A 57,671-nucleotide genomic window follows, 5' to 3' on the forward strand; every position below is an offset into this window, starting at 1 on the left:
GCATAGATGCCCAGGTTTAAAGGCTTTGTTTTAGCAATATTTTTGTAAATTTAGTTCGTTTTGAATTATTTTAGACTTTTCGCAGTGCAATCATATAAGATTTGCTTAGAATTAATTAAATAAATTTAGGAGGAATTTTAATGAGATATGCAGTGATTGGAACTGGCTCTCGTTCAGCGATGTATTATGAGGCATTAGTTGAAAACGAAAAGATAGCAGCAGAGAATGAACTGGCTGCTTTACTGGACTTAAATCAGACAAGAATGGATTATGTTAACGAAAGACTGGGGCTGGATCTGCCAACCTATCAGCCACATCAGTTTGGAGAAATGATTGAAAAAGAAAATATTGAAGGAATTGTAGTAACTACCAAAGACTCACACCATCATGAATATATTATCCAAGGCTTAAAAAATGATCTTAAAGTCATCACAGAAAAACCAATGACTACAAATGAGGAGAAAAATCAGGCTATACTTGACACAATGGAGGAAACAGGTAATGATTTGACTGTGACCTTTAATTACCGTTATTCTCCCTATCGTTCCAAAGTTAAGGAAATGCTGCAGGAGGGAGTAATTGGTGAAGTAACAATGGTTGAATTCCACTGGTATCTGGACACAACCCATGGTGCTGATTATTACCGGCGCTGGCATGGAGAAAAAAGAAACTCCGGTTCTCTCTGGGTACATAAGGCAACACACCACTTTGATTTAGTCAACTGGTGGCTAGATTCTACTCCCGAAGAAGTTTTCGCATTTGGTGACAAAAGATTTTATCAACCTGAAACTTTTCCTTATAGAATGAGATGTAAGGACTGTGATGCTAAAGATGAATGTAAATTTGAGCTTGATATGAGTTCATCCGATAAACTTACTGCTCTTTATTTAGATGCAGAGGATGAAGATGGTTATTTTAGAGATCGCTGTGTATTCTCACCAGAAATTAATATCTGGGATACAAGAGCTCTCACAGTTAGATATCAAAACCGGGCTTTATTGAGTTATTCACTCAATAATTATGCACCTTATGAAGGTTATAAGGTTGCTTTTATTGGAACTAAAGGTAGAATTGAACAGGATGTAGTCGAGGCTTCCTATATCAGCGGTCACGATGGAGAATTAGAAAGACAGACACCAGACAATAATATCCGTCTGGAAGTTTTCCCACTCTTCGAAGAATCCTATACCCTGGATGTGGAAGTAGAAGAAGGTGGTCATGGTGGAGGAGATAAGCGTTTATTAGAAGATATTTTTCTCGAAAATCCGGAAGCAGATCCCTTAGGACGTCAGGCCGGAGGTTATGATGGAGCAATGTCCATTTTAACCGGTATTGCAGCCAGACGCTCAATTGAAAAAGATCAGCCAATTAAAATTAAAAATCTGGTTGAATTTCCTTCAGCAGTAAATAAATAATTTCCAATTAATAACTTAAAGTTAACTCCTTATTAATATAATTAAGGCTTCTGATTAATTTCAGGAGCCTTAAAAATTATCTGGATAAAATTAGGAGTGGTGATAGATTTTAGTTTATTATATTTCTTTAACTTTTCGGTATTCAAGTGGTGATAAATCTGTAAATTCTTTAAAAATCCTACCAAAGTGAGTTATATTATTAAAACCAACCTCAGTTGCAATTTCTGTTACAGACAGCTCACTCTGCTGCAGTAGTTTACTGGCCTCCTTAATCCTGATATTATTTTTATACTCCACAAAATTAAAACCTGTAACTTCTTTAAAAGCCCTGCTTAAATAGGCAGAGCTGTAATTAAATTTGGAAGCAAGTTCACTTAAAGTTAATGATTTTTGATAATTTTGACTGATATAGGCTGCTATTTTAGATATATTTTTATGTTTTTGATCAGGATAATCAAGGTTTTGGGAAGCTGATTTTAAAGAAATTCTTTTAATAAAAATTAAAATTTCGATAATCATCATCTTGATATATAATTTGTTTTCAGGCTCGTTAGTTTTCTTGTTTTCTGCAGTCAGCTTAAAAAGCTCTTCTTCCAGCCAGAGCTGTTGTTCGGGATTGAGGCTTAGAACATTTTCTTTTTTCTTAAAAATTTCAAATAATTCAGCTGCTTCCATTTCTTCAGCCAGTGAAGCAAAAAAATTCTGATCAAACTGAATTAAAATCCTCTCATGCTCCGGATTTTGACGGTCAATAGTACTTGTTTTATGTAGAATATTTTTATTGATTAAAACTAGGTCACCTTTTTTAACATGATAGCTCCGCTGATTGATAAAATAATTACGCTCTCCTTTTAAAAGATAGTAAATTTCAAATTGGCTGTGATAATGTCGCTGTTCCATATTGAATGGTTCAGCATCTCTTTTTACATGGGTAATAATTGCTTTATTCATAATTTGCCTCCAGAGTTGAATTGAAAATTGACTAAAATACTTATAATTAAGTTGTTAAATTTGCTTATTTACTAAAATGATTATATAATATTTTATTGAAGAAAGAAAATTGGGGGCAAAAGATTTGAGAATTTTAGCTTTAGATTATGGTAACAAAAGAGTAGGAGTAGCTGTTAGTGATGCTCTGGGCTGGACAGCACAGCCGCTGACAACTCTTAAGATGCATGGACACCAGGAATTACTGGAGGAAATAAAAGAATACATAGACAAATATGAGGTAGAAGAGATTGTAGTTGGAATGCCCTACAATATGGATGGTACAATGGGAAAGAGGGCAGAAATAACTCAGGCTTTTATTAATTTTTTAAAAAACAATCTTGAGCTTCCGATTCAGATTCAGGACGAACGGCTGACAACAAGTCAGGCCAACAACATACTGCTGGAGGCTGATGTCAGCAGAAAAGGAAGAAAAAAGGTAATTGATAAGCTGGCTGCTTCTTTAATTCTGCAGTCTTATCTTAACTCAAAGTAAAACGATAGGTACCAGGTACAAATCAGCTGATTTGTACCTGGTACAGAGGAATTAAATCACAAACTAACAAAACGAAAGGGGTAATATGATGAGTAATGGCAAGTTTTGGATTGACGAAGAAGAAAAAGAACTGGTTTTATCAGATGGCACAGGGGAGAGCCGCTTTATTATAGAAGATGATCTGGTTATTGATGGGGTAAAATACTTAATTATTGTTGATGCCAGAGCTGGAGAAAATGCTGATGCAACAGTAGTTAAAATAATTAATGAAGGTGAAGAAGAAATTATTATTCCTGTCGAAGAAGAAGAGGAATTTGAAAAAGTTCAGGCTGCATATATTGAAGATATGGAATAAAACAACTCTGCTATTTGAAAACTGCCTGGATAATTTTTTATTAATAAATTAATGTATGTTATGAGAGGAAGATTTTGAAGTTGAAAAGAACAGCTTTTATATTTTTGATCTTTATTATAATACTCAGCTTTTCACTGAGGGCTTATTCTTTAATTGAGCCTATAAATCCTGTTGATCCAAGAGATATTATGGTAGAAATAGAACAGGGAATGAGCGGCAGAGCAATTGCAAATCTGCTGGAAGAAGAAGGAGTTATCAAATCCTCAACTATGTTTTATTTGCTGCTCCGATTTAAACAGGTGGATAATCTCCGGGCAGGATATTACCGCTTTTCAACTTCAAATACTCCTCTAGAAATCATTGATAAATTACAGCGGGGAGAAGAAGAACAATTTAAAGTTACTATCCCAGAGGGCTTTACATTTGAAGAAATATTAAATAGATTTTCTGCTTTAGAGATGCCTGAATATGAAAAGGAAGTTTTGAAAAATGAAATTAACAAAGAACTTTCAAAAATAGAAATAGAAAGAAATTTTGAAGTCGAAATTTCTGAGTCTGAAAAGCTTTATCATGCAGAAGGTTTTATTATTCCCAACACCTATAATTTTCCGATGAGCTATGATGAACAGGATATAGCAGAGTCTTTAATAAATTACTTTATAGCTCAGAGACAGCCAGTTTTAAAAGAAGCAGCAGAGGGGAATAGTTATTCTGCTTACGAGCTTTTAATAATATCTTCTTTGATTGAAAAAGAGGGCAGATTGGAAGCAGAGAATAAATTGATAGCTTCAGTAATCTATAATCGTTTAGATCGTGGAATGCCTCTGCAGTTGGATGCCACAGTTCAGTATGCTCTACCAGAAAGAACTGAACGAGTGCTTTATTCTGATCTGCAAATTAATTCTCCTTATAATACTTATTTAATAAGAGAACTGCCTCCTACGCCAATAGCAAGTCCGGGTGATCTTGCGGTAGAAGCAGCAATTAATCCTGATCAAAGTGATTATTTATTCTATTTCGCTCGTGAGGATGGCAGCCATGTCTTTACAGAAAGCTATGAGGAGCATCTCCAAAAACAGCGAGAGCTAAATTAATTAATAGCTAGAAATTTAACCAATTTGAAAATAATTGTCTATTAAGTACAAAGGAAGTAGATTATGAAAATTACTGATATTAATAGCAAATTTTCTAAAAGCAAATATATAGATCAGCAATTTGCTGAAATTGAAAATTATTGTAAAGAAATTCATATTCCAATTATTGATCGAGATGCGGCTGATTTATTAAAACTGCAGTTGAAGCTTAAAAAGCCACATAAAATTTTAGAGATTGGTACAGCACATGGTTTTTCTACACTTTTACTGGCAAAATACACCCCGGAAATGTCTGAGATTACAGCAGTAGAATTTGATCCTGACCGGGCCCAGCAGGCAAAGAAAAATTTTTTAAAATTTAATTATCAGGAAAAAATTGATTTAAAGGTTGGAGATGCCTTTGATGTTTTGCTCTATTTAAAAAAAGATTATGACTTTATTTTTCTTGATGCTGCCAAAGGGCAGTATTTTTATCTTTTTGAATATTTAATGGAGCTTTTAGTTCCAGGAGGACTTTTGATTTCTGATAATGTACTTTATAAAGCTAAGGTTCTTGCAGAAGGTGAAACAAAACATAAAATTAGAACAATGGTCACTAATTTAAAAAAATATTTAAAATTAATTATGAACCATCCAGAACTTGATTCGACAATAGTTACAGCAGGTGATGGGATGGCGATTAGCAGGAGGAAAGATATAAATGAATAAAGTAGAATTACTGGCACCAGCTGGAAGTTTAGAAAAACTAAAAACTGCCATCTTATTTGGTGCTGATGCTGTATATTGTGGAGGTTTAAACTTTGGTTTAAGAGCCGGAGCCGACAACTTTACGGTTGAGGAGCTTGAAGATGGAATTGAATTTGCCCATCAGCGGGACAAAAAAGTTTATATGACCCTTAATATGATTCCTCATAACAGGGAACTGGCTCAACTTCCAGAATATATAGAACAAATTAAAAAACTTAACTTAGATGCTCTTATAATTTCTGATCCGGGTGTTTTTGCTTTTGTAAAAAAAGAAATGCCGGAGATGGAGATTCATATTAGCACTCAGGCCAATAATGTTAACTGGGCTTCTGCTCTTTTCTGGGCGGAACAGGGAGCCGAACGGATAATTCTGGCTCGAGAATTGAGTAGAGATGAAATTGAAGAGATTGCAGACAAAACAGAGGGAAAAGTTGAATTAGAATACTTTGTCCATGGAGCAATGTGTATTTCTTATTCCGGCCGCTGTCTGCTCAGCAATTATTTTGTGGGCCGTGATGCAAATAAGGGAGACTGTGCTCAGTCCTGCCGCTGGAAATATCATCTGGTAGAAGAAAAAAGACCGGGAGAATATTATACAATTGAAGAAAATGACCAGGGCACCTTTATTATGAACTCCAGAGACTTAAATCTGGCTGAAGAAATTCCGGAACTAATAGAATTAGGCTTAAGCAGCTTAAAAATAGAAGGTAGAATGAAAAGTGTCCATTATGCAGCCACAGTTGTGAATACCTATCGGCAGCTGATAGATCAGTATTATGAAAATCCTGAAAACTTTGAGGCTGATCCGGAGCTTTTAGCAGAGCTCAGAAAAATAAGTCACCGTGATTATACCAAAGGTTTTTATTACGGTAAACCGGGAGCCGAAGGACAGAGATACGAAAGTTCTTCTTATTTAAGAACTTACGACTTTATGGGAGTGATTAAGGGTTATGTTCCCACTCAAGCAGAAGCGATTGTTGAAGTAAGGAATAAGATTTTTAAAGGTGATCAACTGGAATTAGTAGTTCCCGGGCAAAAATCATTTACAATTACTGCTGATTACCTTTTAAACGAAGAGGGAGAAGAAATTGAGGCTGCTCCCCATCCAAAACAGTTAATTAAAATACCCCTTGCTTCAGAAGTTCCTGACGGTTCTCTGCTGAGGCGCCAGAAGGAGAATTAGAATGAAGGATACTCAAAAATTAAGATATGAGGTTGACCCCAAAGAAATTAATTATATAGATATGATTATTAAAGCTTATGAAGGAATTGGCACCGTTAATGTGGATCATGATAATCCAGGAGAAATTTGGATTGATGTTACAGAAGGAACTAAAGCTGAGGTTAAGGAAGTGATGGCAGATCTGGGAGAAAAATTTAAAGTAAAGTTAATTTCAGAAGAGAGTAATTAACTGTTGAGCTTCAAAATTTTCCTCGTAAAACCTGAAACAACAGTGATCTTAATAAGTTACCTGATGTATTTTTAAAATTGTAAAATAGGAACATTTGACAATCAGTCAGTAATTGTTTATTATTAAGGTGATATCAAATATAATTTTTTTATAAGTTTATAAGCTGATTTTTGTTGGAGAAATTAAAGGAGGAAAATTAAATTATACATTTAACTAGAAGTGAACAACAGGGAGGTAATTTATGATGCTGAGCAAAAGTAGAGTTTTAATCTCGGTAATGTTACTCCTTATAATGGTGTCTTTTGTCAATCTCGAAGAAGCAGAAGCTCTGGATCTGGCTGAATTTGGAAGTAGAGTGATGCAAAGAGGAGACGAAGGAATAGATGTAGCAGTATTACAGCAGAAGTTAATGCAATTAAATTACTATAATGGAAGTTTAGATGGATTATATGGAAGTGGCACAGCAGAAGCAGTAAAAAGATTTCAGAGAGATAATGGACTTAAGGTAGATGGTGTTTTTGGTGAGAGTTCTTTTGCAGTCATTCCTAATTTGAAAGCAGAATTAAATTTTAACATATCAAGAGATGATATAGTATTACTTGCCAGAATTATTCATGGAGAGGCTCGAGGAGAAGATTTTAAAGGTAAAGTTGCTGTTGGTTCTGTAATTTTAAATAGAATTAATAGTAACCAGTTTCCTAATTCAATTAGAGATGTTATCTTACAGAAGGGACAGTTTAGCAGTTTGATGGATGGTCAGGCTAATTATTATCCTGGAGAAGAAGAACTGCAGGCAGCAAGAGCCGCTCTGCTTGGATATGATCCAACTTTAGGTTCAGTTTATTTCTATAATCCGGATACAGCAACTAATACTGCCTGGATATCCAGACGAAATTTTGTAACCAGAATTGGTGGCCATGTATTTTTAAGGTAAGTTTAAGGACTATCAGTATATAATTTAATAAAAACAAAATAAGATTGCAAAAAAAAAATAGCACCGGCTAAGGTGCTATTTTTTTAGAAATCGATATCCAATTTTTGTTATTTGGGTAAAAATTTATTTTTCTTCCTGCAATTCCTTCATGTTATCCATACATTCACCACAGATTGTTCTACCTTTATATTCGATAGTGTCATCTGCGCTGCCGCAGAAAATACATGCTGGCTCATATTTTTTGAGAATTATTTTTTCTTCATCAACGAAGATTTCCATTGGGTCTTTTTTATTGATATTCATTGTTTTTCTGAGTTCGATTGGAATTACCATTCTACCCAAATCATCAATTTTACGGACGATACCAGTAGATTTCATATTAATTCTCCTTTCATAACAAATTTCGACAAATTATTCTTGTTTATTACATTATATAATCAATTAGAGCTATAGTCAATACCCAAATGTTATTTTTTAAAGTAAAAAATGGATATTTAAGCGAAAAAATTCAAAAAACTTATTAATATTTGTTTAAATATGTGATAAAATATAAATAGTCATCTAAAATGAGGTGTTTTTAATGGAGAAATTAAAAGAAAAGTTTAAAAGAAAGTTAGCAGAAAACAATTATAAACTAACAAAACAGAGAGAAATTATCCTGGATACAATTCTCGAAAAAGAAAACTGGCATTTTACTGCTGAGGATCTTTTTGCAGCTGCACGAAAAAAAGACACGGATATAGGAATGGCGACAATTTATAGAACTCTGGAATTAATGCAGAATTTAGATATTGTGCATGTGCTTGATTTTAATGATGATTCCCGCAAATATGAAATATATTTAGAAGAAGCCCATCATCATCATTTGATTTGTAAGGGTTGTGGTAAGTTGATTGAGTTTAGTGATCAGGATATCGATTATTTTGAATCAGAACTGGAAGAAAAATATGATTTTGAAATTACAGAACACAAATTAAGATTTTACGGATATTGTAATGAGTGTAAAGAAAGTAATTAAGAAAAAAGGGATTTTTTGATCAATAGAGAATATTATATATATAGCAGCAAAGAGAGGTAGGTTGAGCTATGGAAGAAACAAAACAGTGTTTAAAAGATTTAATTGTTTTTCAAAATCTGGATCCAGAAGAATTAGAACTTTTATGTCAAAATTCTTATGCCAAATTTTACGAAAAAGATGAGGTCATCTTTTTTGAAAATGACAGTGTAAAAAAACTATATTTATTAGTAAACGGGAAGGTTAAACTTTCTATGCTATCTGCAGAAGGTAAAGAAAAAGTGCTGACAATTCTGCAGGAGGGAGATATTTTTGGTGAGCTTTCTCTATTTGATGAAGACCCTCATCCACTGACCGCTGAGGTGATGGATGATGCTCGTCTCTTAATCATCCCCTGGAACGAAATGGAAAAAATGATTATCGACCGTCCTTCACTGGCAATTAAAATTATTGAAGCACTATCTAAAAAGACAAGACTTTTAACCAGTCAGGTTAGAGAACTAGTGTTTCAGGATGCTGCCGGCAGATTGGCCAGCTTAATTTCGCGTCTGGCAGAGGACTTTGGCCGTGAAATCGAAGAGGGAACAGTTATTGATCTGGTCTTAACTCACCAGGAGATTGCCAATTTAATTGGATCCTCCAGAGTTACAGTTACTAAATTGATCAATAAGTTTATAGATGATGGTATGATTACAATTAAAAAAAGAAAAATTATTATTACAGACTTCGAATCACTGGGAGAAAAACTGCAAACAATTTTTTAACTTCCAGCTGGGGATGATTCCTGTGGTCTGAAATAATACATAACAGACACGCTGGCAGAATCATTCTGGCGTGTTTTGATTTTTTTAATATTTTTAATTTAAGATTTTAGGAGGTAGAAGATGAGTATTTTTATACCTAATAGTGAAACAAAATTATATGGTTTACTGGGTAAAACACTGAGCCATTCTATTTCTCCATCTCTACATAATAATGGTTTTAGAGATTTAGGGATTAATGCAATTTATTTGATGCTGGAGACTAAGGATCAGGGCCTGGAGGAATATATTGATTCTTTAAAAAATTTAGGTTTTGACGGCTGGAATGTCACTATCCCTCATAAAGAGAGTATTATACCATATTTAAATGGTTTTTCTTCTCTGGCTCGAGCAGCAGGAGCAGTTAATACCGTTTTAAATAGAAAAGGAAGATTAACCGGATATAATACTGATGTTATAGGATTTCAGCGCCAGATTGAGGAATCTGGTGTTAAAGCTAAAAATAAAAGAGCGGTTGTTATTGGCGCAGGTGGAGCTGCGAGAGCAGTTATTGCTGCTATGGTTCAGCTTGACCTGGCGGATATTACTATTATTAACCGGACAGTAGAAAATGCGGAAGAATTGGCAAAACTTTTTAGAGAAGAAAATTCTAAGCAAAACTTTGATTTCTGTAGTCTGGATGAGCAGGAATATGCAGAACCCTTAAAAGCAGCAGATCTGGTGGTTGATACAACTCCGGTTGGGATGTATAGTAATAATATTAAGAACATAGTAATCAATCCTGATTATCTGCATCAAGAGCAGCTGGTAATAGATTTAGTTTATAACCCGCTTAAAACTAAGATTTTAAAAGAAGCAGAAAAAAGAGGGGCTCAGATTGGTAATGGTCTGCCTACTTTGATTTATCAGGCAGAAGCATCATTTAAGCTCTGGACCCAGGAGATGCCGCCTAAGAAAAAATGGTATCAGATAGCGGAAAATGCTGTTCAAGAAATAAAAGCTAAGGCTGAGGAAGAAAACGAAGATGAAGATAATTAATAATTAAATAATTGAAGATGAAGGTTAGATAAAGATGTAAAAGCAAAGCAGTCTAAAGACTGTGACGCAAAGACATAAGTCTAAGGGGAATTTCCCTATTGATTGTTATGTTTGCCTCAGGTGAAAATTGCCAGTGTTTAAAACATGATGGCAATTTTTTGCATTATGAGCTTAGTTTTTTTAAAAAGCATAATTAGAATAAAGCAGGAATCATTATTCTTTTGGAGAATTATCTTATATTAATACTATAAAATGACAAATTTCGATAATAATACTGGAGGTGAGGGAATGACAGCACAAAACAGAAAAAAATTAGGAGAACTTCTAGTAGATCATGAATATATAAGCAGAGAACAATTACAAGAAGCTCTAGATAGATTAAAAAATACAGATAAAAAAATTGGAGAAATTTTAGTTGAACTGGGTTATGTGAAGGAAGAAGATTTGATAGAAGTTTTAGAATTTCAGCGGGGTATTCCCCATGCAGATCTTGATAAATATTTCTTTGATCCTTCTTTAGCAGAATTAATACCCGAAAATATAGCCAGACGTTATTTAGCTGTTCCGATTGAAAAAAGTGATCAGGGTAAATTAAAAGTTGTGATGGCTGATCCAACTGATTTAGTTGCTATAGATGATATAGAAATGTTGAGTAATCTGAGTGTGGACCCACTTTATGGTGCACCCAATCAAATTCGTTCGTCAATTGACAGGCTTTATGGTAATGATGACATTGATATTTCCAATATTTTTGAAGATTTTAATCTTGAGGGTATTGAAGATGTTTCGGATAATCAAAATGAAGAAATTTACGAAGAAGAAGAGATCCGAGAAATGGTAGATGAAGCACCAATTATTAAATTGGCCAATTATATCATCAGCAAGGCCTACCAAAAGGGGGCAAGTGATATTCACATTGAGCCCGAGGATAGTAAAATTAGAGTTCGTTTTAGAATAGATGGGGTTTTAAAAAAGGAAATGACAGCTCCTAAATCTTCGCATCGTGCTTTAGTTTCCAGAATTAAAATTATAGCTAATCTGGATATTACTGAACATCGAGTTCCTCAAGATGGAAGAATCAAAATGATTTTCAAGGATGAAAAGCTTGATATGCGTGTTTCTACCCTGCCTACAATTAAGGGAGAAAAGATAGTTATTCGTCTTTTAGCTCAGAATACAAATCTTTTAGATCTGGATAACTTGGGTCTATCTGATTATAATAGAAAAAAAATAGGACAGTTAATTAAAAAACCAAATGGAGTTTTATTATTAACAGGACCTACTGGTAGTGGTAAATCGACCACACTCTTTGCCGCTTTAAATGAACTCAACAGTCCCCAGATCAATATGGTTACGATAGAGGATCCAGTTGAGTATCAAATTGCTGGTATTAATCAGGTACAGGCAAAAGAAAAATCAGGCTTAACTTTTGCTAAAACCTTACGCTCGATTTTAAGACAGGATCCAGATATCATAATGATTGGTGAGATGCGGGATCAGGAAACTGCCGAAATTGCTGTTCGGTCGGCGTTAACAGGACATCTTGTGTTTAGTACTCTCCATACAAATGATGCTGTAAGTTCTATCACCAGATTAATTGATATGGGTTTAGCTCCTTATCTGGTAGCAGCTTCTTTAAATGGTGTTGTTGCTCAGAGACTTGTACGCAGACTCTGTCCACACTGTAAAGAAAAAAGAAAATTAGAAAAAACAGATTTGAAATTTTTAGATAATCCAGATTTTGAAGAGGCATATTTTGCAGTTGGCTGTGAAAAATGTAATAATACCGGCTATGATGGGCGACTTGCAATTCAGGAAATTTTTGAAATTGATAATCAGGTTAAAGAGATGATCAGTGATAATCTTGCCAAAGAAAAAATTGCTGAATATGCAAAAAATAATGGTATGATCACATTAAAACAGGACGGTATAGAAAAAATTAAAGCCGGAGAAACCGATGTTTCAGAATTAGAAAGAATAATTTATTAAGGCTAGATTGGAGAGTGATGTCATTGGAATTTGATGAGTTATTAAAAATAGTATCTCAGGATGATCAGATTTCTGATCTCCATTTAACTGTTTTTTCGCCACCATATATTCGCAAAAATGGGAAATTAAGACCCTACGAAAAATACAATGGAGAATTAACTGTTGAAGACACCGAAAGATTAGCTAAAGAAATGATGAATGAGAAACAGTATAAAGAATTTAAGGAAAAAGGAGAATTAGATTTTTCTTATAGAATCCCGGGCACTTCTAGATTTCGGGTTAACGCCTATCATCAAAGAGGTAGTGTAGGTATAGCATTAAGAATCATCCCTAATGTAGTCCCCACAATTGATGAGATGGGTTTACCTGAAGTTTTCAAAAAGCTTGCCGGTCAAAGAATGGGATTAATCTTAAGTACCGGACCCACTGGAAGCGGTAAATCCACAACTCAGGCAGCAATAATTAATGAAATAAATCAAAATCGTCAATCTCATATTATGACTTTAGAGGATCCAATAGAATATCTGCATAAACATAACAAAAGTCTGGTTCATCAGCGGGAAGTAGGCAGTGATACAGATAATTTTAAAAGAGGTTTAAGAGCCTGTCTGCGTCAGGATCCAGATGTAATCCTGGTCGGTGAAATGCGAGACTTAGAAACTATCCAGATTGCACTGGAGGCAGCAGAAACTGGTCATTTAGTTCTGGCGACACTGCACACTAATAGTGCTCCTGCTACAATTGACAGGATTATTGATGTTTTTCCCGCAAACCAGCAGGATCAGATTAAAATTCAGCTGGCTTCAGTACTAAGTGCGGTTATTGCTCAGCAATTAATACCGACTAAAGATCAGAGCGGTCGGGTAGCTGCTTTTGAAATTATGATGGCTACTTCAGCCATTAGAAATATTATTCGAGAGGGTAAAACAAATCAGATTTATTCTGCTATTCAGACAGGTGGCCGCTATAATATGGTTACTATGGATAATTCGCTTTTAAAATTATATCAGCGGGGAAAGATTTCTAAGGAATCAGTTTTACATCACTGTAATGATATAAAATATGTGAATGAAAAATTACGTTAAATTTAAGTAAAGAGGTAAGGGAGGTGCAAAATGGCACAACTTTATAGTTATAAAGCTCGCGGTCAGTCCGGTCAGATCTTAAATGGCAGTATCGAAGCAGCCAGCAAAAAAGAGGTAGCAAAAGAGCTGCGGGATAAAAACCTACATGCTGTTTCAATTGAGGAAATTGAAGCTAAAGAAAAGCAGGAAAAAGACTCTAAATTTTCACTGGCTATGGATATTTCAGAGATAAATATTTTTGGCGGCGGCTATAAGGTTTCGGAGCTGGCTAATTTTGCGCAGAGGCTTTCTGTTTTGATTGCTGCAGGAATCCCTCTGGTCAGATCACTGAGCATTATTAAAAACCAGTCAAATATAAAACATGAAAAGGAAATGCTGAGCAAACTATTATCCAATGTAGAGGCAGGAGAAACTTTATCCTACGCTTTACAGGAGCATCCTAAATATTTTCCTAAGTTATTTGTCCATCTGATCAAAGCAGGGGAGACCGGTGGAGTTTTAGATGAAGTATTATCAGAATTAGTAGAATATTACCGCAAAAGAGATAAAATTAATAAAGAAGTTAAATCTGCTTTATATTATCCGATTACTATAGTTATTGTGGCTATTGTAGCGGTTTTTATTTTAATGGGCTTTGTGCTTCCCAATATTTTAGACATGCTGGTAAACTTTGGTGGAGAAATTCCGCTGCCAACTCAGATCTTAATTTTTGTCAGTAATATTATCTCTTCTTACTGGTGGGCAATTTTAATTGCTGCAGCTGGAGCAGGATTTTTACTGAATTCTTATTTCAAAACTCCCAGAGGTAAATTAAGAAAAGATAAGTTTATGTTAAAAATACCTGTTATTGGCGATTTAATCAGAAAAGTTGTTATTGCCAGATTCGCTAGCACATTAGCACTCTTAATTAAAAGTGGAGTTAATATTATTAATGCTTTACCTGTTATTGAAGAAGTTGTAGATAATGAAGTTTTTGCAGATGTTTTATTAGAAACCAGATTGAGAGTTAGAGAGGGTTCAACACTTTCGGAGCCGATTAAGCAGAGTGGAGAGTTTCCACCAATGGTGGTCCAGATGCTAAAAGTTGGGGAAGAAAGTGGTAATATAGAGGATATGTTAAATAAAATATCCGCTTATTATGACATGGAAGTTGCAAATGCAATTGAAGGAAGTATATCTTTAATTGAGCCGGTAATGATTATTGTTTTAGCTGTAATTGTCGGTGGGATTGTAGCTTCGGTTATTTTACCGCTGTTCAGTATCTACAGCAGTTTTTAAATCAGAGTTTTACTTAAGGATAACTAATTTATGTAGCTCACTTAATTGTTATTTATTTTTTATAATGCAATAATTGAACAATACGAAAAATGTTTGTTGAATTTTGAGGAGGTGGGGCTCAAAACAATAAGACTTGTAGTTGAAAGATTTTTATTGAATTTTTAAAACAAAAATAGGAGGAAGAAGATATGAAAAAAATAAGAAAAATTTTTAGTGGAAATGAAGGTTTTACTTTAATTGAATTGTTGATTGTAATTGTTATTTTAGGTGTTCTGGCAGCAATTGCAGTGCCGAATCTGATGGGCTTACAAGATAGTGCAAATGAAGAAGCTGTTAGGGCAAACGCAAGAACTTTGTTGACTGAAATTGAAGCAGAAAGAGTTACTGAAAACCAGAATGCAAATGATATTACAGAACTTAGTGCTTATGAGGCTCTAACTTCAATGGAAGGTGTAGGTATAGCATCTGGAGCAGATAATTCTTTTGATTCTTATGATATAACAGTTACATTAGATGAAGAAGCTTTTATTAATATTGCACAAGGCCGTGTAACTACTACTGGAAATTAAAATTACTAACTAATTTAGGAGGAGAAAGTTTGAATTTAAATAATAACTTTTTGAAAAAGGTTAATCTCCTCCTATTATTTATAATTTTATGTTTAGTTCCAGCATTTATAAGACTGGTTATTGTTAGTAATAATGATAGTGCTAACGTTTGGATTGGTACTTTTAATATTGATTTTTATTCATATTATAAAATGATATTTTTTCTGACTTCCTCATTTTTTCTTTTAATTTTATTTCTTAAATATATTGATCAGAATCAACTTAAGCCAAGCAGATATTATATACCGATTACTATTTACAGTATTTTAGCAGTCATTTCTGCTTTTGCTGCTGAATACAAAGAAATAGTAATTAAAGGTTTTCCTGATCGTTATGAAAATATTTTTGTTCTGCTGGGATATATGTTATTAGTTGTAGTTGTGATCAATATAGTAAAAGATAAAAAATCATTTAAGCTAATTTTAAAGACTTTATTCATTTCAGCCTTTATTTTAGCTATTCACGGTATTTTACAGTTTTATAACTATGATTTACTGGCAACTGAATTTGGGAGAAAGTTAATTACACCTGATGGGCTTGAATTTTTTGTTGATCGTTTGAGTTTTATAGGTAAAAAAGTTATTTATTCTACAATGTATAATCCTAACTATGTAGGCAGTTATGGTTCAATGCTGGTTATTTTGGTTTTAGGTTTATACAGCAGTTCTCAGGATAAGAAAAAAACATTTCTATTAGGAATATTCAGTACTTTGTTATTTGCTTTTTTAATTGGTTCTCGTTCCAGAGCTGGTTTAATGGGGTTTATTGCGGGAACAGCAATTATCTTATTTATGCAGCGGCAGTTTTTAAAAAAACACTGGGTAAGAATTTTAATTATTTTTACTGTTTTTACTTTAGTTTTTATTACTATGAATGCCAGAAGTCTGGACAGTATTTTTAGTGATGTATTATTTCCTAAAACAGAAAAGGAAAAGTATCTGGAAGATGAAATTTTACCACCAATAACGGAAGTTAGTTCTGAAGCTGGTAAATTGAAACTAAAAACAGCTGAAGCAGAATTTGAGATTATGATGAATTCAGAACAGATTAAAGTTTTGAATAAAAAGCCAATCAATGTTTATAATTCAAAAAATGAAGTTAAAGAAGTTGTTTTTAAGGGAGAACAATATCTTAATCACAGCTTTCAGATAAATGAACAAAATAATTTTCTAATCTGGTATTATGGTGGTAAGAGTGCTAAGTTTAATTATCAGGATGGACAGATTTTAATGGCAGGAATGCATAATAATTTATATCCTTTAGTAGAAGCAGAAAGTATTGGTTTTGAGGGTTATGAGAGATTAGGTTCATCCAGAGCCTATATCTGGTCAAGAACTTTACCATTACTAAAAGATACAATTTTCATTGGCCACGGTCCTGATACTTATGCAATGTATTTTCCGCAGGAGGATGTAATAGGGAAACTTAAATTTTTTAGTAATCCTGAAATTATAGTGGATAAACCCCACAATTTATATTTACAGATAGCTGTTAATACAGGAATTATTTCATTATTAGCTTTATTATATTTATGGGAAGATTATATATTTTCTTCATTTATTTTGTATAAGAATAGTGATTTAAGCATCTGGAAGAATAGATTGGGAATTGCATTAATGGGAGCAGTAACTGCATATTTAACAGCTGGATTTTTTAATGATAGTGTTATATCTGTAGCACCAGTTTTCTGGATTTTACTGGGGCTTGGTATTTCTATAAATTATCTGGTAAAAGAAGATAAATTTTAAATGGAGGACATTTTTATGAATTATAATAAAATAGTAGACGAAGAAGGATTTACTCTAATTGAATTATTAATTGTAATAGTTATTTTAGGAACTTTAGCCTCAATAGCTACACCAAATTTGATGGGTCTAACAGAAGAAGCTAGAATTGAGGCAGTAACTTTTAATACCAGAACTTTATTAACTGAGATTGAAGTATATAACTTCCAGGAAGGTAGTTATCCTCAACCGGGATCAACTCAAGATTTTATAACTGATTTTAGTTCAGAATTTAATGCATTAGCTAGTATTGTGCAGGAGCTTGGAAAAGATGATTACAGTCAGTATCATTACAGCAGTAATGGTGAGGAATTCGTTTTTTCAGTTCAGATTCCAAATGGAGAGTATGTGGGGATCTCTGATGAGGATGGATTAGAAGAAGGACTGAATGATCATTTAAGTTTAAATGAATAATAATATAATTATAGACTGATAGGATTGATACTATGATATTTTTAATTTTTATTTTAGGATTAATAATTGGCAGTTTTTTAAATGTAGTAATTTATAGACTACCTGAAGGTAAATCAATAGTTGATCCACCATCACACTGTCCAGTTTGTGGGCATAAGTTAAGCCCCTTGGAATTAATTCCAGTTTTAAGTTATATCTTATTAAGAGGAAAATGTAAATCATGTGGAGTAGATATTTCTATTAGATATCCCGTTATTGAATTATTAACCGGTATTATATTTATTATAAATTATATTTATTTTTCTGATCTGATAATATTAACTGGAGGTTTAATATTTTCTTCCTTATTGATTATTTTAACTATGATTGATTTTGACCATCAAATACTTCCTGACAAATTGACATTAGGTGGACTTGGAGTAGGATTTATTTTCAGCTTTTTTAGATCTGATATTACTGTAATTTATTCTCTGGCAGGCATACTGGCAGCCGGAGGCTTATTATTTTTGATAGCTCTGCTCAGCAAAGGTGGCATGGGTGGTGGAGATATTAAAATGATGGCAATGGTCGGCAGCTTTACTGGACCGATAATTGCTGTTAGTTCGATCTTTTTAGGAGCAATGATTGCTTTAATAGCTCATTTACCTGGTCTAGTTTCTGGAAAAACAGGAATGAAAACTAAACTTCCTTTTGGGCCATTTTTGGCACTTGGTTCTTTAATTTTATGGTTCTGGTCTGAGGAACTATTTGATTTGTATATTAACTTGTTTATTTAAATACAATAGGCGTTTGCAAAATAGGAAAAGAAAATAGCAAAAAACTGTAAGTAATGGGTTAAATTCAATTTTTAGATTCAAAAAATTAAATAAGAAAATGTCTTAATAAAAATAGGCATAACAAAATAAACCTATGAATACAGGTTTTAAAAAAAGATATTAAAAGATTTAAATTCTAAGCAATTAGTGGTCTTAAAGATCTAATATTTTCTGGTTTATTTATTTTATCAGCCAGAATTAGTGTTAAAAGCTGAGTGATTCCAGCCAGAAAAACATCGGATTTAACACTCTTTAGATTCTGAGTTTTTAAGTTACCAGTAACCATAGCATCTTTGAAATAGTTAATTGTCTGTTCTACTACTCCTCGTTTTTTGTAGAGATTTATCCAGTCATCTGTATCTCTAATGATACCAGGATAAGTTCTTAAATCCTGATTGGGATAGGTGTAAACAACTCTACCGTAACTGGAGTCAGTACAAGGGTTTTCACAGTAACAATTTCTTTTACCACCTATATGGTTGATTTTAGGACAGACAAATTTAAATCTGGGACTGCGGTTTTTTTCCCTTGACCATCCAGTTGGTTTCATTGTTAGAGAGGAATCATAAGGGCATAAAGGCCAGCCATTTTCATTGTATTCTGGCTGTGGTAAATCTGATTTAGTGTTTCTAGAATTAAGCGGTATAACTGCTTTATCAAAACCAAAATCATTGATTAAGAAGGGATAGGTCTGGTAGCTATCAAAGGCAGAATCGCCGATGAAAGTAGAATATTGGTGTTCATTGTGAAGATTAAAATAATCTTCTAAAACAGGTTTTAAAGAAGTAGAATCACCAATAGATTTATCTTCATCAGGTGAATCAGTCTTTTTATCAACTGGTACTTCAGGATGATTTTCTTTAAATTCATTATCCAAAAAAGAAATGTGACGGATAATGCCCAGGCCATTGGTTACAATACCTGCTTTGTAAACATAACAGAAATGACCGTTGATGTAGAGCTGTTTAATCTGATTATCAGCCTGAGCATAAGATGGCATTGAATTGTAGGCAAAACCATAAACGTTATCAACATTACTATCATTTTTATAGATGTTTTTAAGTTTCCGAATGATATTGTTTATGTATTTAGGGTTGTTTTCTGTCACATAGGGTTCAAAGCCAGTTGTATCATATATAAAAAGATCAGACAGTAGAGGATCAATTTTTCTGCAAATTGGGTCAGTGATATCAACAAGGTGATAAAAAAGTTCTTCCAGATGATCCTCAAAATTAGTTTTAAAACGAGAGAACTGAGAGATATCGGGTACAGAGTTAAAGCCACAAAACTTTCTTAAATCACTGCTTAAAGCGAAAATGTTAACTAGGAGCACAAGAGTTGGTATTCCCAATATTTTTTGCAGAATAAAAGCAGAAAGCATTGACTCCAATCTGTAAGTTCTATCTCTACCAAAATATTTGTAGTAAGTATTGTAGAAACTGGCAGAAATAAATTCAGATAAATCAAGATATTGATCGAGCATTTCAAGGAATTGAGGTTTATCATTTTGAGCCCAATCTTTGGCCTGTTCATAAAGATCACCAAAAGACAATTGTTTTTTAGAATTAAAAGACATTATGATTTCCTCCTTTTAGTGTGTGGTATTTTTAGTATTTCTAACTATATTATACCATATTTTAAAGGGGAAGTCACCAAAATTTTATGTTTTGAGCCCTGTTATTTCGGGCCTTAGACATTATACAAATGACTATATTTAAATACAAAAGAAGGGGGCAATTTAATGAGGATAAATAATAGTAATGGACTGACTTTAATCGAAACAGTAATAGCATTGTCCCTTGTTGTAGTTCTGGCAACTGCTTTTGCTGGTGCTATGTTAACAGGATTGAAAAGCGAAAAAACTACAAATGATTTAGATAGAGCAGTAAATTTTTCTGCTTCAATTTATGAATATTTTAATCTTAAATTTGAATTTATTTTATCAAGTATAGAATTAAATTCTAATAGTTATAATAATAGTTTGGAAAATTTCAAAAATGAAATTGATAATGGTCAGTTTAATAATATTTATGATCTTTATACTGAAAATTTAGATTATGATTTAGATAATTCTAAAATATTAATTGAAAAAATTAATGAAGATTTAAAACTGTATAAAGTTGAACTTATTATTGCTTGGAGTAGCGGCAATGAAAATAATTCATATAAATTAGAAAGTATTTTTGGTGGTTCAGATGAATAAAAACGAACACTTAGTATATAACAATGGAATAACTTTAATTGAAATTTTAATGGCTGTGATTATTCTTGGAGCAGTTATGTCTATTGCAACCCCAATGATTATTCAAACTTTTAATATAGTTGAGGATAGTTCTGTTAGAATAACTAAAAATAGAATGGCAGATATTATGCTGGAAGATATTAGTAAATATTTTAGGTCTGCAGTTAGTTATGATAAAAATACAATAAATGGTTTAGATATTTATGAGTTTGAAGCTTTTTCTCCTCAAGATGGAAACAGAAAAAATTATAAAATTATTGAAACCTCTGATTCTAAATTAGAATTTAGAGAGAATGGCAATTTAATAAGGAAAATTGATAATGTTGATGATTTTAATATTAATGAAGATAATCCCCCTTTATATATTTTTAAATTAAGAGTTATTATACAATCTGAAGAAATAATAAAACAATTTAATTTGGATGCTAGGAATATACCTGTTGAAAATGAATAAAATTAATGATCAAGAAAGGGGGATTTGCAATGATTCATTTAAATAATAATAAAGGTATTGCATTAATAATGGTTTTATTAATGGTTTTGGTTGTGGGAGTTTTGAGTGGTTCTTTATTAGTAGCCTATAATAGTAATATAATTCAAAGTAGTAATAATGCCAAAAAAACAAGAGCTTTTTATGCAGCTGAAGGTGGAGCAAATTATTTAGCGGCATATATAAATAATTTTAATGAAGAAGAGGGCAGTCTGGGTTTTTATCTTCCTTATGAATTTGACAATCGTTATGATAAAATTATCGAAGAAATACGAGACTTTGATGCAGTTGAAATTGGCAGTTATGAAGTTGACTACAATCTTAATGAACTATCAGAAGATACATTTGAGGTAGAGATAACTGCCCGCGATGGGTCCAGCCAGGAGAAAATAATGACAACTTATCGCATTGCTTCAGAAGGATTATCCTTTTTTGCTCATGCTTTAGCTGCACGCTCTATAGAACTAAATGGGACCCTAACTCTGGAAGGTGGGTATCCTGATGCAGATTCCTTTCCGACGATAGCGACTGGTGAAACAAGCGTCGAGTCTGATCTAACTAAGGATAATGTTGATCTACAGGAACTGGTTGATTGGTGGTTTTTTAGAAGGTATGAATCAATGACAGGTTCTGATTATGATGAAGCTTATGAGAAAACATTTGAATTTTATGGTAATGAAACTGATAAAGAATTATATTTACCTGAATCTGATCAATCAGAAGAATTTACGGCTTATGTCAGAGGGATTAATTTCAGAGAAGTTTTGAAACAAAATGGAATTACAAATTATATTATTGGGTATGATGAAAATGATAATCCAGTTACGGTTTCTTTAAGTCAATTTGATTATGCAGATGGTGACTTAGAAACTCAATATGACATTAGTCAAATTACACCTGATATTGATCCAGATAAACTTGACCTTTCAAATTTCACAGGTGATTTCCCAGAAGACCTGAATGGATACTATGAAGACATGGATGATTTTAAAAATTATTCAAATTCTAATACAGGACCATATATTTATATAGATGAGTTTGCTTTCACTCCCAGTAGCGGGTGGTATGATTATCAAATCGATTTCACAAACATTAATACTGTTAATGCTGGAACAGATGGTGCAGGGGTTGTTCAGATGTATATAGATGATGATATAGATTTTTCAAATACAAATAGTAATATATATTTTAAATCTAGAACAGAAAAAAGTATACTGGTTCAGTCAGGAGGGGCAGAAATTAATCTGGATAATAATCGGATATTATATTATTCCTCTGGTTATGAGGGACAGATAAAAAGTATAGCCTATTATGCTCCAAATGCGACTATGAGAATTGCCGGTAGGATGCCGGGAACTGGCTGGGGGCAGTCCTATAATGTCAATAAAATTATTATGGAAGATGATGTCACTTTTCCGACTTTTGAATATGACCCAGAAGAATCAGGTTTATATGGAAATATTCATCCTGATATAGCAGGTTATTTTGGTGATGAAGATGATAAAGAGTTAGTTAATAAATTTCCTGGAGAAACTTTTCGGACAAAATGGAGACAGATTAAGTAGTGTAATAGGTTATTTAAAAGAAAGGGGATGATTTGATGGCAATAAGCCCATTATCGCTAATCAGAGGAATAAAATACACAAGTATTGATTTTGGTCATAGCAGCATCAAATATTTAAACACCAGAGTTAAAAACAATAAATTTAAGCTACTTGCTTCTGGACGCAGAGAAATTCCTACAGGTACAATTAATGACGGTAAAGTAGTTGATACTCATCTTTTAACTAAAATTATAGAAGATATTTTTAATGAAAAAAATATGGAACCAGGAGTTTTAATGCTTACACCTGCTTCCGGACAGGAATTTGTTAGAAATATTAAAATGCCTAAAATGCCGAGAGAGGAATTAAAGGAAGCATTAATCTGGGAGGTTCAGGACTTTCTGGATTTAGAAGCAGAAAAGATAGCTTTAGATTACATTATTTCTAATGAAAAAGAAGATCAATATGAGTTATTGGTAACAGGTATCTCTAAAGATGTTTTAAATGGTTACTTAGAGATTTTTGAAACGAACATGTTAAAAGTTAAAGTTTTTAATCTAGAAGATATGGCTTTAATTTCTTTACTATCTAAGAAAAAGAAACTGGAAAATCCATCTTTAATCTTAGATGTTGGAGCCAGCAGTTCTAAGATTTTAATAGCAGCTAAAAACAAATTATTTTTAAGCAGGGAAGTTGATACTTCCGGAAATAATTTCAGCAGCTTATTTTTAAATGAAGAAAACAATCAAGAAGAAGCTGAAATTGAAAAGAAAAAGTTTAAATTTTTTCCCGATCAGGCAGGAGAAGAAAATCTTAATTTAATGCTTTCTGATATTAATACTGCAGAAACTCTGCAAAAAAAGGTTAAAGATCTGGCAGATGAAATAATTTTTGAAGTAAATCGTTCTCTGGAATATTATAATGAAAGAAATTCAGAAAATACAGTAGATGATATTTATTTGACCGGTGGGGGATTACTTTTAAATGGATTAGTTGATTACTTTAAAGAAGAAATAGATAATGAAATATTTGTTATTGATCCTCTAAAAGAGTTTCAAATAAAAGAAAAGACAAATCAAATTAACAATCATTATTTAGCAACTGCTGCTGGTACTATTATGAGTGAGGTGATGCATAATGAGAGTTAACCTCCTGGAAAAAGATGAAGGTCTAAAAATTCAATGGATGGAAATTGTAGTGGTTTTAATTATTATTTTCACTTTTGCAGCACCTGCTTTTAATTATTATCTTAATTATGTTGAAGTAAAAAATTTAGAACAGCGGCAAAGTAATTGGGAAACCAGACTTCAGGCTTTAAGGCCAGAAGAACGGCGTTATTATCGACTGGAAGAAGAGATAGCTAATTTTAAACTTCCGGAACGGGTAGAACTTGAAAAGTATACAGTTTCTCCCTTTTTCTTAGAGTTTGCTGAAATAACTGGTGATGATATTAGTTTTAATAATTTGGATTACAGCAGTGGTCAGATAAATATAAATGGCAGGGCAGAAGATCTTAGATCATTATTAGATTTTAGTTCTCGCATTTTCAATTCAGAAGTTTTTTCTATTATTTCTTTAGAGAGATTTCAGAATAATGAGCAGTTAGAATTTAATCTGGTAGTAGAATTGGACAATAGGGAGAGAGGGGCGATTTATAATGAGTAATTTATCCAAAAGAGAGAAAGTACTACTTTTTATTTTATTTGTAACAGTAGTATTTGTTGCTTATTATTATCTACTTTATCAACCTATTCAGGCTGAACAGCAAAATTTAGAAAATCAGATAGCTAATACTCAGAGCGAATATACAACTGTTCTCTCACGAGTTAATCAAATTGAAGATTTAAAAAAGGAATTGGCAAATTTACAGAGGGAAAGACAAGAGCGTCTGGAAATAGTTATTAGAGAGGCAGAAGAAATATTAGCAGCTATTGATTTTTTCGCCAGAGAAAGTGATGTTGAGATTAGAAGTTATCAAAAAGGAAATGCCAATAATGGATATCCTTTTACTTTTAATATAGAGGGAGAATATTTTGAGTTGCTCTCTTTTCTAAGAATGCTTGACAATTGGGATTATCGTTTAGTTGTAGAAAATTTATCTGCTAATAATATCCAGCAGGAAGATAATTTGATGTCTTTAACTCTTAATTTATTTTATCATCAATCAGATGAGTTAAGAGATTTTATAGAAAGATCAGCGGGGTGATAAAATGAAGTACTTGAAATTGTTATTTTTTATAGTATTAATTATTACACTGAATAGCACAGCCTTTGCTTTAAACCTTGATGTGGATAATGATTTAAATAGTTTTGCTAAGGAAAATTTATTGAATGAAAATGAAACTCAAAATTTAACAAATCCATTTTTTTTAAATGATCAGTTAGAAGAAGTTCCAGAAGAGGAAGTTGAATTAGACACTTCACCAAAGATGGCTGTAAATACTATTGAAAATAGAGAAGAGGTTGAGGAAATAAATGCTGAGCCTGAAATCACAATAAATGGCGTTATATCAGCATCTAATTCAAGAATGGCTTTACTTATTAGCTATCAGCAGGAAAAACATCTACTTGAGATTGGCGATAGTCTGGATGGTTATGAATTCACTGCTTATCAAAATGGAGAGGCTACTTTCAAAAAAGACGGAAGAGAGATAAAAGTTTTATATTAAATTTTAGATGATATTGATTGGAGGCAAGGTTAATGATAAAAACAAAAAAAGTTTTAATTTTATTTTTATTGATCATGATTTTTTTCTCAGCAGCAGCTGCTGCCGGACCACAGGACAAAATAGAGAATTTAAATTTTAAAAACACAGATATTGTTGATGTTTTGAGAACAATTGCAGAAGTGGCAGATGTTAATTTAATTACTGACAGTGAGATTTCTGGAAATATAACAGTTAGTTTAAAAGATATTACTTTTCAAAAAGCTTTAGATTTAATTACTCAAACTCGAGCTATCAGTTATAGGTGGGATGGGAATACTGTTGTGGTAGCCTCAGCTGATAGACTGGATAGTATTTATGCTAATATCGTAACAAAATTTGTAGAAGTTAATTCCAGTGATTTTGATAACATAGGTACTATGGTTAGAGAACTTTTTCCGGAAACACAGATCACTTTAGATCCTACCCGCAGACAGTTTATTCTAAAGGGAGAAAAAGAAAATATAGAGGAAATTAAGGAAATGATAAACCGATTAGATGCTTCTAAAACTGTGGCAGAGATTGAGAGTAGTAAAAGAACACAGGAACTTGAAGAAAAAGAAATTGAAATTTATAGTGAAAGCTATCAGGTTTTAAATTCAGAATTGGAAGATCTGCAGTCAAAATTAAGAACCGTTAATTCAAACTTGACTTATAAGATTAACCCTTTGACAGAGACAATTACAATAAGTGGAGAAGAGTCTTTGGTTAAAGAAGCTATCTCAATGGCCAAGACCTATGATCAGAGTTTAGAGCCGGAAACAAGAAATATTAGAGTTGATTATGTAGATAGTGAACAGATAACTGAAATAGTTGGTAAGTTTTATCCAGAGGTTAGTCTTCATGTTAATGCCAAGCGCAAAGAAATTATTATTAATGGAGCTAAAAATAAGTTAGATAATGTAGTTGAATTGATAAGAGAAATTAACAAGCCTCAGTATCAGGTGGTAATTGAAACGCGGGTGGAAGAAATTTCTTCTGAATTTTCACGGGAATTGGGGATTGAACATACCGGGGTTTTTGATATCATCAGAGAATCAGAGGTAAGTTCCGGTGGTGAGAATTATAAAATAGAGGAGATAGATTTTACCTGGCCAGATATTTTCAAAGCCTTAGATACCTCTACTAATACCACTACACTTGCAAGTCCTAAATTAATGACTTTAAATGGAGAAGAGGCAAATTTATCTATTTTAGAAGAAGAACCTTATGAGGTTGTTACTACAGATGAAAATGGTGATAAAACCAGCAGTTGGGAATATGCAGAAGCAGGAGTGGAATTAACATTTACTCCCTGGATAACTGAAAATGATGAAATTGAATTAAAAATAGCGCCAACAGTAAGCAGTTTTAATGAAGTAGTTGACTCTCAAAGTGGAGAGGGAGAAAGTGCTCCTCCTGCCAAGAAGAGTAGAAGTGTAGAGACAACACTTAGACTAAAAAATAATGAAACCTTTGCTGTAGGAGGATTAATCCAGACTGACAGCGAAGGAATGATTACCAAAATTCCTTTGCTCGGTGATTTACCTCTTTTTGGTGAGTTATTTAAATTTAGAGAACCGAGTGACTCAACCAATGAATTAATAATTTTTGTAACCCCTCATATCATTAAATATGGTGATGAAGTGACAACTAAAAATGTTATTAATCCTCGAAGTGAAAAATTGGCTTCTGATGTTCAGAACGAGATTAAGTTAGATAAAGAAAAACAAAGTGAAATGAAACAAGAATTGGAAAAATCCAAGGAAGAAATAATAAATGAATACTTAGAACAACGAAGTAAAACTAGAAAAGAAATTCTCGAGTCACTAAAAGACGATAACAAAGAAAAAGAATATCAGGAATTAACACCTGAGGAGCTGGAAGAAATCCTCAACAACTAAATTAAAGAGGCTGAAAAATTCAGCCTCATTTCAATAATACTATTATTAGGATGATTTTATGGCTGCAGTAGTGGCAAGACAACCAATATTGGATAAAAATAAAAATGTTTTTGCATATGAACTTTTATTTAGAGGTGGAGATACTGGTACAGAAAATTTTGATGGGGATAAAGCAACTGCTCAGGTTATTTCAAACACTTTAGAATCCATAGGATTTAAGAATTTAACTGAAGGAAAACCAGCTTTTATTAATTTTACTGATAAGTTATTAAAGCAGGGAATACCTGATCTATTGAATCCTGAAAATGTATATCTCGAAGTTCTCGAAAATGTTAAAGTTGACAGCCATCTACTTTATGTTCTTAAAACTTATAAAGATAGAGGATTTAAAATAGTACTTGATGATTTTATTTTTTCGAAAAATCTAATCTCTTTAGTTGAATTAGCGGATTTTATCAAAATAGATTTCTTAGCTATCAATGGTGCTGAAAGAAAAAATATAATTGAAAGCTGTCAAATATACAATCCTAATCTTAAGTTTCTTGGAGAAAAAATTGAAACTCATGCTGATTATATGATGGCTGTTAAGATGGGATATTGTTATTTTCAGGGTTATTTTTTCACTAAACCTGAAATTATTCAGACCAGAGAAAGTAATTCTTATGAGTTTAGTTTTTTCAAAATGATGGAAGAGCTCAATAAAGAAGAGCCTGAATTTAAAACTCTAGAAGAAATAGTCAGGTCGGATTTTTCAATGTCCTACAGTTTGTTGAGAATTATTAACTCAGCTCATTTTGGGTATGACGTAAAATCAATTAGACAGGCTATAGTATTACTGGGGGTTGATAAGTTAAGAAAATGGAGCTTGCTTTATTTTCTTAAGGGTTTAAATAGCAATAAGCCTGATGTTTTATTTAAAACAGCCGTTTTAAGAGCTAATTTTGCAGAATCATTATCTGAGTATTTTTCTGATGATAAGTCTAACAATCTTTTTGTATTAGGATTATTGTCTGTTATTGATGGTTATTTAGACAGAGATATTGCAGATGTTTTAGAAGAAATTTCTCTTTTTGGAGAATTTAAACAGGCATTAATCAGTAAAGAAGGGAAGTTAGGTGATCTGCTGAGTTTGATTGAGTCATTTGAAAAGCTAAACTTTAAGCAGTGTCAGCAATACTTAGAGGGTTATTCTCTGGACTATGATATTATTTCTCGTAAATATATTAATTCTTTAGAAAAGAGTGAGGAAATAATCAAGGCTTTTGAGAATTATTAAGCTTTAAAAATCAAACTGACTAATTCAGTTCTATTCTTAACCTCAGTCTTATTAAAAATATGACTGAGGTGTTTTTTTACTGTATTAATAGAGATAAATAAGTTCTGTGCAATTTCCTTATTGTTTTTACCTTCAATTAATAATTTCAACAGTTCTTTTTCCCTCTCAGTTAACTGAAATTTTTGTTCCGCTTTTTCCAGAAGCTGACTTCGGTTTTCCTTAATTTTTCTTTCTAATTTATTTATCATAAATAACTTATTAAGCTGATTAGAACACTGCTGACTAATTAATTTTAGATAGAGCAATTCTTTAAGCGAAAAGTCTTTATCGTTTTGGTCGCGAAAAAGGCTAATTGTACCCAGGAGCCGTTCCTGATGATGAATATAAATTCCACAGGAATAGTATAGATGGTTTTTACCCAGAAAATCAGTAAAATATTCTGTATTAACCCATTTTTTATAATCCATGAGATCAGAGCTTCTGCTGGGCTCTATTTGATTAAATGCTATTTCCTTGATTGCATCAATTTTATAATAGTAATTATTGTAAGCATTAAGAGCCTGATCACTTACATTAAAGCAGACCGGGCTGTCAATTATCTCTTCATTTTCATCAAAAAGAAAAAAATTTGCTGCATAAAAAGGTATCAATTTATTTAATTTTTGCAAAAAATAATAGGAATAGTCATTTAAATTAGTAATTCTTCCTGTTTCATAAATAAAGCTAAAAATATTTTTCCAGTCAATCTTATAATTACTATTATTTTGCAAAATAGATCCTCCTTAATATTATACTTTTGGGTAATATAAATTATTTTAAAAAAATGATATTCTGGGTATATAATTCAGGATTTTTATAAAAATTCCTGCAAAAAATAAAGGAGGAAGTATTTATGAGTAGAAAAAGTTTTGTAGTGGGATTAATTGTGGTATTTATTTTTATCTTCAGTTGTGGGGCTTCGGCCCAATTTGCAAATTTTTATGGTCTGGATAATATGCTGATGTCCGACTGGCAGTTAGATTACATAAGACCTTTAGATCCAGGTGAATTAAAAAAAGGAGAATTTAGACTAAGTCCACTAGTTGGTAGGATGAATTATGGCAGGGAAAGAGATATCTTTAATTCTTCTTCTAATAAATTTGATTATGACAACGGTACAACTGCTTATATTTTAATTTTTGATACCGCCTTAAGTGATAATCTAACTTTCCACAGCAAATATGCCTATCAACCCTGGAAAAAATATACTTATAATGACTATAGGGATAGTGAAGAGTCCCGAAGCAGCCTAATTGATCTATTTATTAATTATGAATTTAAAGAAGATAAAACTATGTTTTTTGGTTATAACAGGACATTAAATAAAGATAAAGAATATGATAATCTGGATAATTTAGAGTACGAAACTGAAACAACAAATAATATTTATTATTTAGGGTTGGAAATTCGCGGTTCATTTCTCAATTAAAAAAATTTAGTAATTAAATCCGCTCCCTTTAAATGGGAGCTTTTTTCTTGCCCTAAAGCTTGACATTTTAATTATTAAACTATATAATTTATAAGCAATAAATATTAAATAAAATGCTATCTCTATAATAAAAAAGTTTATACTTTATTTAAAATTCAAATAAATCCAAGGAGGACAAAGTAGTGAGTAGAAATATTTATTTAAACGGAGAAATTGTCCCGGAAGATCAGGCAAAGGTTTCAGTTTTTGACCATGGTTATCTATATGGTGATGGTATTTTTGAAGGCATTAGAGCCTACAACGGCCGTGTCTTTATGCTGGATCAGCACATTAAACGATTATATGAGTCAGCAAAAACTATTATGCTCGATATTCCTCTAAGCAGAGAAGAAATGGAAACTGCAATTTTAGAGACTATTAGAGCCAATGAGTTGAGAGATGCTTACATAAGAGTGGTAGTTTCCAGAGGAGAAGGAGATCTAGGATTGGATCCCCGTAAGTGTCCGAAGCCAACAATTGTAATTATTGCCAGTGCCATTCAGCTTTATCCAGAAGAACTGTATGAAACAGGTTTAAAACTGGTAACTGTACCAACTCGGCGCAATGGCCCGGAGATGGTTAATCCAAGGATTAAATCTTTAAATTATTTAAACAACATTATGGCCCGGATTGAGGCTAATATGCAGGATGCACCGGAAGCTATCATTCTAAATAGTGATGGTTATGTGGCAGAGTGTACAGGGGATAATATCTTCATTATATCCGAAGATACTTTATATACTCCACCAATCTATGCAGGTATTCTCAAGGGAACCAAAAGAGAAGTGGTACTTGAAATAGCGGCAGATATGGGATTAGAAGTCAGAGAAGAGCTATTTACAAGACACGATGTCTTTAATGCTGACGAATGTTTTCTGAGTGGAACTGCAGCTGAAGTTATTCCAGTAGTTGAAGTAGACAGCCGTAAGGTTGGAGATGGTGAGGTTGGAGACAGGACAGCAGCATTAATTGCTAAATTTAGAGAAATTGCCAATTCAACCGGAAAAGAAATATATGCCGATTAATTTGTAAGTTGTTAACTCTATATTAAATTGATAGGTAACTATAATCTAGATAGATAAATTTAAAAATTAAATATAATCGAGTTTTTCATTAGAGAAGTTAGCAGTATAAGGAGGAATAAAATGAGAAGTGATAAGATTAAAAAAGGTATCGAAAGAGCCCCTCATAGATCTTTACTCTATGCACTGGGCCTTGATGATGATGATATAAATAAACCTTTGATAGGAATAGCCAATTCGGCAAATGATATTATTCCCGGCCACAAACATTTAGATAGAATTAGAGATGGGGTTGAACATGGGATTACAGCAGCCGGAGGAACAGCAATGAGTTTTGGCACAATCGGTGTCTGTGATGGAATTGCTATGGGCCACAGCGGGATGCGTTATTCCCTGGCCAGTAGAGAAATCATTGCCGATTCGGTTGAGGCAGTAGTCAACGGCCATCAGCTGGATGGACTGGTTTTAATACCTAACTGTGATAAGATTGTGCCCGGGATGATGATGGCAGCAGCCAGACTTGATATTCCGGCAATTGTAATCAGTGGTGGTCCGATGAATGCCGGCAGCCGCTGTGGTGAAGCAATTGACCTGCACAATGTGTTTGAGGCAGTTGGTTCTGTAACTTCCGGCGAAATGGAGGAAGAAGAACTGGATCAGATTGCACGTTCTGCCTGTCCTGGTGTCGGTTCCTGTGCCGGTATGTTTACAGCTAATTCTATGAATTCTTTAGCAGAGGTTTTAGGACTGGCTTTACCGGGAAATGGAACTATTCCAGCAGTTAAGGCTGATCGAATCAGACTTGCCAAGGCAGCAGGAAAAGCAGTGATGAGACTGGTCGAAAATGATATTCGGCCCTCTGATATCTTGACTGAAAAGTCTTTTGAGAATGCAATAACTGTTGATATGTCTTTAGGCTGTTCTACCAATACAGCTCTGCATTTACCAGCAATTGCTCATGAGGCAGGTATAGACCTTCCTCTGGATAAATTTAACGAGATTAGTGACCAGGTACCACATATCTGTTCTTTAACTCCAGCCGGAAAAAATCATATGGAACACTTAAACGCAGCCGGCGGGATCCATGCGGTAATTAATGAACTGGTTAAAGGAGATTTAATTAATTTAGATACTGTCACAGTTACAGGTAAGTCCTTGAAGGAAAATTTAAAGTCAATTAATTTTGTTGATCATGAGATTATTCGACCTTTAGATGACCCATATCACAAACGTGGTGGACTGGCTATTTTAAAGGGAAATTTAGCTCCTGAAGGTTCAGTTGTCAAAAGAGCCGCAGTTGATCCGAAAATGATGGAGCACCGCGGACCGGCAAGAATCTATCAGAGTGAAGAAGAATCAATTACAGCTATTAATAAGGGAGAGATTAAGCCCGGTGATGTGGTAGTTATTAAAAATGAAGGACCAAAAGGTGGACCTGGAATGAGAGAAATGCTTTCCCCAACTTCTGCTTTAGCAGGAATGGGACTTGATGACAGTGTAGCTCTAATTACTGATGGTCGTTTTTCAGGTGCAACCAGAGGAGCAGCAATCGGTCATGTTTCTCCCGAGGCAGCAGCAGGTGGACCAATCGCAGCCCTAGAAGAGGGAGATATTATTCATATCGATATGGATCAATTTATTCTGGAAGTAGAATTAACTGAAGCAGAATTAGCAGCTAGAATGGAAAAAGTAGAGCCTTTTGTACCTGATGTCAGCGGTTACTTAAAGCGTTATGCTAAATTAGTTGGTTCTGCTTCTAAAGGAGCAGTTCTTGATTAAAGGCAAAATTGCTTTAAAACTTAATAATTAGCTAATTATTAAAGTTATTTTGCAAAAAGGATTGATAAAAGCACTAGAATTTAGTATAGTAAAAATATAAATATAAATATAATAATAAATGAAGTTATGAGTATAGTAAGTAGTAGAGAAGGGTCGGCTTCATTTAAGAATTTTATAAATTGAGAAGATTAAAAAGTAGTTTTTATTAGCTTCCGGCTAATATACTGCAGAATAATTGAAAATTCATTTTGCCAGCCTATGAAATAGGAAGTTGTTGAATTTTCAGACGATTAATTCTCAATTTAGGTTCTTAGATAACTTTCTGCCCTGGATAATTGTATTCAGGGCTATTTTTGTATCTATTTATAATTATTCATTTTTCAAAATCACAGCGGAGGTGAATCTATGCCAGAATTAAATGGTGGAGAAATAATTATTGAATCATTAAAGAAAGAAAATGTTGATGTTGTATTTGGCTATCCCGGAGGAGCTGTAATTAACCTCTATGATGCCCTCTACAATTCAGACTTAAAACATTATCTGGGACGACACGAGCAGGGAGTTGTCCATGCAGCTGATGGTTATGCCCGCTCAAGCGGCAAAGTTGGAGTCTGTATTGCTACTTCTGGACCGGGAGGAACAAATCTGGTTACAGGACTGGCCAATGCCCAGATGGACTCTATTCCTCTGGTAGCATTTACAGGTCAGGTTTCCAGTTCATTAATTGGAAAGGATGCTTTTCAGGAAGCTGATATTACAGGTATTTCCTTACCGATTACCAAACATAACTTTTTAGTAACAGATATTAAGGACCTGGCAAGAACAATTAAAGAAGCTTTCTATATTGCCCGCACAGGCAGACCGGGACCGGTACTTATTGACCTGGCCAAAGATGTAACTCAGGCAGTTGCAGAATTTGACTACCCTGACCGAGTTGATCTTCCCGGCTATAGACCTACCTTTGAAGGCCACAAACTGCAGATCAATAAGGCAGCTAAGGCAATCAATGAGGCCGAGCGCCCCCTCTTATATGTAGGTGGAGGTGCAGTGATCTCAGGCGCAGAAAAAGAGCTGCGGCAAATGGCTGATAAGGCTAAAATTCCGGTAACTACAACCTTAATGGCACTCGGGATCTACCCGGAGGATCAGCCCCTGGCTCTCGAGATGCTGGGGATGCACGGTACCCAGTATGCCAATAAGGCAACCATCGAGACAGATCTTTTAATTGCAGTTGGAGCCCGTTTTGATGACCGGGTAACCGGTAAGCTGGATGAATTTGCTGCTCAGGCAGATATAATTCAGATAGATATTGATCCGGCAGAAATAGGTAAAAACCTGGATGTAGAAATCCCAATTGTGGGGGATGTAAAGACTGTACTTCAGGAACTGATTCCCTATATTGAAGAAAAAGAAAACGGCCCCTGGCAGGAGCGGATTAAGGAGCTCAAAGAGAAATTCCCGCTTAAATATGAAGATGATGGCTCGGAGACAATCAAACCCCAGTACATTATGGAAGAAATTGATAAATACACTGGTGGTGAGGCGACAATTGTCACTGAAGTTGGTCAGCATCAGATGTGGGCAGCTCAGTTCCACAAATATAAAAAACCGCGCCAGTTTATCACTTCAGGAGGCTTAGGAACAATGGGTTATGGACTGCCGGCGGCAATTGGAGCTCAGATCGGTCAGCCCAAAGAGAAGGTTGTGCTGATTGCAGGTGATGGCAGTATTCAGATGAATATTCAGGAGCTCGGTACGGCTCAGGCCTATAATATTCCAATCAAGATAGTTATCTTTAATAATAAGTATCTGGGAATGGTCAGACAGTGGCAGGAAATCTTCTTTGAAAAGAGATATTCTTCAACCAAGATTCCGGCACCCAATTTTGTCAAAATGGGAGAAGCTTATGGAATCTGGTCTAAATCTGTTGACAAAAAATCTGAACTTGACAGTGCCCTAAAGGAAGCTATGGAGCATGATGGACCGGCTATCTTAGATGTACACATTCCTGAAGAAGAAAATGTCTATCCAATGGTACCAGCAGGTGCCGGCTTAAAAGATATGATAGGAGGATAATTTATGACACATATTTTATCAGTTTCCGTACTTAATAAGCCCGGTGTTTTAACCAGAATTGCCGGACTCTTTAGTCGGCGGAATTTCAATATTGAAAGTTTAAATGTTGGTAAAACTGAAAACCCGGAGATTTCCCGGATGACAATTGTAGTTCAGGGTGATGAGAAGGTCTTAGAGCAGGTTACCAAACAGCTGCATAAGCTGATTAATGTTTTAAAGATTACTGAGCTTGATAAGAATTCAATTGTGGAAAGAGACTTAATTTTAATCAGAGTTAAGTGTACTCGCAAGCAGCGGTCGGAGATTATTCAGATTGCTGACACATTTAGAGCCCAGATTGTTGATGTCGCACCTGACAGCCTGATGATTGAGGCCACAGGTACAGAAGATAAGCTGGAAGCTCTAACAGAACTATTGAGGGATTTCGGTATAGCAGAATTTGTAAGGACAGGAACAGTGGCCTTAAGCAGAGGCCAGGCAGCTAAATAAAGAAGTAGGATGTAAGAGGCCAGAGGTAGCACTGAGCTCTCTTTAATAACGCAAGGATAGCTCAGTATTAGCACATCGAGTGCGTCAGAATGATACTGAAAAGTCTTACTTCCAGATATTAAGTCCTGTTAATTTTATTATCAATTTAATTAAAAATATAAGAACATAAAAGGAGAAGATAAGAATGGAAATATATTACGATAAAGATGCAGATTTAAAGTACTTAGAGGATAAGGTAGTAGCAGTTATAGGTTATGGTAGTCAGGGACATGCCCAGGCTCAGAACTTAAAGGACAGTGGAGTTAATGTAGTAGTTGGATTAAGAAAAGAGAGCTCAAGCTGGCCGGTAGCAGAAGAGGATGGCTTTGAAGTACTGACAACTGCAGAAGCAGCAGCTAAGGCAGATGTAATTCAGATTTTAATTCCAGATATCAAACAGGCTTCAGTCTATAAAAATGATATTGAGCCCAATCTGGAAGAAGGTAATGCTTTAGTCTTTTCCCACGGTTTAAATATTCACTATGATCAGATTGTACCCCAGAAAGATGTTGATGTCTTTATGGTAGCTCCCAAGTCACCTGGCCATTTAGTGCGCAGATTATATGAAGACGGTAAAGGTGTTCCCGGATTACTGGCTGTATATCAGGATTATACAGGTAAGGCATATGATTTAGGTTTAGCTTATGCTAAAGGAATTGGCTGTACCCACGCTGGAGTTATCGAAACAACCTTTAAAGAAGAAACAGAAACTGATCTCTTTGGTGAGCAGGCAGTTTTATGTGGGGGAACAACAGCCCTCGTTAAAGCAGGTTTTGAAACCTTAGTTGAAGCAGGTTACCAGCCGGAAATTGCCTACTTTGAAGTTTTAAATGAGCTTAAATTAATCGTTGATCTGATGTTTGAAGGCGGAATTTCTACCATGCGTGATTCTATTTCGGATACAGCTCAGTATGGAGATTTAGTTTCCGGACCGAGGGTAATCGACGAGCATGTTAAAGAAAATATGCAGGCTGTTTTAGAAGATATTCAGACCGGTAAATTCACCAGAGAGTGGATTTTAGAAAACCAGGCAAACCGCCCTGTATTTAATTCTCTAACCGAAAAAGACGAAAATTCTCAGATAGAAGCAGTAGGACGCAAATTAAGAAAGATGATGTCCTGGATTGATTAATTATCGAGGACAGACTAAAGGTGGTGAAATAAAATGGCAAGCGTTAAAATATTTGATACAACACTAAGAGATGGTGAGCAGTCTCCGGGGGTCACTTTAATCCCGGAGGAAAAGCTGGCAATTGCCAAACAGCTGGCCAAGATGAAGGTCAATGTAATTGAAGCCGGCTTCCCGATTTCTTCAGATGGTGACTTTAATGCAGTTAAAATGGTTGCCGAAAATGTAAAGGGAGTTGAAGTTGCAGCTCTGGCCAGATGCCGGAAGAGTGATATCGACCGCGCCTGGGAGGCTGTAAAAGATGCAGAAAATCCGAGAATCCATATTTTTATCGCATCTTCACCAATTCACTTAGAATATAAACTGCAGATGTCAGAAGACGAAGTTTTAAATAATGCAGTTGAGGCTGTTAAATATGCAGCTCAGTATACAGATAACATTGAGTTTTCAGCTGAAGATGCCTCCCGGACCGGCACTGATTTTCTGGCCCGACTTTTTGAGGCAGTTATCGAGGCTGGAGCAAAGGTAATCAACATTCCGGATACAGTAGGTTATGCTGTCCCTTCAGAATTTGGGCAGCTGATCAAAGATATCAGGGAAAAGACTCCCAATATCGAGCAGGCAGAAATCAGTGTTCACTGCCACAATGATCTGGGACTGGCAGTAGCCAATTCACTGGCAGCTATCGAAAATGGGGCAACCCAGGTTGAGGTCTCAGTCAACGGGATTGGTGAGCGGGCAGGTAATGCAGCCTTAGAAGAAATTGTAATGGCTTTATATACCAGACAGGATTATTATGACCTGGATATAACTCAGGACACAACTCAGATTGCCAGACTCTCTAAACTGGTTGCCAATTCTACCGGTATTTCTCTGCAGGCCAATAAGGCTATTGTTGGTGCCAATGCTTTTGCCCATGAGGCAGGAATCCATCAGGATGGTGTGATTAAGGAAAGAACTACCTATGAGATTATGGATGCTAAAACCATCGGTCTCGACCACAACAAGCTGGTCTTAGGTAAGCACTCCGGCCGCCATGCCTTAAAAGATTTCTTAGAAAAATATGACTATGAGCTTGATGATGAGAGCTTTGAAGGCTTCTTTAAGCGCTTTAAAGACCTGGCAGATAAAAAGAAAAATGTGAGCAATGCAGATATTATTGCTCTTTTAGATAATGAGCTTTATGATTATGAGAAAATCTATGAGATGGAATATATCTCCGTTCTGACCGGTAAGGGCTTACTGCCCACAGCCACAGTCAGGCTCAAAAAAGAAGGCGAGATTATTCAGTCTGCAGCCTGTAATGGTGATGGCCCGGTAGATGCAATTTTCCAGACAATCAATGAGCTGACCGGGATTGACGATATTAAGCTGATGTCCTATAAGATTGATGCTGTAACTGAAGGTAAGGATGCCCTGGGCGAGGCCTTTATTGCCGCCGAAATTGACGGCAAAATTTTCACCGGCCATTCTTCCCAGACAGATATTACCGAAGCCAGTGCAGCTGCCTATCTGGAAGCAATTAATAAATATCTTGTATATACAAAAAATAAATAAAATTAAAACAGCCTGAGTTAGCTCGGGCTGTTTAAGAATATTTTCAAAAAATCTATAATATTATAAGGAATTTAAGAGGAGTGATTAACTAAATGGGAATGACAATGATCGAAAAGATCCTGGCTGCTCATTCTGATCAGGATGAGTTAAAACCTGGAGATATAGTAAATGCCAGAGTTGATATGGTGCTCGGTAATGACATAACAACTCCAGTAGCTGTAAAGGAATTTGAGAAGATTGGTGTAGATAAAGTATTTGATAAGGATAGAATTGCAATTGTGCCTGATCATTTTACCCCGAATAAGGATATTAAAGCAGCAGAGCAGGTTAATATGATCAGAAAGTTTGCCAAAAAGTATGAGATTACAAACTTTTTTGAAGTCGGTCAGATGGGAATCGAGCATGTTTTATTACCGGAAAAGGGTCTAACTCTGCCGGGAGAAATTATTATTGGTGCTGACTCTCACACCTGTACTTATGGTGCTTTAGGTGCTTTGGGAACAGGAGTTGGAAGTACTGATATGGCAGCAGCAATGGCTACAGGTAAGGCCTGGTTTAAGGTTCCACCAACGATTAAAATTGTTTATACCGGTGAGCTCAAGCCCCATGTCAGCGGTAAGGATTTAATTTTATATACAATCGGTAAAATCGGTGTTGATGGAGCTCTATATAAGGCAATGGAATTTACCGGAGAGGCAATAGAAAATCTCTCTATGGACGGCAGAATGACAATGTCCAATATGGCAATTGAAGCTGGCGGAAAAGCCGGACTGATTGCAGCAGATGAGAAGACTGAAGCCTATCTTGCAGATAAGGCTCAGCGGGATTATACAGTGCTCAATGCAGATCCGGATGCAGAATACGAAGAGGTTATCGAAATTGATGTCAGTCAGATTTCACCTCAAATTGCTTTCCCAAGTCTGCCTGAGAACACTAAAGGCCTGGATGAAATTGATGAAAAAATTGAAATTCAGCAGGCAGTTATCGGTTCCTGTACCAATGGCCGTTTAGAAGATTTAAGAGCAGCGGCAGAGATTTTAAAGGGACAGAAAGTCAATGAAAATGTGCGCTGTCTTGTTTTCCCCGGTACCCAGAAGATTTACAAACAGGCAATGAACGAAGGCCTTTTTGATATCTTTATTGATGCTGGAGTAGCAGTTTCGACACCGACCTGTGGACCCTGCCTGGGTGGACATATGGGTATTTTAGCTGAAGGTGAAAGAGCCATTTCTACAACCAACCGTAACTTTGTTGGCCGGATGGGCTCAACTAAAAGTGAAGTATATCTTGCCAGTCCAGCCGTAGCAGCAGCCTCGGCAATCAAAGGCTATATTGCCGGTCCAGAGGAGGTTAAATAATGAAGTTAAAAGGAAAAGTATTTAAATATGGAGATAATGTAGATACAGATGTAATTATACCGGCCCGCTATCTTAATTCCTCAGATCCTGAGAATTTAGCGGCCCACTGTATGGAAGATATAGACGCAGATTTTGCAGATGAGGTAAGTGAAGGTGATATTATTGTTGGTGGTAAAAACTTTGGCTCCGGTTCTTCCCGTGAGCACGCACCACTGGCGATAAAATATGCCGGAGTTTCCTGTGTGGTAGCAGAAAGTTTTGCCCGCATCTTTTACCGCAACTCAATTAATATCGGGTTGCCGATTTTAGAATCCCCGGAAGCTGTCAGAGCAGCTGAAGCCGGAGATGAATTGGAAGTTGATATTGACAAGGGTGAGATTAAAAACTTACGCACCGGTGAAAGCTATCAGGCAGAGCCTTTTCCTCCTTTTATGCAGGAGATCATTAAAGACGGTGGCCTGATCGAGCATGTTAAAAAGGAGCTGGTATAGATGTCAAATATAGCATATATACCGGGAGATGGAATCGGAGAAGAGGTAACCAGTCAGGGAATTAAGGTTTTAGAATACCTCGATGGTGCCTATAACCTGGGACTTAAATTTGAAAAGTTTGACCTCGGTGCAGAAAGATATCTAAAAACAGGTGATATTCTGCCGGCTGATGTTTTAAATAAGCTCGAAACCTTTGATTCAATTTATCTCGGGGCTGTTGGTGACCCCAGAGTTGAGCCCGGTGTTTTAGAGAAGGGAATTTTACTCAAGCTCCGCTTTTACTTTGACCAATATGTAAATTTACGTCCAATTAAATTATATAAAGAAGAATTCTCTCCACTTAAAGGTAAGGGAATTAAGGATATTGACTTTACTGTAGTCAGAGAAAATACTGAGGGTATTTATGCCGGTATCGGCGGCTTCTTAAAGAAGGATACCCCGGATGAAGTAGCAACTCAGGAGATGATTAATACCCGTAAAGGTGTGGACAGGGTAATTAAATATGCCTTTGAATATGCGCAGAAATTTGGCAGAGAGCCTAAACTTACTGTCTGTGATAAGAGCAATGTTTTAACCTATGCTCACAACTTATGGCAGCGCTCCTTTAAAGAAATGGGTAAAAATTATCCTGATGTAGAGCAGAATCACTTTTTGGTTGATGCGATTACAATGAAGATGGTTCGCAATCCGGAAATTTTTGATGTGATTGTAACCTGCAACATCTTTGGTGATATTATTACTGACCTTGGTGCAGAAATTCAGGGTGGAATGGGAATGGCTGTTTCTGGTAATATTAATCCGGAGAGTATTTCAATGTTTGAACCTGTTCACGGAAGTGCACCTGATATCGCCGGGCAGAATATAGCTAATCCGCTGGCAGCTGTTTTAGCAGCCGGAATGATGCTGAGAGAGCTCGGTTATGGCAATCTGACACCAAAGGTAGAAGAGGCTGTTAAAGATGCTTTAGAGAATAATATGGTAACTGCCGATCAGGGTGGAGACTTAAGTACAGATGAAGTTGGGGATTATCTGGTTCAAAATCTCAAAAGCAAAGAGGAAGGTGAGTAGTGATGACTTGTGGGATTAACAATTTATGATACGACTTTAAGAGATGGTTCACAGGGAGAAGGAATTTCTTTATCACTCGATGATAAGCTGAGAATCACCAGACAGTTAGACCGTTTTGGTATTGATTTTATTGAAGGCGGCTGGCCGGGATCCAATCCCAAAGATGAAGCTTATTTTAGGGAAGTTCAGAATATGGACTTAGATCACGCTGAGATAACCGCCTTCAGCTCAACCAGAAGGGCAAATGTAAAAGCTGCCGAAGATCCAAATATTTTAAAACTGGTTGAGGCCGGGGTTAACTATGTGACGATTTTTGCTAAAAGTTGGGATCTGCATGTTACAGATGCCCTGCAGATTCCTCTGGCAGAAAATATAGAGATGATCAAAGATACAGTTTCATTTTTAAAATCAGAGGGTTTAAATGTTTTCTTTGATGCCGAGCATTTCTTTGATGGCTATGTGGCCAATCCAGATTATGCTTTAAAAACATTAAAGGCAGCTGCTGAGGCTGGAGCTGAACTCTTGATTTTATGTGATACCAATGGTGGGATGCTTCCTTCTCAGGTAACAAAAATTGTGCAGGAGGTTAAAGCAGAGTGTGAAACTCCGCTTGGTATCCATGCTCATAATGACGGCAATCTGGCTGTAGCCAATTCGCTGGCTGCCTACGAAGAAGGAGCGGTTCAGGTACAGGGTACAGTTGGCGGCCTGGGTGAGCGCTGTGGTAATGCAGATCTATGCAGTGTAATCCCTGCTCTGCAGTTAAAGTACGGAGAAAAGGTTGTTTCAGACCAGCAGCTCAAACAGTTAAAACCACTCTATTTCTTTGTTACTGAAACTGCCAACTTAATTCCAATCAATAATAAGCCCTATGTAGGTAAAAGTGCCTTTACTCATAAGGGTGGGATCCACGTCAGTGCTGTTCGGAAAAATCCGCATACCTACGAGCATATTGAGCCGGAGCTGGTTGGTAATGAGCGCCGGGTGCTGGTCTCAGAGCTGGCAGGTAAGTCCAATCTCCGCTATAAATTAAAGGAAATTGGCTTTAATCTGGAAGACTTCTCTGATCAGATGATTAAAAAGCTGATCAAAAAAGTTAAAACTCTGGAAAATCAGGGCTACCAGTTTGAAGGAGCAGAGGCTTCTCTGATTCTTTTAGCTTTCAGAGAATTTAAAGATTACAGGTCTTTCTTTAAAATCGAGGATTTCAGAACCAACAGTGTGAACAGGGAAAATGAAACCTACTCGGAGGCGGTTGTGAAAATGACAGTCAATGGAGAAAAGGTTCATATTGCTGCTGATGGTGATGGTCCGGTTAATGCCCTGGATAACTGTTTTAGGAAGGCTTTAGTTTCCTTTTATCCAGAAATAACTGAAACCAAATTGATTGACTACAAAGTTAGGGTGCTGAACGGTAATGATGGTACAGCAGCCAAGGTAAGGGTTTTAATTGAGACTGCTGACCTCGAAAAATCCTGGACAACTGTTGGGGTTTCAACCAATATTATTCAGGCTTCCTGGGATGCATTGCTGGATAGTATAGAATACTGGCTCTTAATTGAAGCTGGAATCAGCATCAACTAAGAAAATAAAATTAAAATATTTAAAGTGACAGCTGTGGAGTAATTTCTGCAGCTGTTTTTATATTTATATTGTGTTTTTATTCACTAATAAAATAGTTATTAATATACATTTATTAACAATTATATAAATATTATTTTGAATTATAAGAAAATAATTACAAAAATATGCAGGAAATTTAATTTTTATCGTGAATAATAGAATTATCAGTAAAATTATTAACATTTTATATAAATATAATAAAAAAATGGAAATTAATATAGATAAGAAATAAGGAAGGAGGTAAAATAATGCAGATATTTTGTGAATATTTATACAATAAATACAGCTTTTCTCCTCAAACTAAGCTTAAAATCAAGCAAAAAAGAGAAACTGAAGGAATTAAAGCTTTAATTGATTATCTCAGGGAGGAAAAACTGCTTACTGAAGATCAACTGCTGCAGGCAGTAGCAGCCTATTTTGAAATTGATTTATTTAGGCATTCCAAAATTAAAGCAGCAAAAAATTTAAAGCTGCAGCTCGATATCTCGCAGGTAGAAAAATACAGTTTGATTCTGCTGGCAGAAGCTGAGGATGAATATTTATTTGGGACTCTCTATCCTCCGGATTTATTTTTGGAAGAAAAACTGAAATTCAAATTCAAAGATAAGATTAAATTTTATCTGATGTCTGAAGCTGAATTTAACGAAGCAAAGAATTTAATTTACAGCAACTATTTTCAGCTGGATCAGCAGGAACTGCTGAGTGAACTCGGAGATTTTAAAAAAATTGACAGCAGAGACATAGACAGCTTAAAAAATATAGTAGAAGATGCACCGGTGGTTAAGCTTTTAAACAAAATCTTAACTGAGGCAATTTCTTTAAAGGCCAGTGATATTCACCTGGAAAAAAAGAAAAATTACTTTAAAGTCAGGTACAGAATTGATGGAATTTTAAAAAGTTATTATAATTTGCCGGCAGAAATAGCTGCAGCGGTAATTTCCCGGATTAAAATCATTTCGGCAATGGATATTACAGTCCGCCATCTACCTCAGGATGGCAAAATGGAATTTGAATTTCAAAACTCAAATTATGATATTCGAACTTCGGTAATTCCCACTATTTACGGGGAAAAAGCTGTTTTAAGGCTTTTATTAAGAAACGACCGACTCTTAAAAGTTGAGGAATTAAATTTCAGCAGTTATAACTTAAATAGATTTGAAAAAATTTTCAATTATAATTCTGGTATAATTCTGCTCTCAGGTCCTACTGGAAGCGGAAAAACTACAACCTTATTTTCAATTTTAAACAGGCTGGCTGCAGATAAAAATAACATTATAACTGTTGAAAATCCGGTTGAATATAGGCTGGAACTATTAAATCAGATAGAGATAAATGAGGCACAGGGACTCAACTTTCCGGTTGTTTTAAGGTCTATTTTAAGACAGGACCCGGATATTATAATGATCGGAGAAATTAGAGATAAAGAAACTGCAGAAATAGCAGTTAGAGCGGCAGTAACCGGCCATCTTGTTTTAAGCACCATTCATACTATTGACAGTATATCTGCCGTCAGCAGACTACTTGATATGGGGATTGCCCCTTATTTAATCAGCAGTACTCTCAATGCAGTTGTAGCTCAGAGATTGCTGCGAAAGTTATGCCCTGAATGCCGGAAGAAAAGAAAACTGAAAGCAGAAGAGAAAAATCTGCTCAGTGAGCAAAAATCTAAATTTTTTTACCAGGCAGCAGGCTGCGAAAAATGTAATGATGGTTACCGGGGCAGAACAGCAGCGGTAGAGGTTTTACTAATCAACGCAAAACTGAGGCAGCTGATCAGCCAGCAGGCAGACTATGAGCTGCTAAAAAGCGAAGCAGAGGCTTCAGGGATGCTGAGTCTGGCAGATGCCGCTTTTGAAAAATTGAAAAAAGGAATTACAACCCGGGAAGAAATTCTGAGGGTTATTGAACTGTAGTCCTGATGGGGGGAGATTTCAATTAATTTTAAGAAAAAATTTGACCTAAAGTTTTTTGCAGCTCAGCTGCGGGTTATGCTGGAGTCAGGTCTGAATTTAAACAGGGCCTTAATGATCATCTCCAGACAGACAAATAACAGGCAGCAGGTAGAAATTTATAATGAGCTGCTAAAAAATATTGAATCCGGCCTGAGCCTGGCAGAGGCAATGGAAGAAGATGAGGTTTTTCCAGATCTTTTTACAGCAGTAGTTAAAGCAGGAGAGAAAAGCGGCAGTCTGGTTGAGGTTTTAAAAAGCCTGGAAAATTACTACAGCAGCAGAGAGAAATTAAAAAAAGATATAAAAAAGGCTGCTTTTTATCCCCTGACAGTGATCACAGCTGTATTTATAGCAGCAGCCTTTATTTTTAAATTTATTCTGCCCGTATTTATTGATTTGTTTGCTGAATTTAGTGGTGAGCTGCCTTTAATTACAGTTCTTTTTCTACAGCTGAGTCAGCTATTTAATAATTATTTTATTGTAATCTTAATTTTCCTAATATTATTAATAACAGCTTTTGTATATTTATTTAAAAGTCAGGAAAGAAGAGATTTAAAAAGCAGTTTTCTGCTTCAAACCCCACTTTTATCTATTATTTATCGGGATTTAATTTTAACTCAGATAGCTACTTACTTAGCTCTGCTTTTAAAAAGTGGTTTAAAATTAATTTCTGCTCTTGAACTTTTAAAAAATATAATCAGTGATTATCAGTATCAAAATTTCATTGAGCAGACAACTTTAAATATTTCAAAGGGAGCCTCTTTAACAGATTGTTTTGGAGATAGTAAATATATTCCCGATGTATTCTATTATCTTTTAATGACTGGAGAAGAGACAGCCCAGATGGAGAACATGTTAGAAAGAGCAGGTGATTATTATTACCAAAAATTAAGTGAAGAAATTGCCAGAATGCTGCAGTATTTAGAGCCTTTATTAATAACATTAACTGCAATTTTTGTTGCTTTACTTGCTGCAGCAGTAATGATGCCGATGTTTCAGATCTATTTAATCATCTAATTAGACTGATGTTAATTGTGAGCCAGAAATAGTTTCAACCTAATGGAAACCAATGAAAGAAAGGAATTTATTAATGAAAATTAATTTTAAAGAGATAAATCCGGCCAAAAAAGAAGAGGGTTTTACTCTGATCGAGTTACTAATTGTGATTGTGGTGCTGGGAATTCTAATGACAATGGCGGTGCCGGCTTTAAGTGGAGTAAAAAACAAGGCAGACACAGCAGTTGCCAAAGCAGATCTGCATAATATTATGCACAGCCTCGAGATGTATTATCTGGACCATGGAGAATATCCAGAGGAGATTACAAAGACTGATCTGAGTGCAGTCAGCAGCGAATTAAGTGATTTAAGTATTAAAAATCAAGCTTCAGATTACAGCTATCAGAGTGATGCTGAAAAATATCTAATAATTTATGAGGCTGCTTCAGATGAATTCTATTATATTTCAACTGCAGAATCATCTTTAACTGGTCCTGATTCCACTGAACCGACATTTTAGTTAAATGAAAGTTGAAGCGGGCTTTACTTTAATTGAAGTTCTACTGGTAATTACAGTAATGGGGATTTTATTTACAGTCAGCTATCAGCCGCAGCTTAAAGATGAGTTTAAGATTGAGCAGGAAATAGAAAGCCTGGCAGCTGATCTCCGCTGGGCCAGAAATAAGGCCATTCTTGACAATCAGACCTATATCTTTAGGATTTATACGATCAAAGAAAGTGCTGATGCAACTAAAATCCCCTATTATCTCTATGTTAAAGAAGATGGCAGTAAGATTATTAAGAAAAAAGGATATTATTCTGCCGGTTTAATCCTTTATAAAACTTTAAGCTTTAAAGTTGTAGAAGGAGATTACTATGAGTGGATCAGGTTTAATAATACTGCTACCGCAAGAGGAGGAACAGTCGCCCTGGCTGAGGCAAAAAGCGGGGCCCAAAAATATTCAATTACAGTCAATCAATTAGGGAGGGTTAGAATTGAAAAATAATGCCGGCTTTTCACTACTGGAAGTCATAATCACAATTTCACTGGCAGGAGCTGTACTGGCAGTGATGAGCAGAACAATTAAAACAGGTCTGGAAGTCCATACTTTTCTGGCAGATAAAAATGCAGCGGTAAACTGGACAGAATCAGTTTTAGAGGCCTATAAAAATAGAGATCTGTTGACTGAAGGAGTTGAAGACAGCAGCAGTGAATTTATCAGGAATTTAGAAGTTTTAGAAAAAGAATCTCTACCCAGAGATTATGAGATGACAAGAGTGGAGGTGATTCCATTTGAAAAAGACGGGGTAAAATATGACGGCTTATATAAATTAAAAGTTGAAGTTGATTTTAAATGCAGAAATAAGGAGCATCAAAATGAAGTTCTCAGCCTGCTTGAGAAATAAAATTAAGGCCGCTGAAGGTTTTACTCTGCTTGAAATACTGCTGGTAATTACAATTTCTTCTCTGCTGGCAGCAGTTTTTATGCAGCTGATTACAGATCTTTATCAGAATAACAGTTTTTTTAATCTGCATAACTCATGGCAGCTGGACGGCTATTTAGTGCTTGATTTTATAGCTTTTCAGATAAAAAATGCCAGCAGAGTTGATCTGATCAGCAGTCAGGAAATTGATATCTTTACTTATTATGGCGGAGAATATCAGTGGCTTAAATTTAATGTTTATCAGAGTGGGGGCAGCAGCTCACTGGGAAGAGCGATTGGGAGTAGTGATCCTGGCTTTAAAGATTTCGGCAGAAATCTGGCCCTGCTGGATCGGATTGAGTCTTTGAATTTTGAAATGGTTGCTTCAGGTTTAATAAAAATAACTCTCTATCTGGAAGAAGATGGCGAGAAATTAACAATAAGCAGGTTAATTGATATTTAGTTTTAAAATCTTAATAAAGCAGGTATAGATGATGAATTTATCAGGTAATAGAGGTTTTGTTTTATTTATAAATTTAATATTAATTACTCTGATCGGACTGTTTATTCCACTTCTGATTCAGCAGCAGAAAATTAATTATAGAATTCTGCAGAATAGAATTACTGCCTCCCAAAATATTGAAGCTGTTGAGGCAGGTCTGCAGTATCAGCTTTATTTTTTAAAAGAAGAAGAGCTGCTGCTTGCTGAAAATCTGGAATTAAACAGTCAGTTGAAAGTAGAGCTTTTAGGAGAGGAGGATGATAACTTTATTTACTTAACTGCCAGCCTGGCAGGCAGTATTCCCTATAATGCTGAACTGAAACTGGAAAAAGAAAGTCTAAAAATTATTGAGAAAAAAATATATAGGAGTGAGTGATGATGTTTAATAATTATTATTCTGTAACAATTCCGGCTGAAGATGGTCTTAGAAATCTAGTTGCCAGAGCCAAAGACAATAAGATAAATTTTGTAGATGGAATTAAAGAGCTTTCTTCAATTGGTAAAATTAAAAAGTTCAATTTTAACTGTCAGTATGTTGTTCTATTACCAGCGGCCTCTTTATTTTATCATTCTGTTGCCCTGGAGGAAAAGAACCCTTACCGGATCAGTGAAGACAGTATCTTGAGCAAATTTGCTGAAGTTAAAAGTAATTTTGAAGAGGAATATTATTATGATTACTTAGAAATTGTTTCTGAGCAGACGCAGGAGCGGGAGATTAAATTCTTCGCAGCCGATAAAACGATGCTGGATCCCCTAACAGCAGATATGGATAAATACAAAAACAATTATCTGGTATCTGCTCTACCGGTGGCCGTATTTTCAGTAATCAATAAAATTGTCTCGGCAGCTGATTATCTTCTATATTATAAGATAAATGGAAGTTACACGCTGCTGACAGCTGTAGATAAAAAACTCGATCTGCTCCAGTCTTCAATTAAGGAGACAGAGCTGCAGCAGGAAATTAATAAGACCAGAAAATATTATTTAAATAATAAAAATCTGGAGCTGGAAATTCTGGAAGGTAAAAGTGACCTGCTCAATTTAAGTGATTTAATAGAGCTGGAAGCTGATGATTTTGTCTTTTTAACCTCTCTGCTCTGGAGTATCAGCAGATGCCAGTGATCTTTAAGGAAAAAAAGTATGATCGGCTTTTAATTATAATGAAGGAATTATTAATTATAGTTTTACTGCTGCTTCTTTCCCTGCTTATTATTAATTTTTTTCTGGATAAGCTTAATCAAGGCTATCAGGCAGAACTGAGTCAGCTGCAGCAGGAAGAATTGAAATATTTATCCTTAATTAAAAAGAACGAAGAAAATAACTTAGCCGAGAATTCTGCAGCTGAAAAATATAATTTATTGATAACTCTAACCGGCTGCAGTAAAGAAATCAAACTAAATTCTCTTCACTTAAAAAACGAAAAACTTACTCTCACTGCAGAGAGTAAAGAGCAGGAGCTGATCTTAAAATTTGTTGATTCCTTAAAAGCTGATCACACTTTTTTTAATGTAAATTTGCTCAGATTGACCCAGCAGAATGGATATAATTTTCAGCTGGAAACTATTATCAGACAGTGATGGAGGTAAAGGATGAACAGAAAAAAGCTTGTGATTATTTCGGCAGTTTTCCTGCTCGGCTTGCTCTTATTTATGCAGTTTGGGAAAAGTAGAGAGCAGCTTGCAGTAAGGAGAAATCTGGAGAGTAAAATTGAAGCCCAGCAGAAACAGATTCTTATATTAGAGAATAAATATACTTCAGCAGAGAGCTCAGAAAAGACTCCAGCTAGAGAACAAAAATATAATTTAAAAGACTCTACTGCTCAGATACTGGCAGAGCTCAAGCTTTATGACCTGGAACTTATTGATTTCAGCAGTGGAGAAAATGAACTTAATTTAAATCTGCAGGGAGAATTCAAATCAATTCTCAGCTTTATCTATTATTTAGAGACTGAATTAAAGTTTCTGGAGATTGCTGAGTTCAAAATCGAGGATGACAGCAGAAAGCTGTTTTTCTTTGTAAAATTAAAAAATGAGCTGATATAGATGGAAAAATTATTGAAAAACAAAAAAATAATTCTACTTCTAACTGTTCTTTTACTATTAGTAGTATTTTCTGCCTACATTAAGACTTCCGAAGTTAAACTGACTGAGATTCATCAAAAGCCTGAAGAGGCTGAAGCTGAACTTCTTTTTAAAGGAGAAAAAGCTTCAGAAAAAAATGAAAAAGTAGTAAGAAAAGAAGAAACTGTGGAGGAAAGCAGAGAAGCCAAAGCTGCAGTTAGTAAAATAGCACTAATTAGTGAAATTAAAGATCCATTTAAAGGAGATTCAGATTCCAGCAGCGGGCAAAAAGAGGCGGCAGCAGAAGGGAAAGAGCAGAAAAAAAATATTTATCCCGCTGAGCTGATAGATTTAGAAAAAAATATTATTGCCCGCGATTTAATTAAAAAAACTGCTCGAGATAATAAGCTGCAGCAGAAGAATCCAAAAGACTCAGAATTAAAGCCTGATCAGAGCAGTGAAAATCAAGCTGCTGCTGAAAACAAATTGAATATAGATAGACTGCAGCTTCCCTTTAAACTGCTGGGAATTATCAGGCAGAATAATAATTCAGCGGTTCTTTTTCTCTATCAGGGGCAGACTGTTGTTAAAAGTGAAAATGATAAGATTGGTCAGTTTACGATTAAAGAGATTCAAAATAAGGAGATAATAATTAGTTATCAGCAGGCAGAACGAGTTATTAAGCTCTGGGAGGATGGAAAAAATGAAAAATAAAGTACTAAAACTGCTTCAGATATCAATTATGTTAATTATACTTCTGCTGCTCTCTGCTTTTGTTAGAGCGGAAACTGCAGCTGAAACTGAATTAATTTCAATTAACTTAAGAGATGTAGAACTGGAAACAGCCTTAATCATGCTGGCAAATACAGCTGAAAAAAATTTAATCTGTGACAGCTCGGTTAAAGGTAAAATTACCGTCATTTTTAATGATATTCCTTTTGAAAATGCTCTGAACTTAATTACTGACAGTTTTAATCTTGACTACAGCAGTCAGAACGAAATCATTTATGTCAGCACCAGTGAAAAAATGGCCGCAGATAAGAAAAAAGTTGTCAGTAAAAAATATAAATTTCAAAATTTAAGTTCTGAGCTGGCGGCTGAAATCCTAAAAAAGAACTTTGAAGAAATCAAAGTTATTGATTTAAATAGTGAGGGACTGCTTGTTAACTGTCAGGAAGAGGATTTAAATGAGCTGGAAAAGATAATCAGCCAGATAGATCAGCCGCAAAAACAAATTATGATCAAAGCTCGAATTGAAGAAATAAGCAGGACAAAGATTAAAGAGCTGGGCATCAATCCCAATCAGCTCTCTGAATTAAAGATCATTAAAGATGACGCAGGAAACATAGAAAAATTAAAGCCTGGCTGGCCAGAAACCCTTAAGGCACTCAATGAAAAAGGTCTGTCCAATATCCTGGCCAATCCCAGTTTAATGACCCTGGACAGAAAGAAAGCAAAACTGGTGATTGGTGATCAGATTCCAGTCAAGCTGGAAAGAGTTGAATCTGATAAAACTGTTTCCACGATCAGTTATATTGAAGCCGGTATTGTACTCGAATTTCTGCCAAAGATCATCAATCAAAAGCAGGTGCTTTTAGAAATCAAGCCTTCTGTAAATAGTATCGGTCAGATTCTGGCTGATGGACTGCCGGCAGTAAATTCGCGCAGTGCTGAAACTACAGTAATTTTAGAAAATGGAGAAACCCTGGCAATAGGTGGCTTAATTAAAAAAGATGAGTTAAAAACAATCAGAGAAGTTCCAATTCTTGCCGATCTGCCGCTGCTTGGAGCCTTATTTTCGGCCTCAGAAAATACAGATATAGAAACAGAACTAATAATTTTTATTACTCCCGAAATCATAGAAACGGAAAACAAATTGAGCCCGGCAGAGAAGGATGAGGCAGTTTCCAGTCAAAATGTTAAAAAAATCAGCAGTCAAAAAGAGGAGATTAAAGGGGAAAAGGAGAATAAAACATATAGAGAGTTTAAAACACTGACTGCAGAAGAATTAGAAGAAATTTTAAATAAATAAAAGGATATTTGTATTTTTTAGAGAATTTTAATTCAGGGGAAACCCTGAATTTTCTTTTAAAAACTGCTTTTATTAAAATTTAAAGATAATTATGAAAGGCAGCTGATCAGATTGCTGACTAAAATTGATAAAAAGATAAATCTAAAAAATATAATTATCTATCTGATTTTCTCTGCCAATTTTTTGATATTATTTGCCTATTTACCCTTTTATCAGGAATTTCAGCTTTTTAAGGGGGCGGATAATAACTATCAGCTGCTGCGCTTTGATAATATTTATTTTCCCCGTTTAAAAATTCTAACTTACAGTGCTTTTATTTTGCTGATCCTATTTCTGATCTATATAATTAAAAATCAGGATAATATTAAAAATAATGTCTTTAATTATCTTATTTTTTCACTTTTTATTCTGTTTTCATTTTCAACCTATTTTGCTGTTGATCCATTTACAGCTTTGAATGGGAGAATTTATCGCTGGGAGGGATTTATTGCCCTGGCAGCCTATCTTTTTTTCAGTTTTTTAACTGCAAATCTGGTAAGAAAATTAAATTACTTTAAGATCTATGCCTATTTAATCTGGGGTTCTGCGGCAGTTTTATCAGTTTATGGTCTGCTGCAGTATTTTGGTTTTGACTTTATTAAAAGAGATCCTTTAAGAGAAAATTGGTACCGAGCCTTTGCTACTTTTGGCAATCCTAATTTTGCAGCCAGTTTTTCTGTTCTAGTTCTGCCCACCTTTATTTTGCTCTACCTGGTTTTAAAAAAGAGTAGTTATAAAAGTGCAGCTTTTGCCGGCAGCTCCCTGGTATATGCCTTTTTATTGAGTACAGCAACCAGAGGTGCCTGGCTTGGTTTTTTTCTAACAGTAACAGCGGCAGTTATATTACTTTTTGATTATCTTAAGCAGAAGAAAAAAGAAATTCTTAAACTGCTTCTTATTTTCATTTTGATAACTATCTTTTTGAATTCTTTTCACGGCGGCTTAACCGGGCTCAGGTTTATCAGCATTTTCCATGATCTGCAGGATCTTTCTTCAGCTGAAGAGGAAGAAATAGATAGGGTGGGGTCAAATAGAATCTTCATCTATAAAAATTCTCTACCGCTGCTGCTTGAAAATCCAATCCTGGGAGCTGGACCTGATAATTTTGCTGAAGTATTTCCCCAGCAGAAATACAGAGAATTTGCCGGCAGTAAAAATCAGATAGTTGATAAAGCACATTCAGAATATCTTCAGCTTGGGGTAACGGCAGGAATACCTGCTTTAATAATTTATTTAGCCCTAATTGCATATATTTTATACCAGCTGCGGCCAAAAGCGGTGCAAAAAATTGAGCTCGAGCAGAAAGAAGGACTCAAGGAATTTATTAAATTAACTCTGTTTTTTTCTATACTTGCCTATGCACTTCAGGCAGTATTAAATATAAGTGTTGTTACAGTAGCTCCCGTATTCTGGACCATTCTTGGTTTTGCTGGAGCATATATTATAAATTTTAAAGATGATTAGTTTGAGGAGGAGAGTAGTAGATGAAAATTGTTTTAACCGGTTTTATGACAGCAGGAAAGACCACTGTGGCCAAAATGCTGGCCGATAAAAAGAATTTAAATTTTTATGACAGTGATGATTTAATTGAAGCTAGAGAAAAAATGAGTATTGAAGAGATTTTTTCTGTTAAAGGTGAGGATTATTTTAGAAAAGTTGAAAAAGAAGTTATTTCTGAGCTTTTGAGTTCTAAGCAGGATCTGGTTCTGGCTCCAGGTGGAGGAGCAGTTTTAAATGACGAGCTGCGGCAGTTAATGCTGGAGCAGGCAGAAGTTTTCTGTCTTGATGTCAGTGCAGAAGAGGTTTTAAGGAGAAATAATAGTGATCAGATAATTAGACCTCTGCTCGAAGTTGATAATCCGCTGGCAAAAATTAATTCACTTTTAACTGAAAGGAAAAAATATTATCAGCAGATCCCGACTCACTTTGACAGTGACCGCTATTCGGCAGCAGAGATTGTTGATTTGATTTTAGCCGAGCTGCCCGATCAAAAATTAAAAATTGAAATTAAAGCCCAGGATTCTTCCTACCCGGTGCTGATTGATCAGAAGTTTAAGCAGAGCAGTTTTAGTAAAATTTTGGAGTTGATCAGGGGTCGGAAAGTATTTTTGCTGGCTGATCAAATAGTAATGGATAATCATGCTGAGCCAATTATTAATTTAATGGAAGAAAAAGCTGAGTTGATTAAATTAGAACTTGAAGCTGGAGAACAGATAAAAGATCTTCAGTATCTAAAAAAGGCATATGATATTTTATATGAAAATAATTTCAGCCGCTCTGATTATGTAATTGCATTTGGTGGCGGCACTATTGGTGATCTGGGAGGTCTAATTGCATCCACCTATTTAAGAGGATTAAAACTGATCCAGATGCCTACAACCTTAATATCTCAGCTTGACAGCAGTGTTGGCGGCAAAACAGCTGTTAATTTTAGAGAGACCAAAAATTTAATCGGCAGCTTTTATCAGGCAGATTTGGTCTATTATCAGCTGCAGTGGCTTGAAACTCTGGATATTAGAGAAATAAAATCAGGACTCGGCGAAGTTATTAAATATGCTGTCCTTGGCGGCAGTCCGCTGTTTGAGATTTTAGCTGACAATAAAGAAAAAATTCTTAATTTAGATCAGGATATCCTGCTGGAGATTTCAAAAATTTCTCTCGAGATGAAGGATTATTATGTCAGTGAAGATGTTAAAGACAGGGGATTAAGAAAAAAACTTAATCTGGGCCACAGCTTCGGCCATGCAGTAGAAGGAGCGGAAAAGTTCAAATACAAACACGGTGAGGCAGTAGTAATGGGAATTGCTTTTACGGCCTTTTTATCTCATAAAATTGGAAAATTAAATGAGGAAGCTTTTCACAAAATTATCAGCCTGATTCAGGCTTTTGACTATCAGCTTTTCCCTTCAGAAACTATTGAAGCCGAAGAACTTGCTTCCTATATTGCCCATGATAAAAAGATTAGTGATAATAAAATGTGGTGGGTTTTAATTAATGATCTTGGAGATACTTATTTAAGTGATAGATTTGATCACAAAAATATTCAAAAATACATGGAGGAATATTTATGCAGAGAGTGGCTGTAATTCATGGACCAAATTTAAATATGCTGGGTTTAAGAGAACCAGAAATTTATGGGACAACTAACTTAAAAATGTTGAATGAAGATTTAAAGACTAAAGCAGAAGAAATTAATTTAGAAATAGAAATCATGCAGAGTAACCACGAGGGAGAAATTGTTGATTATCTGCATCAAAATTACGAAAAACTGGATGGAGTAATCATTAATCCAGGCGGGCTGACTCATACAAGTGTGGTATTAAGAGATGCTCTGGCTTCTGTAAGGCTGCCGGTGATTGAAGTCCACATCAGCAACATTCACCGCCGGGAAGAATTTAGGAAAAAATCAATTACGGCAGGGGCGGCTGTTGGTCAGATTACCGGTCTCGGAGTACAGGGATATCTGCTGGCTCTGGATGGAATAAAAGAGGTATTAAGAAAGGAGAAATATTAGTTATGGAGAAAAGAATAAATAAGCTCAGAGAAAAAATGAAAGAAAAAAATATAGAGGCTTTTTTAGTTACTAAAAAAGAAAATGTTCGCTATTTAAGTCAGTTTACCGGAACCGCAGGTAAACTTCTGATTACCGAAAAAGACAGTATTTTTATTACAGATTTTCGCTATCTGGATCAGGCAGCAGATCAGACAGATGGCTGTGTAATCGAAGAAATAAGCAGCAATTTTATTAAAGGTTTTGCAGAATTGTTAAAAAGAAAAAAAATAAAAAATTTAAGTTTTGAAAGCCAGGATCTCAACTTTAAAACATATCAGCAGTTAAAAGAAAAACTGGAATTAGAAAATCTTAATCCAGTTGAATCAGTTGTTGAAAGTTTAAGAATGATTAAGGATTCAAGTGAGATTCAAAAAATAAAAAAAGCAGTAGAAATTGCGGATCAGGGATTCCAGTTTTTACTTGATTTTATTGAAGTGGGTAAAAGTGAGAAAGAAATTGCCCTGGAGCTGGAATTTTTTATGAAAAGAAATGGTGGGGAGGCCAATGCCTTTGATTTTATAGTGGCTTCTGGTAAAAGGGGAGCTCTGCCGCATGGTGTCGCCTCAGATAAACTGATAGAAAAAGGAGATCTGGTAACCATTGATTTTGGCACTGTTTATCAGGGATATCATTCAGATATCACCCGGACAGTTGCTGTTGGGGAGCCGGCTTCGGAATTAAAAGAAATCTATCAGCTTGTTTTAGAAGCCCAAAAGAAAGTAATTTCCGAGATCAAAGCAGGTATGAGCTGTGTGGAAGCAGATAAGATTGCCAGAGATTTAATCAAAGAAGCCGGTTATGGAGATAACTTTGGTCACGGTCTGGGTCACGGAGTTGGACTTGAAATTCATGAGGGTCCGCGAGTTTCCTATACCTCGGAAGACAACTTGAAACCGGGCATGGTGGTCACAGATGAGCCCGGGATCTATATTTCAGGGCTTGGAGGAGTAAGAATTGAGGACGACCTCTTAATCACTGAAAATGGCTGTGAGGTCTTAAATGCAGCCCCCAAGGAATTGATAATTTTATAAATATAGCCGATCAGTAAAGCTTATTAAACTCTCATTCAGCCAAAACACTGAACTTAAAGCCCAATAATTTGTTTAAAAAGCTAATTTCTGCTATAATTGAACTGCAGTAAAAAATAGTGGAGGTGCTTTAAATGATTTCAACAAATGATTTTAATACTGGTTTAACAATAGAGCTGGATGGAGAGGTTTATCAGGTAATAGAATTTCAACATTCAAAATCCGGCAGAGGCAGCGCATTTGTTAGAACTAAATTAAGAAATGTTGAAGAGGGTTACACAATTAATAAGACTTTTAAGGCGGGAGAAAAAGTAGAAACCGCCCATGTTGAAAAAAAGAAGATGCAGTTTTTATACTGGGATGGTAGTGACTATATTTTTATGGACAATGATACTTACGAACAGTTTCATCTCAGTGAAGAACAGCTGGGAGATAAGGTTAAATATTTGAAGGAAAATATGGAACTTGATATAGCTGTTTATCAGGGACGTCCGATTGATATAGAACTGCCAACTTTTGTTGAGTTAATTGTAGAAGATACTCAGCCGAATATTAGAGGTAATACTGTTTCTGGAGGCAGCAAACCTGCTACAATGGAAACAGGTCTGGTTGTACAGGTTCCTTTATTCATTGAAGAAGGAGATATTTTAAAAATAGATACCCGCAGCAACGAATATATCGAAAGAGCAAACAGCTAAATACTTTTGAAGGGGGAATTTTTTGATGGATTATTTAATCATTGGGGCTGGAGCTGCAGGAGTTTCTGCAGCAAAGGAGATTCTTAAAAATCGAAAAAGTGAAGATCAGATTTCAATTTTTACAGATGAAAAATATCCTTTTTATTATAGACCACGTCTGATAGAGTGTCTTTCAGGTGAGGTTGAAGTAGAAGATATTATTATCAATGATCAAAAGTGGTTTGAAGAAAACAATATTGAACTTCATCTTAATGAAGAGATTATTGAAATTGACAGTCAGAATAAGCTTTTAAAAAGCAAAAAAGATCAGTATACATACGATAAATTACTGCTGGCAAATGGTTCTCACTGTTTTGTTCCTCCATTTTCTGGTGTTGATCTGGATAATATTTTCACCTTAAGAACTGCAGCTGATTTGAAAGAAATTAATCAGGCAGCAGAAAAAGCTAAAAAAGCTGTTGTGGTAGGTGGAGGACTTTTAGGCCTGGAAATAGCCTATAATTTTGCTAAGGCCGGCCTGGATACGACAGTTTTAGAAGTTGCACCCTATCTGCTCCCAATGCAGCTTGATCAAAGAGGTGGGGATCTGCTGGAAGAGAAACTGAAGCAGAATAATGTTAAAGTAGTAACAGATGCTGCAACTAAGGGTTTTAATGGAGAAAAGAGTGTAGAGAAAGTTATCCTGGAAGACCGTGAAATTGAAGCTGATTTAGTTTTAATTTCGACCGGGGTAAGATCAAATACTTCTCTGGTTGAAAATCTGAATATTGATAAAAACAAAGGTATTTTAGTTGACAGCAAAATGCAGACTTCTAATCCTGATATTTATGCTGCCGGTGATGTGGCAGAATTTAAAGATAAAATTTATGGTATCTGGCCTC

At 35.1% G+C, this 57,671-nt stretch carries 60 protein-coding genes and 1 riboswitch (1 of these 61 running past the window's edge); of the genes, 56 read left to right on the forward strand and 4 right to left on the reverse strand.

Going from position 1 to position 57,671, the window contains the following annotated elements; all coding sequences use genetic code 11:
- Nucleotides 1-140 precede the first annotated feature (140 nt).
- The gene (locus tag C8C76_RS06405) at nt 141-1,415 is read left to right on the forward strand and encodes a Gfo/Idh/MocA family protein (RefSeq protein WP_108139768.1); all 1,275 of its coding nucleotides are present in this window, start codon (nt 141-143) and stop codon (nt 1,413-1,415) included.
- A 117-nt stretch (nt 1,416-1,532) separates the two neighbouring features.
- On the opposite strand, the gene C8C76_RS06410 is transcribed toward C8C76_RS06405, so the two are convergent.
- Entirely contained in the window at nt 1,533-2,366 is an 834-nt protein-coding gene (locus C8C76_RS06410) for an AraC family transcriptional regulator (RefSeq protein WP_108139770.1), read from the reverse strand.
- Between the two features lie 124 nt (nt 2,367-2,490).
- On the opposite strand from C8C76_RS06410, the gene ruvX reads away from it, so the two are divergent.
- From ruvX to C8C76_RS06445, 7 genes are all read left to right on the forward strand, one after another.
- Nucleotides 2,491-2,898, forward strand: coding sequence for a Holliday junction resolvase RuvX (gene ruvX / locus C8C76_RS06415; RefSeq protein ID WP_108139772.1), 408 nt, complete (start codon nt 2,491-2,493; stop codon nt 2,896-2,898).
- 88 nt (nt 2,899-2,986) lie between these two features.
- Nucleotides 2,987-3,253 (forward strand): DUF1292 domain-containing protein, encoded by a 267-nt coding sequence (locus tag C8C76_RS06420; protein WP_108139774.1) that lies wholly within the window; start codon nt 2,987-2,989, stop codon nt 3,251-3,253.
- Between the two features lie 74 nt (nt 3,254-3,327).
- Nucleotides 3,328-4,347: an endolytic transglycosylase MltG gene (gene mltG, locus C8C76_RS06425; RefSeq protein WP_258222433.1), complete on the forward strand. Its 1,020-nt coding sequence runs from the start codon at nt 3,328-3,330 to the stop codon at nt 4,345-4,347.
- 63 nt (nt 4,348-4,410) lie between these two features.
- On the forward strand, nt 4,411-5,055 hold the full coding sequence (locus C8C76_RS06430) for an O-methyltransferase (RefSeq protein ID WP_108139778.1): 645 nt from the start codon (nt 4,411-4,413) through the stop codon (nt 5,053-5,055).
- The gene (locus tag C8C76_RS06435) at nt 5,048-6,277 is read left to right on the forward strand and encodes a peptidase U32 family protein (protein ID WP_108139780.1); all 1,230 of its coding nucleotides are present in this window, start codon (nt 5,048-5,050) and stop codon (nt 6,275-6,277) included. The genes C8C76_RS06430 and C8C76_RS06435 overlap by 8 nt, the downstream gene beginning before the upstream one ends.
- 1 nt (nt 6,278) lies before the next feature.
- Nucleotides 6,279-6,506 carry a DUF4911 domain-containing protein gene (locus C8C76_RS06440; RefSeq protein ID WP_108139782.1) on the forward strand — a complete coding sequence of 76 codons (228 nt, stop codon included), beginning with the start codon at nt 6,279-6,281 and terminating at the stop codon, nt 6,504-6,506.
- Nucleotides 6,507-6,747: 241 nt separating this feature from the next.
- Entirely contained in the window at nt 6,748-7,440 is a 693-nt protein-coding gene (locus C8C76_RS06445) for a cell wall hydrolase (protein ID WP_258222434.1), read from the forward strand.
- A 123-nt stretch (nt 7,441-7,563) separates the two neighbouring features.
- Here the strand turns inward: C8C76_RS06445 and C8C76_RS06450 are convergent, their stop codons facing one another.
- On the reverse strand, nt 7,564-7,818 hold the full coding sequence (locus C8C76_RS06450; RefSeq protein ID WP_108139784.1) for an AbrB/MazE/SpoVT family DNA-binding domain-containing protein: 255 nt from the start codon (nt 7,816-7,818) through the stop codon (nt 7,564-7,566).
- A 202-nt stretch (nt 7,819-8,020) separates the two neighbouring features.
- Between C8C76_RS06450 and C8C76_RS06455 the strand changes: the two genes are divergently transcribed.
- From C8C76_RS06455 to C8C76_RS06500, 10 genes are all read left to right on the forward strand, one after another.
- Entirely contained in the window at nt 8,021-8,458 is a 438-nt protein-coding gene (locus tag C8C76_RS06455; protein ID WP_108139786.1) for a Fur family transcriptional regulator, read from the forward strand.
- A gap of 68 nt (nt 8,459-8,526) precedes the next feature.
- The gene (locus C8C76_RS06460; RefSeq protein ID WP_108139788.1) at nt 8,527-9,219 is read left to right on the forward strand and encodes a Crp/Fnr family transcriptional regulator; all 693 of its coding nucleotides are present in this window, start codon (nt 8,527-8,529) and stop codon (nt 9,217-9,219) included.
- 120 nt (nt 9,220-9,339) lie between these two features.
- On the forward strand, nt 9,340-10,254 hold the full coding sequence (locus C8C76_RS06465) for a shikimate dehydrogenase (protein ID WP_108139790.1): 915 nt from the start codon (nt 9,340-9,342) through the stop codon (nt 10,252-10,254).
- A 31-nt stretch (nt 10,255-10,285) separates the two neighbouring features.
- Nucleotides 10,286-10,373: riboswitch (cyclic di-GMP riboswitch) on the forward strand.
- A 169-nt stretch (nt 10,374-10,542) separates the two neighbouring features.
- Entirely contained in the window at nt 10,543-12,243 is a 1,701-nt protein-coding gene (locus tag C8C76_RS06470; RefSeq protein ID WP_108139792.1) for a GspE/PulE family protein, read from the forward strand.
- Between the two features lie 23 nt (nt 12,244-12,266).
- Nucleotides 12,267-13,328, forward strand: a complete 1,062-nt coding sequence (locus C8C76_RS06475) for a type IV pilus twitching motility protein PilT (RefSeq protein WP_108139794.1) — start codon at nt 12,267-12,269, stop codon at nt 13,326-13,328.
- 30 nt (nt 13,329-13,358) lie between these two features.
- Nucleotides 13,359-14,606, forward strand: a complete 1,248-nt coding sequence (locus C8C76_RS06480) for a type II secretion system F family protein (RefSeq protein WP_108139796.1) — start codon at nt 13,359-13,361, stop codon at nt 14,604-14,606.
- 188 nt (nt 14,607-14,794) lie between these two features.
- Nucleotides 14,795-15,175, forward strand: a complete 381-nt coding sequence (locus C8C76_RS15455) for a competence type IV pilus major pilin ComGC (protein WP_108139798.1) — start codon at nt 14,795-14,797, stop codon at nt 15,173-15,175.
- Nucleotides 15,176-15,204: 29 nt separating this feature from the next.
- On the forward strand, nt 15,205-16,962 hold the full coding sequence (locus tag C8C76_RS06490) for an O-antigen ligase family protein (RefSeq protein WP_108139800.1): 1,758 nt from the start codon (nt 15,205-15,207) through the stop codon (nt 16,960-16,962).
- Nucleotides 16,963-16,977: 15 nt separating this feature from the next.
- Entirely contained in the window at nt 16,978-17,412 is a 435-nt protein-coding gene (locus C8C76_RS15460) for a type II secretion system protein (RefSeq protein WP_181248160.1), read from the forward strand.
- A 32-nt stretch (nt 17,413-17,444) separates the two neighbouring features.
- Nucleotides 17,445-18,188, forward strand: a complete 744-nt coding sequence (locus C8C76_RS06500) for a prepilin peptidase (protein WP_108139804.1) — start codon at nt 17,445-17,447, stop codon at nt 18,186-18,188.
- A gap of 175 nt (nt 18,189-18,363) precedes the next feature.
- On the opposite strand, the gene C8C76_RS06505 is transcribed toward C8C76_RS06500, so the two are convergent.
- Nucleotides 18,364-19,803, reverse strand: a complete 1,440-nt coding sequence (locus C8C76_RS06505; protein WP_108139806.1) for a transposase — start codon at nt 19,801-19,803, stop codon at nt 18,364-18,366.
- Between the two features lie 165 nt (nt 19,804-19,968).
- Here C8C76_RS06505 and C8C76_RS06510 point away from each other — a divergent pair, with 165 nt between their 5' ends.
- The 9 genes from C8C76_RS06510 to C8C76_RS06550 are packed head-to-tail and all read left to right on the forward strand — an operon-like array spanning nt 19,969 to nt 28,367.
- A complete protein-coding gene (locus C8C76_RS06510; RefSeq protein ID WP_108139808.1) occupies nt 19,969-20,430 on the forward strand; it encodes a type IV pilus modification PilV family protein in 462 nt (153 codons plus the stop codon).
- Nucleotides 20,423-20,923 carry a type II secretion system protein gene (locus C8C76_RS06515; RefSeq protein WP_108139810.1) on the forward strand — a complete coding sequence of 167 codons (501 nt, stop codon included), beginning with the start codon at nt 20,423-20,425 and terminating at the stop codon, nt 20,921-20,923. The genes C8C76_RS06510 and C8C76_RS06515 overlap by 8 nt, the downstream gene beginning before the upstream one ends.
- Nucleotides 20,924-20,952: 29 nt before the next feature.
- On the forward strand, nt 20,953-22,524 hold the full coding sequence (locus C8C76_RS06520) for a hypothetical protein (protein WP_108139811.1): 1,572 nt from the start codon (nt 20,953-20,955) through the stop codon (nt 22,522-22,524).
- 35 nt (nt 22,525-22,559) lie between these two features.
- Nucleotides 22,560-23,651 carry a pilus assembly protein PilM gene (gene pilM, locus C8C76_RS06525; protein WP_108139813.1) on the forward strand — a complete coding sequence of 364 codons (1,092 nt, stop codon included), beginning with the start codon at nt 22,560-22,562 and terminating at the stop codon, nt 23,649-23,651.
- Nucleotides 23,641-24,168, forward strand: coding sequence for a PilN domain-containing protein (locus tag C8C76_RS06530; RefSeq protein ID WP_108139815.1), 528 nt, complete (start codon nt 23,641-23,643; stop codon nt 24,166-24,168). Before pilM ends, C8C76_RS06530 begins: the two co-directional genes overlap by 11 nt.
- A complete protein-coding gene (locus C8C76_RS06535) occupies nt 24,161-24,709 on the forward strand; it encodes a type 4a pilus biogenesis protein PilO (RefSeq protein ID WP_108139817.1) in 549 nt (182 codons plus the stop codon). The genes C8C76_RS06530 and C8C76_RS06535 overlap by 8 nt, the downstream gene beginning before the upstream one ends.
- A 4-nt stretch (nt 24,710-24,713) precedes the next feature.
- Nucleotides 24,714-25,172 carry a hypothetical protein gene (locus C8C76_RS06540; RefSeq protein WP_108139819.1) on the forward strand — a complete coding sequence of 153 codons (459 nt, stop codon included), beginning with the start codon at nt 24,714-24,716 and terminating at the stop codon, nt 25,170-25,172.
- A gap of 32 nt (nt 25,173-25,204) precedes the next feature.
- On the forward strand, nt 25,205-27,091 hold the full coding sequence (locus tag C8C76_RS06545; RefSeq protein ID WP_108139821.1) for a type II and III secretion system protein: 1,887 nt from the start codon (nt 25,205-25,207) through the stop codon (nt 27,089-27,091).
- 58 nt (nt 27,092-27,149) lie between these two features.
- Nucleotides 27,150-28,367 (forward strand): EAL and HDOD domain-containing protein, encoded by a 1,218-nt coding sequence (locus C8C76_RS06550; RefSeq protein WP_108139823.1) that lies wholly within the window; start codon nt 27,150-27,152, stop codon nt 28,365-28,367.
- Here C8C76_RS06550 and C8C76_RS06555 read toward each other — a convergent pair.
- Nucleotides 28,364-29,137, reverse strand: coding sequence for a response regulator transcription factor (locus C8C76_RS06555; protein ID WP_108139825.1), 774 nt, complete (start codon nt 29,135-29,137; stop codon nt 28,364-28,366). The two genes, C8C76_RS06550 and C8C76_RS06555, sit on opposite strands and share 4 nt — an antisense overlap.
- A 122-nt stretch (nt 29,138-29,259) precedes the next feature.
- Here C8C76_RS06555 and C8C76_RS06560 point away from each other — a divergent pair, with 122 nt between their 5' ends.
- From C8C76_RS06560 to C8C76_RS06700, 29 genes are all read left to right on the forward strand, one after another.
- Entirely contained in the window at nt 29,260-29,835 is a 576-nt protein-coding gene (locus C8C76_RS06560) for a hypothetical protein (protein ID WP_108139827.1), read from the forward strand.
- Between the two features lie 182 nt (nt 29,836-30,017).
- On the forward strand, nt 30,018-30,899 hold the full coding sequence (ilvE, locus tag C8C76_RS06565; RefSeq protein WP_108139829.1) for a branched-chain-amino-acid transaminase: 882 nt from the start codon (nt 30,018-30,020) through the stop codon (nt 30,897-30,899).
- 120 nt (nt 30,900-31,019) lie between these two features.
- On the forward strand, nt 31,020-32,675 hold the full coding sequence (ilvD, locus tag C8C76_RS06570) for a dihydroxy-acid dehydratase (RefSeq protein WP_108139831.1): 1,656 nt from the start codon (nt 31,020-31,022) through the stop codon (nt 32,673-32,675).
- A 405-nt stretch (nt 32,676-33,080) separates the two neighbouring features.
- Nucleotides 33,081-34,751, forward strand: coding sequence for a biosynthetic-type acetolactate synthase large subunit (ilvB, locus tag C8C76_RS06575; protein WP_108139833.1), 1,671 nt, complete (start codon nt 33,081-33,083; stop codon nt 34,749-34,751).
- A gap of 3 nt (nt 34,752-34,754) precedes the next feature.
- On the forward strand, nt 34,755-35,240 hold the full coding sequence (ilvN, locus tag C8C76_RS06580; RefSeq protein WP_108139835.1) for an acetolactate synthase small subunit: 486 nt from the start codon (nt 34,755-34,757) through the stop codon (nt 35,238-35,240).
- A gap of 184 nt (nt 35,241-35,424) precedes the next feature.
- Nucleotides 35,425-36,411, forward strand: coding sequence for a ketol-acid reductoisomerase (gene ilvC, locus C8C76_RS06585; RefSeq protein WP_108139837.1), 987 nt, complete (start codon nt 35,425-35,427; stop codon nt 36,409-36,411).
- Between the two features lie 33 nt (nt 36,412-36,444).
- Nucleotides 36,445-37,965 carry a 2-isopropylmalate synthase gene (locus C8C76_RS06590; RefSeq protein ID WP_108139839.1) on the forward strand — a complete coding sequence of 507 codons (1,521 nt, stop codon included), beginning with the start codon at nt 36,445-36,447 and terminating at the stop codon, nt 37,963-37,965.
- Between the two features lie 92 nt (nt 37,966-38,057).
- Nucleotides 38,058-39,323, forward strand: a complete 1,266-nt coding sequence (gene leuC / locus C8C76_RS06595; RefSeq protein ID WP_108139841.1) for a 3-isopropylmalate dehydratase large subunit — start codon at nt 38,058-38,060, stop codon at nt 39,321-39,323.
- A complete protein-coding gene (leuD, locus tag C8C76_RS06600; RefSeq protein ID WP_108139843.1) occupies nt 39,323-39,814 on the forward strand; it encodes a 3-isopropylmalate dehydratase small subunit in 492 nt (163 codons plus the stop codon). The genes leuC and leuD overlap by 1 nt, the downstream gene beginning before the upstream one ends.
- Nucleotides 39,815-40,882: a 3-isopropylmalate dehydrogenase gene (locus tag C8C76_RS06605; RefSeq protein ID WP_108139845.1), complete on the forward strand. Its 1,068-nt coding sequence runs from the start codon at nt 39,815-39,817 to the stop codon at nt 40,880-40,882.
- 9 nt (nt 40,883-40,891) lie between these two features.
- The gene (cimA, locus tag C8C76_RS06610; protein WP_108139847.1) at nt 40,892-42,466 is read left to right on the forward strand and encodes a citramalate synthase; all 1,575 of its coding nucleotides are present in this window, start codon (nt 40,892-40,894) and stop codon (nt 42,464-42,466) included.
- Between the two features lie 287 nt (nt 42,467-42,753).
- The gene (locus tag C8C76_RS06615; protein WP_108139849.1) at nt 42,754-44,418 is read left to right on the forward strand and encodes a GspE/PulE family protein; all 1,665 of its coding nucleotides are present in this window, start codon (nt 42,754-42,756) and stop codon (nt 44,416-44,418) included.
- Between the two features lie 66 nt (nt 44,419-44,484).
- A complete protein-coding gene (locus C8C76_RS06620) occupies nt 44,485-45,474 on the forward strand; it encodes a type II secretion system F family protein (RefSeq protein WP_258222437.1) in 990 nt (329 codons plus the stop codon).
- Nucleotides 45,475-45,547: 73 nt separating this feature from the next.
- Entirely contained in the window at nt 45,548-45,973 is a 426-nt protein-coding gene (locus C8C76_RS06625) for a type IV pilin protein (protein ID WP_108139853.1), read from the forward strand.
- A 4-nt stretch (nt 45,974-45,977) separates the two neighbouring features.
- On the forward strand, nt 45,978-46,460 hold the full coding sequence (locus C8C76_RS06630) for a pilus assembly FimT family protein (RefSeq protein WP_108139855.1): 483 nt from the start codon (nt 45,978-45,980) through the stop codon (nt 46,458-46,460).
- Complete coding sequence (locus C8C76_RS06635) at nt 46,450-46,860, forward strand: prepilin-type N-terminal cleavage/methylation domain-containing protein (protein ID WP_108139857.1); 411 nt, start codon at nt 46,450-46,452, stop codon at nt 46,858-46,860. Before C8C76_RS06630 ends, C8C76_RS06635 begins: the two co-directional genes overlap by 11 nt.
- On the forward strand, nt 46,832-47,341 hold the full coding sequence (locus C8C76_RS06640) for a type II secretion system protein (RefSeq protein ID WP_108139859.1): 510 nt from the start codon (nt 46,832-46,834) through the stop codon (nt 47,339-47,341). Before C8C76_RS06635 ends, C8C76_RS06640 begins: the two co-directional genes overlap by 29 nt.
- A 28-nt stretch (nt 47,342-47,369) precedes the next feature.
- Nucleotides 47,370-47,756 carry a hypothetical protein gene (locus tag C8C76_RS06645; protein WP_258222435.1) on the forward strand — a complete coding sequence of 129 codons (387 nt, stop codon included), beginning with the start codon at nt 47,370-47,372 and terminating at the stop codon, nt 47,754-47,756.
- Nucleotides 47,757-47,758: 2 nt separating this feature from the next.
- Complete coding sequence (locus C8C76_RS06650) at nt 47,759-48,502, forward strand: hypothetical protein (RefSeq protein ID WP_108139863.1); 744 nt, start codon at nt 47,759-47,761, stop codon at nt 48,500-48,502.
- The gene (locus tag C8C76_RS06655; RefSeq protein ID WP_108139865.1) at nt 48,493-48,957 is read left to right on the forward strand and encodes a hypothetical protein; all 465 of its coding nucleotides are present in this window, start codon (nt 48,493-48,495) and stop codon (nt 48,955-48,957) included. Before C8C76_RS06650 ends, C8C76_RS06655 begins: the two co-directional genes overlap by 10 nt.
- A gap of 12 nt (nt 48,958-48,969) precedes the next feature.
- Nucleotides 48,970-49,422, forward strand: a complete 453-nt coding sequence (locus tag C8C76_RS06660) for a hypothetical protein (protein ID WP_108139867.1) — start codon at nt 48,970-48,972, stop codon at nt 49,420-49,422.
- Nucleotides 49,423-50,154 carry a hypothetical protein gene (locus C8C76_RS06665; protein ID WP_108139869.1) on the forward strand — a complete coding sequence of 244 codons (732 nt, stop codon included), beginning with the start codon at nt 49,423-49,425 and terminating at the stop codon, nt 50,152-50,154.
- Entirely contained in the window at nt 50,144-51,472 is a 1,329-nt protein-coding gene (locus C8C76_RS06670; RefSeq protein ID WP_108139871.1) for a type II secretion system protein GspD, read from the forward strand. Before C8C76_RS06665 ends, C8C76_RS06670 begins: the two co-directional genes overlap by 11 nt.
- 111 nt (nt 51,473-51,583) lie before the next feature.
- Nucleotides 51,584-52,975 carry an O-antigen ligase family protein gene (locus C8C76_RS06675; RefSeq protein WP_258222436.1) on the forward strand — a complete coding sequence of 464 codons (1,392 nt, stop codon included), beginning with the start codon at nt 51,584-51,586 and terminating at the stop codon, nt 52,973-52,975.
- A 20-nt stretch (nt 52,976-52,995) separates the two neighbouring features.
- Nucleotides 52,996-54,597 (forward strand): 3-dehydroquinate synthase, encoded by a 1,602-nt coding sequence (aroB, locus tag C8C76_RS06680; protein ID WP_108139875.1) that lies wholly within the window; start codon nt 52,996-52,998, stop codon nt 54,595-54,597.
- Nucleotides 54,579-55,025, forward strand: coding sequence for a type II 3-dehydroquinate dehydratase (gene aroQ, locus C8C76_RS06685; RefSeq protein WP_108139877.1), 447 nt, complete (start codon nt 54,579-54,581; stop codon nt 55,023-55,025). Before aroB ends, aroQ begins: the two co-directional genes overlap by 19 nt.
- Before the next feature lie 2 nt (nt 55,026-55,027).
- Nucleotides 55,028-56,095, forward strand: a complete 1,068-nt coding sequence (locus C8C76_RS06690) for a M24 family metallopeptidase (protein ID WP_108139879.1) — start codon at nt 55,028-55,030, stop codon at nt 56,093-56,095.
- Nucleotides 56,096-56,226: 131 nt separating this feature from the next.
- Nucleotides 56,227-56,790 carry an elongation factor P gene (gene efp / locus C8C76_RS06695; RefSeq protein WP_108139881.1) on the forward strand — a complete coding sequence of 188 codons (564 nt, stop codon included), beginning with the start codon at nt 56,227-56,229 and terminating at the stop codon, nt 56,788-56,790.
- 25 nt (nt 56,791-56,815) lie between these two features.
- On the forward strand, nt 56,816-57,671 hold the 5' portion of the coding sequence (locus C8C76_RS06700) for an NAD(P)/FAD-dependent oxidoreductase (RefSeq protein WP_108139883.1). It continues 272 nt past the right edge of the window; only the first 856 of its 1,128 coding nucleotides appear in the window; its start codon is at nt 56,816-56,818; the stop codon falls past the right edge of the window.

It is taken from the genome of Halanaerobium saccharolyticum (assembly GCF_003053565.1).
Lineage (GTDB): Bacteria > Bacillota > Halanaerobiia > Halanaerobiales > Halanaerobiaceae > Halanaerobium > Halanaerobium saccharolyticum_B.

What these genes read in the sequence shown, in the direction of transcription:
- C8C76_RS06560 (WP_108139827.1), top strand. Translation starts at nt 29,260, where the DNA reads ATGAGTAGAAAAAGTTTTGTAGTGGGATTAATTGTGGTATTTATTTTT.
- efp (WP_108139881.1), top strand. Translation starts at nt 56,227, where the DNA reads ATGATTTCAACAAATGATTTTAATACTGGTTTAACAATAGAGCTGGAT.
- ilvD (WP_108139831.1), top strand. Translation starts at nt 31,020, where the DNA reads ATGAGAAGTGATAAGATTAAAAAAGGTATCGAAAGAGCCCCTCATAGA.
- C8C76_RS06670 (WP_108139871.1), top strand. Translation starts at nt 50,144, where the DNA reads ATGAAAAATAAAGTACTAAAACTGCTTCAGATATCAATTATGTTAATT.
- ilvB (WP_108139833.1), top strand. Translation starts at nt 33,081, where the DNA reads ATGCCAGAATTAAATGGTGGAGAAATAATTATTGAATCATTAAAGAAA.
- C8C76_RS06540 (WP_108139819.1), top strand. Translation starts at nt 24,714, where the DNA reads ATGAAGTACTTGAAATTGTTATTTTTTATAGTATTAATTATTACACTG.
- C8C76_RS06515 (WP_108139810.1), top strand. Translation starts at nt 20,423, where the DNA reads ATGAATAAAAACGAACACTTAGTATATAACAATGGAATAACTTTAATT.
- C8C76_RS06450 (WP_108139784.1), bottom strand. Translation starts at nt 7,818, where the DNA reads ATGAAATCTACTGGTATCGTCCGTAAAATTGATGATTTGGGTAGAATG.
- C8C76_RS06505 (WP_108139806.1), bottom strand. Translation starts at nt 19,803, where the DNA reads ATGTCTTTTAATTCTAAAAAACAATTGTCTTTTGGTGATCTTTATGAA.
- C8C76_RS06430 (WP_108139778.1), top strand. Translation starts at nt 4,411, where the DNA reads ATGAAAATTACTGATATTAATAGCAAATTTTCTAAAAGCAAATATATA.
- C8C76_RS06520 (WP_108139811.1), top strand. Translation starts at nt 20,953, where the DNA reads ATGATTCATTTAAATAATAATAAAGGTATTGCATTAATAATGGTTTTA.
- C8C76_RS06435 (WP_108139780.1), top strand. Translation starts at nt 5,048, where the DNA reads ATGAATAAAGTAGAATTACTGGCACCAGCTGGAAGTTTAGAAAAACTA.
- C8C76_RS06535 (WP_108139817.1), top strand. Translation starts at nt 24,161, where the DNA reads ATGAGTAATTTATCCAAAAGAGAGAAAGTACTACTTTTTATTTTATTT.
- C8C76_RS06660 (WP_108139867.1), top strand. Translation starts at nt 48,970, where the DNA reads ATGAACAGAAAAAAGCTTGTGATTATTTCGGCAGTTTTCCTGCTCGGC.
- C8C76_RS06440 (WP_108139782.1), top strand. Translation starts at nt 6,279, where the DNA reads ATGAAGGATACTCAAAAATTAAGATATGAGGTTGACCCCAAAGAAATT.
- ilvN (WP_108139835.1), top strand. Translation starts at nt 34,755, where the DNA reads ATGACACATATTTTATCAGTTTCCGTACTTAATAAGCCCGGTGTTTTA.
- pilM (WP_108139813.1), top strand. Translation starts at nt 22,560, where the DNA reads ATGGCAATAAGCCCATTATCGCTAATCAGAGGAATAAAATACACAAGT.
- C8C76_RS06665 (WP_108139869.1), top strand. Translation starts at nt 49,423, where the DNA reads ATGGAAAAATTATTGAAAAACAAAAAAATAATTCTACTTCTAACTGTT.
- leuC (WP_108139841.1), top strand. Translation starts at nt 38,058, where the DNA reads ATGGGAATGACAATGATCGAAAAGATCCTGGCTGCTCATTCTGATCAG.
- C8C76_RS06410 (WP_108139770.1), bottom strand. Translation starts at nt 2,366, where the DNA reads ATGAATAAAGCAATTATTACCCATGTAAAAAGAGATGCTGAACCATTC.
- C8C76_RS15460 (WP_181248160.1), top strand. Translation starts at nt 16,978, where the DNA reads ATGAATTATAATAAAATAGTAGACGAAGAAGGATTTACTCTAATTGAA.
- C8C76_RS06590 (WP_108139839.1), top strand. Translation starts at nt 36,445, where the DNA reads ATGGCAAGCGTTAAAATATTTGATACAACACTAAGAGATGGTGAGCAG.
- C8C76_RS06605 (WP_108139845.1), top strand. Translation starts at nt 39,815, where the DNA reads ATGTCAAATATAGCATATATACCGGGAGATGGAATCGGAGAAGAGGTA.
- C8C76_RS06500 (WP_108139804.1), top strand. Translation starts at nt 17,445, where the DNA reads ATGATATTTTTAATTTTTATTTTAGGATTAATAATTGGCAGTTTTTTA.
- C8C76_RS06650 (WP_108139863.1), top strand. Translation starts at nt 47,759, where the DNA reads ATGTTTAATAATTATTATTCTGTAACAATTCCGGCTGAAGATGGTCTT.
- leuD (WP_108139843.1), top strand. Translation starts at nt 39,323, where the DNA reads ATGAAGTTAAAAGGAAAAGTATTTAAATATGGAGATAATGTAGATACA.
- C8C76_RS06480 (WP_108139796.1), top strand. Translation starts at nt 13,359, where the DNA reads ATGGCACAACTTTATAGTTATAAAGCTCGCGGTCAGTCCGGTCAGATC.
- C8C76_RS06645 (WP_258222435.1), top strand. Translation starts at nt 47,370, where the DNA reads ATGATGAATTTATCAGGTAATAGAGGTTTTGTTTTATTTATAAATTTA.
- aroQ (WP_108139877.1), top strand. Translation starts at nt 54,579, where the DNA reads ATGCAGAGAGTGGCTGTAATTCATGGACCAAATTTAAATATGCTGGGT.
- C8C76_RS06455 (WP_108139786.1), top strand. Translation starts at nt 8,021, where the DNA reads ATGGAGAAATTAAAAGAAAAGTTTAAAAGAAAGTTAGCAGAAAACAAT.
- C8C76_RS06630 (WP_108139855.1), top strand. Translation starts at nt 45,978, where the DNA reads ATGAAAGTTGAAGCGGGCTTTACTTTAATTGAAGTTCTACTGGTAATT.
- C8C76_RS15455 (WP_108139798.1), top strand. Translation starts at nt 14,795, where the DNA reads ATGAAAAAAATAAGAAAAATTTTTAGTGGAAATGAAGGTTTTACTTTA.
- aroB (WP_108139875.1), top strand. Translation starts at nt 52,996, where the DNA reads ATGAAAATTGTTTTAACCGGTTTTATGACAGCAGGAAAGACCACTGTG.
- C8C76_RS06530 (WP_108139815.1), top strand. Translation starts at nt 23,641, where the DNA reads ATGAGAGTTAACCTCCTGGAAAAAGATGAAGGTCTAAAAATTCAATGG.
- C8C76_RS06615 (WP_108139849.1), top strand. Translation starts at nt 42,754, where the DNA reads ATGCAGATATTTTGTGAATATTTATACAATAAATACAGCTTTTCTCCT.
- C8C76_RS06640 (WP_108139859.1), top strand. Translation starts at nt 46,832, where the DNA reads ATGAAGTTCTCAGCCTGCTTGAGAAATAAAATTAAGGCCGCTGAAGGT.
- C8C76_RS06510 (WP_108139808.1), top strand. Translation starts at nt 19,969, where the DNA reads ATGAGGATAAATAATAGTAATGGACTGACTTTAATCGAAACAGTAATA.
- C8C76_RS06545 (WP_108139821.1), top strand. Translation starts at nt 25,205, where the DNA reads ATGATAAAAACAAAAAAAGTTTTAATTTTATTTTTATTGATCATGATT.
- C8C76_RS06470 (WP_108139792.1), top strand. Translation starts at nt 10,543, where the DNA reads ATGACAGCACAAAACAGAAAAAAATTAGGAGAACTTCTAGTAGATCAT.
- C8C76_RS06420 (WP_108139774.1), top strand. Translation starts at nt 2,987, where the DNA reads ATGAGTAATGGCAAGTTTTGGATTGACGAAGAAGAAAAAGAACTGGTT.
- C8C76_RS06625 (WP_108139853.1), top strand. Translation starts at nt 45,548, where the DNA reads ATGAAAATTAATTTTAAAGAGATAAATCCGGCCAAAAAAGAAGAGGGT.
- C8C76_RS06655 (WP_108139865.1), top strand. Translation starts at nt 48,493, where the DNA reads ATGCCAGTGATCTTTAAGGAAAAAAAGTATGATCGGCTTTTAATTATA.
- C8C76_RS06445 (WP_258222434.1), top strand. Translation starts at nt 6,748, where the DNA reads ATGATGCTGAGCAAAAGTAGAGTTTTAATCTCGGTAATGTTACTCCTT.
- C8C76_RS06405 (WP_108139768.1), top strand. Translation starts at nt 141, where the DNA reads ATGAGATATGCAGTGATTGGAACTGGCTCTCGTTCAGCGATGTATTAT.
- C8C76_RS06550 (WP_108139823.1), top strand. Translation starts at nt 27,150, where the DNA reads ATGGCTGCAGTAGTGGCAAGACAACCAATATTGGATAAAAATAAAAAT.
- C8C76_RS06690 (WP_108139879.1), top strand. Translation starts at nt 55,028, where the DNA reads ATGGAGAAAAGAATAAATAAGCTCAGAGAAAAAATGAAAGAAAAAAAT.
- C8C76_RS06460 (WP_108139788.1), top strand. Translation starts at nt 8,527, where the DNA reads ATGGAAGAAACAAAACAGTGTTTAAAAGATTTAATTGTTTTTCAAAAT.
- ilvC (WP_108139837.1), top strand. Translation starts at nt 35,425, where the DNA reads ATGGAAATATATTACGATAAAGATGCAGATTTAAAGTACTTAGAGGAT.
- C8C76_RS06465 (WP_108139790.1), top strand. Translation starts at nt 9,340, where the DNA reads ATGAGTATTTTTATACCTAATAGTGAAACAAAATTATATGGTTTACTG.